Below are 57,120 nucleotides of genomic sequence, written 5' to 3'. Positions count from 1 at the left end.
GATCCCGTCCTCGGCCATGCAGGAGGACCACGTGTCGATGGGCTGGTCGGCCGCTCGCAAACTCCGCAAGGTCGTCGACAACCTCGCCTCCGTCATCGGCATCGAGCTCTACGCGGCCTCCCGAGCCTGCGATATGCGCGAAGCAGCACCGGCGCCGGTCACCGGAGCCGTGATCGCCAAGATCCGCGAGACCGTGCCCGGCCCGGGACCCGACCGGTTCCTCTCGCCCGAGCTCGCCGAGACGATCGCCAAGGTCAAGGACGGCTCACTGGTCGCCGCCGCCGAGGCGGTCGCACCCCTGCAGCACACCGTGACCGAGGCCGCCGGCACCTGGCTGCCCGAGGGCGGATCACCGGCCGTCAACGACCCCGAGTTCACGGCCCTGGGCAACCTCGACGCAGCCGCCGAGGCCTCCGGCACAGATGCGGCGACGACGCACCGGGACGAGGCGAACTGAGATGAGTGACGTCGTCTCTCTGCTGGCCCAGATCGAGGACACCGGTCGTGACACCCGCGGCCCCGGCTACCAGCGGCCCGGGTTCTCCTCGACCGAACGTGAGCTGCGCGAGTGGTTCCTCGCCGAGGCGGCCCGCCGCGGCCTCGACACCGAGATCGACGGCAACGGCATCACCTGGGCGTGGGCGACCCCGCCCGGGGAGAACGCCGTGGTCACCGGCTCGCATTTGGACTCCGTGCCCGGCGGCGGTGCCTTCGACGGACCCCTCGGAGTCGCCTCGGCGCTGGCGGCCTTCGATGAGCTCAAGGCATCGGGAGCACTCGAACGAGCCACCCGGCCGCTGGCACTCGCGGTCTTCCCAGAAGAGGAGGGATCGCGCTTCGGCGTCGCCTGCCTGGGATCGCGGCTGATCACCGGCGCCATCGAGGTGGACCGGGCGCTCGGTCTCAAGGATGCGAACGGCGACACCTTCGCCGACGTCGCCCGTGGCTATGGCCTCGATCCGGAACGGATCGGGCGGGACCAGTCTCGGCTGGCCGGAATCGGTTCATTCATCGAACTCCATGTCGAACAGGGCATCGGACTGATCAACACCGATCAGGCCGTGGCCATCGGCTCCTCGATCATCGGTCACGGCCGCTGGCACTTCGCGTTCTCCGGTCAGGGCAACCATGCCGGGACCACTCCGATGAGTCACCGCGCCGACCCGGTCGTCGCAGCCTCCCGAGTGATCGGTGACATTCCGACCCTAGCGGCCGCCACTGACGCGAGCGCCGTGGCCACCGTGGGGCGGACACTCATCCACCCGGGCGGAACGAACGTCATCGCCTCCGGCATGAGCTTCTGGCTCGACATCCGCCATGCCGACGATGCCGTGGTCCAGCAGGTGCTCGACGCGATTTCGGCACGTGCGCGCGAGCACGCCGACGGCACCGGCGTGGAGGTCTCCATCTCCCGGGAGTCGTACTCGCCGACGACGCACTTCACCAAAGAACTCAATGATCGCCTGACCTCCGTGCTGCCGAACGCGGCTCTGCTGCCCTCGGGTGCCGGACACGATGCGGGCATCCTCGCACCGCACGTGCCCTCGGCGATGCTCTACGTCCGCAACCCGACCGGCGTCTCCCACGCCCCCGAGGAGGCCTGCGAGGATGACGACCAGCGAGCCGGAGTCGCCGCACTCGTGCGTGTCCTCGAAGGGGAACTTGGGGTGGCATCATGAGCACCCGCTTCTGGTGCGAAGCCGCCTGGGTCGACGGAGACGTGGCCACCGGGGTGCTGCTCACCGCCGATGACACCGGCACTCTGACCTCGGTGGAGACCGGCATCGACGCTGCACCCTCCGGTGCCGAGGTGGTGCCCGGGTTCACACTTCCCGGCGGCGTCAACGCCCACTCCCACGCCTTCCACCGCATCCTGCGCGGTCGCACCCACGGTGACGGCGGAACCTTCTGGACCTGGCGCGAGGTCATGTATTCGGTGGCTGCGAAGCTCAGCCCCGAAAGCTATGAAACGGTGGCTAGAGCGGTCTTCGCGGAGATGCTCGCCGGCGGCTACACCTCGGTGGGCGAGTTCCACTACGTCCACCACGCACCCGACGGAACGCCCTACGGTGCGCAGGACGAGTCCGGCGCGGACGCGGAACGTCCTCGCGGGGACGTCTCTGCACCGGCGAAGTCCCGCGCACACGCGATGGAACGGGCGCTGGCACGGGCGGCCGCCTCGGCGGGGATCCGCATCCGACTCCTCGACACCTGCTACCTCACCGGCGGCATCGACACCGAGCTCTCGGCCGAGCAGGCACGCTTCGGCGACGGAGCCATCGACGGATACATGGACCGGCACGCGGACCTGACAGAGTCCTTCGCCGCCGAGTTCCCCGTCGGCTCCCCAGGTGAGAGCTACGTCCACGTGGGAGCGGCGATCCATTCGATCCGCGCGGTTCCGGCGGCGAACCTGCCTCGCTTCGCCGAACTCGACGGACCCGTGCACGTGCACCTGTCCGAGCAGCCGGCGGAGAACGACGCCTGCCAGGCCGCCTACGGGACGACGCCTACGCAGGTGCTTGCACGCTCCGGCGTCGTCACCGCCGATCTATCGGCCGTCCACGCCACCCATCTCAGCGCCGAGGACATCGCGAGCTTGGGTGGGGCCGGAACGAGCATCGTGATGTGTCCGTGCACCGAGGCCGACCTCGCCGATGGGATCGGTCCGGCCCGGGAACTCGCCGACGCCGGCGCGACTATCGCGATCGGCTCCGACCAGCACGTCGTCCTCGATGCGCTGCGCGAGACCCAGGGTCTGGAGGCCGGGGAGCGCCTGCGCTCAGGTCAGCGCGGTCGCTTCTCACCGGCCGAGCTCATCGCCTCACTGACCACGGGAGGGGCGCGCAGCCTCGAACTGCCGGTGGGGGAGCTCGCAGTCGGGAAGGCCTGTGACTTCGTGGCGCTGTCGACCGAGAGCATGCGCACCTTCGGATCGGTGGGGGAGCAGATCATCCTCACCGCCACCTCGGCGGACGTGTCGCTGACGGTCAGCGGCGGACGGGTGCGGGTGCGCGACGGTCTCCACACCGAACTCGGCGAGATCTCCGAGCTCTACCGGGACGCGTTCGCGGCCCTCGGGATGGCGCCCGGGACGTCCGCCGAGGCGGAAGGCTGAGCCATGGCTGAGGTTCCGGCACTGCGTCGTTCGATCGCGATCCTGCGGCATCTGGCCTCGTCGAATCGCGCTATCTCCGCCGGTGCCCTGGTCAGGGCCTTGGAGATCCCTCGCTCGAGTGCCTACGAGCTGCTGTCCGTGCTCGAGGAGCTCGGGCTCGTCGCGAGGATCGAATCCGGGTACGTGCTCGGTTCCGGCGTGCATGAGCTGGGCAGTTCCTACCTGCGCACCAACCCCCTGCAGCGCCTGGCTCAGCCGATCGTCCGCCAGCTCGCCGACGACACCGCGGCCACCGCGCAGCTGGCGGTCATCCGCGGGTGGGAGACCGAGTACGTGCTCAAGGAGCAGTCCCTGAAGTCGGTCGCCGTCATCACCGCCACCGGCGTGCGGATCCCCAGCTACCTCACCGCCACGGGGCGGGCGATCCTTGCGAATCTGCCCAAGTCAGAGGTGCTCGCGATGTTCCAGTCCGAGTCGGGCTTCGTCACGCGCACAGGGCAGGGGCCGACGACGGTCAAGGCGCTCAACGCGATCCTCGCCCAGGACCGGCGATCCGGCTGGGCGATCGAGCACGGCGAGGTCACCCCTGGAATCTCGACGATCGCGGCGCCGGTCTACGATGTGCTCTCCCGCCCGATCGCCGCGATCGGGGTGTCGGTGGCCGGGGATGCGCCGAAGGAGGACATCGAACCGCTCGTGGAACGGGTTCTCGCCGCGGCCGCCGAGGTGACCGCGAAGCTGCGGTGAGGTGCGTCGACGCGCTGCCGGTCAGTGGGACTTCGGTGCTCGCCGGTCCTATCCGTGACAGTCGAGCTCGGCCGCGATGTTGCGGCCCTGCCGGGACTCACAGGTAAGGCTGGGTGATGAGCTCGAGATACATGCCGGACGGGTCGAGGAAGTACACGCCGCGACCGCCGTGCTCCTTATTCGTTTCGTGCAGACGCGTCCGCTGCGGGTCGGCCCAGTAGTCGAGGCCGCGTTCGCCGAGGATCGTGACCGCACGATCGAAGTGCTCATCCGTGCAGAGGAACGCCATATGCACCGGCAGAATGTAGTACCCCGGTGGGGGACTCGCAAACTGGAGCATGACCCCGTCCGAGAGCAAGACGTTGGCGAAGACACCCCACGAGGTGGTGTGTTCGGCTTCGAAGAGGTCGACGTAGAACTGTGCCGATTCGACCGGATCGGCCGCGGCGATGATGGTGTGGTTGAAGCGTGCTGACATGATGTCCTTTCGAAGAATGGCCTGCCGAGAGTGGACTCGTTGAGGTGATCTCTTCGAAAGGGGCGGTCCGCGAATGAAGCATTCGCGTCCGCTGGGGCTCAACTGTCGACCGGGTCACCGATCCGTGAGCGGCTGAAAGCCTGTCCGGTCATGGTCGACAGCGTAGCCGCATCAACCCGTCGCCACCACCCGCCGGCCGCAGCATTACACTGAGACCATGCGCAATTCCGGACTCAACTGGTGGTGGCTGCCTCAACTCGCAGCCGTCTGACGCATATTCGCGGGCTGCATGGCAGCCCGCATCACCTGTGGGATCTCTCCGTGCGGCCCGTGCAATTCTCACCGCACTCACCGCACAAGGAGAACCACATGGATTCCTACACCGCCACACTCGAACGCATGCCGCAGATCCGCGCCGACGTCGAGGCGCGACCTCAGAGATTCCGGATGCTCACCGGAGAACGGCCCACCGGAATGCTCCACCTCGGCCACCTGTTCGGCTCGATCCTCGAACGAGTCAGCCTGCAGAATCGCGGGATCGAAACCTTCATCGTCCTTGCCGACTATCAGGTCATCACGGACAGGGCCACCTCGGCGAATGTGCGCGAGAATGTCCACCAGGCGATCCTCGACTATCTCGCCGCCGGGATCGACCCGGCGAAGACGACGATCTTCACACATTCAGCCATCCCCGCGCTCAACCAGCTGATGCTGCCCTTCCTCAGTCTCGTCACCGACAGCGAATTGCGCCGCAATCCCACGGTCAAGGCCGAACTCGACGCCTCCGACCGGCCGCTCAGCGGTCTGCTGCTCACCTACCCCGTCCATCAGGCCGCGGACATCCTCTTCTGCAAGGGCGAGCTCGTGCCCGTCGGCAAAGACAATCTGCCGCACGTCGAAATCACGCGCACGATCGCCCGGCGGTTCAACGATCGTTACGATCACGTATTCCCCGAGCCCGAAGCGATGCTGACGACGACTCCTGAGCTGCCCGGGCTCGACGGACGGAAGATGTCGAAGAGCTACGGCAATGCGATCTCCTTGGGAATGACCGCGGACGAGACGGCCGCGGTGATCCGCAAGACCCGAACCGATTCGGAGCGGCGGATCACCTTCGACCCGGCAACCCGCCCCGGAGTCTCGGCGCTGCTGACGACGGCGGCTCTGTGCGAGGGGAGCGAACCGGAGGCGATCGCCGAGGAGGTCGGAGATGCCGGGGCCGGCACACTCAAAACACGGACCAGCGAGGCGGTCAACGACTTCCTTACGAACCATCGGACGCGCCGTCGGGAGTTGGAAGCCGACCCGGAGATGGTCCGGGCAGCGCTCGCGGACGGCAACGAGCGAGCCAACGCGATCGCCGAGGCGACTCTGGCCGAGGTGCGCGAGGCGATGGGGATGAGGTACTGAACGCCGCGAAAGCTCACGCGCGCGGTTTCACCGTTGCCGCAGCAGCACGGCCACCTCGAGGTGCTTCGTGTGGGGGAACATGTCGAACACGCGCGCCTGCTCCACCGTGTAGCTCGGCATCCGATCGAGATCCTTGGCCAAGGTCAGCGGATTGCAGCTCGAATACACGATGTGATCGACACCGGAATCTTCGAGTGCGGTCGACAGTCGGGCCCCGATCCCGCGCCGAGGCGGATTGACGATCACGCAGTCCGGCCGAACGCCGGCCGCCAGCTTCGCCTCGGTGAACTCCGTCGCATCGTCGGCGAGGAATTCGACGGAAGCCGTGGGCCGGGCGTCGTCGATGTCGTCGCCTGCTCCGCTGCCGACTGGCCCGTCGGGTTCGAGCCCGCAGAGTCCCAGCTCAGTCGCGCTGACCTTCGCCGATTCGATCGCCTGCTCGCTCAGCTCGACCCCGGTGACCAGGCGTGATCGCCCACCGTGGGAGTCGGCATTGGTGACCGCACCCGGGCCGTGCGCGCTTCCGGCCCCTCCCGCACAGTAGAGCGCAAACCCGCCGACCCCGCAGTAGAGGTCCCAGAGCGTAGACGGCGCAACCGTGTCCACCCAATCGGCGACCTGGCTGTAGAGGGCGATGGCCACCTCGGTGTTCGTCTGGAAGAAGGACTGCGGCCGCAGATGCAGATCGACCCGGTCGAGATTCATCCGCAGCGAATCGCCGTGCAGCACGATCTCGCGGCTGCCCTCGAGGGCGGCCTTGTGCTCGGGCAGCAGATTCACCGAGACCACGGTCGCCGCCGGGATCGCCGCGAGCAGTCGGGCGCGTCGTGACTGCAACACCTCGAGACCGAACTGTGTGCGCACGACGAACCGAATCATCAGATCCCCCGACGGCGCGGCAGTGACGTGGACGAACTTCAGCTCACCTCGGCGAGCACCCACGTCATAGGGCTCGAGTCCGCTGTCATCGAGGAGTTCGGCAATGATCGGGATGACGGCGCGGATGGCCGGTGCCTGGATCCCGCACTCGCGCAGATCAACGCCGTGGAAGTCCTGGTCGAGAATGCCCAGCGTCACCATACCGGCTTCGCCGCCGACGGCAAGCTTCGCGCGGTTGCGGAAGTCATGGTCGGGGCCGAACGCGGCGGGCAGCCAGACTGCAGGAACGTGATCGGCGAGCACCTCGCGACACCACGCCTCCTTCTCGCTGATCTGCTGCCGATGCGGCGTCTCGAGGAGAGCGCAGGAGCGGCACAGCCCGGCAGTGAAATAGTGGCAGTCCAAGTGCCCGGAATCCGCCGAGGCGGGGGTGAGGGGCAACGTGGTCATGGGACCATTTTACTCGTTGACCGGAGGGGTCGCGGACCGTAGACTGGATAGGGCCAAATCGATTTGGCAAATGTGGTTCGCTCGAGTTCCGGCGAGGGTGGCAGGATTGTTCCCACAGGGGTCCGGCACCACAAGGACGCATCACCGAAGGACCGCACCACCGGATCCCCGATCGCAAAGGATGACATGACCGAGCTGCGTGACCTGCATCAGAGTCCGACTCTGCTCGTCCCCGAGCAGGTCCTCCTGCCCGAAGGCCCGCAGCGTGACCACGCGGTCCTCGTCACCCAGGGACGTATCGTCGCAGTCGGACCACTCGCCGAGGTGACTGCGCGGGCCGAATCCGAGCAGGCCGAACCCGGCAGCCGTCCCCCGCGACCCACCGCCGGATTCACCCGCATCGACCTGCCCGGACGACTCCTCATGCCCGGCTTCATCGACTCCCACCACCACCTCACGCAGTCCTTCGGCAAGTCCCTCGTCTTCGGCGAACCCTCGGAGATCTTCCAGCGCGTGTGGGTGCCGATGGAGTCGAATATGGACGCCGAGGCCATCGAAATCGCCACCCGACTCGCCGCCTGGGAGTCCCTGCGCGGCGGCTTCACCACCGTTGCCGATGCCGGAACCCGAGCCAGCGTCGACGTCTCCGCGATCTCCGACGTCACCGCCGAAGTCGGTCTGCGCTGCGTGCTCGGGGTGATCTGCAACGACCTCGGCAGAGGAGCGCGCACCGCAGACCTCGCCGATGTGGTCACCACCGCCGAACACCACCTGAACAGGTGGAATGCCGAGGAGCTCGTCCATCCCTCCCTGGCCGTCTCCATCCCCGAGGTCGCCTCCGACGAGGCACTCGTCGCGGTCACCTCGCTTGCCCGCGACGCCGGAGTGACCTTCCAGACTCACCTCAACGAACACCTCTCCGCCGTCGAACGCTCCCTCGTCGCGAACGGCGAACGGCCGCTGGAGCGGCTGCACCGCCTCGGCGCACTGGGCCCGGAACTCCTCGCAGCCCACGGCACACTGCTCACCCCGCGCGAGATCCGACTGCTGCAGGAATCCGGCGGCGCCGTCGCCTACAACCCGGTGGCCAGCTCCTGGAAGGGCAACGCCGTGGCACCTGCCCACCTCATGCACGAGCTCGGAATCCGCCTGGGCCTCGGCACCGACGGAACCCGCTCGGATGCCTTCCGCCTCCTCGACGCCGCCGAGACCGCCCAGCGTCTGACCGCGGGACTCACCGCCGGCGACTCCTCGAGCGGGGGCGGCTGGACCTGGCTCGAACAGGGTCTGCGCGGGGGAGCCGACGCCGTCGGACTGGCCGGCCAGATCGGCGAGATCACCGCCGGCGCCCATGCCGACCTGCTCGTCGTCGACATCGCGACCCCCGAGTTCGTTCCCTCCTGGGACCTTCCCTGGGAGCTGGTGCGCATCGCCAACCGGGATCAGATCGAAGCGGTCATCGTCGGCGGCAGGCTGCGTCTGGAGAACGGCTGGCCCATCGACTGGGACGGGTCCGCCTTCCTCGAACGTGCCCGCGAGGTCTCAACCCGCGTGGTCGCGGACTCGCCGATCACTCGCATCGACCCGTCTGCGACGACGCACCGCGCGACGTGGATGGGCGAGCACCCGGAGAGCCACCTCGGTGGGCGCAGGGCATGACGCTCCTCGCCTTCTCCATCGTCGGCATCACCGTCCTGCTCTCCGCATTCGTGCAGGGGTCGACCGGGATGGGCTTCGCCATGATCACGGCCCCGGTGGTCAGCTTCATCGATCCCAGCCTGATCCCGGTGATGCTGCTGGTGCTGATGATCCCGCTCAACTTCTACGTCGCGGCCAGAGAACGCAAGGACATCGACTGGCACGGGGTGAAGTGGATCAGCGTCGGACGCTTCGCCGGCACCTTCTTCGGGCTCTGGATCCTCGTCATCGTCAACCTCCACCAGCTCTCCCTGCTCATCGGCTGGTCGACCCTCGTCGCCGCCGTCATCGCCCTGCTGGCCCCGAAGTTCTCACCGAACCGCTCGGCGCTGACGATCGTCGGCCTCATCACCGGCGTCACTGAGACCTCCACCGGGGTGGGCGGGCCGCCCTACGCCCTGGCCTACCAGCACAGTCCCGGCGCGGAGCTGCGCTCCACGGTCGCGGTGTGCTTCCTCGTCGGCGAAGTCATCTCGCTCATCGTGCTCGCCATCAGCGGCCAGGTGACCGGCCCGGCGCTGCTCTTCACGCTCACGATGCTGCCGTTCCTCGCCGTCGGCTCGTTCCTCTCCCGCTACGTCCATCATCGCCTCGACGGACCGATGCTGCGCTACATCGTGCTCGGCTTCGCGATCGTCTCCGGGGCCGTCGTCATCGTCCAGGCCTGAATGCGGACCCCGCCGAGGCGGTTCATCGGGATCGTGCGCGTGTGCCCGAGTTTCTGCCCGGCCCGGGTCCGACCCGCCGATCCATTAGGCTGAATCCATGAGTTCACCGAGGGGTTCGCGTCGCGCCACCATCGCCGACGTGGCGCGGGAGGCCGGTGTCTCCCGCACGACGGTGTCCCATGCTCTCAACGGTCTCGGCAAGGTCAATGAGCAGACGCGCGACCGGGTCAGGACCGTGGCCGAGCGGCTGAACTACCGACCTAGCGTGCGCGCCCGAGGCCTGCGCTCCGGCCGCTCCCAGGCGCTGGCTCTGCTGTCCTCGATGCCGTCGGCCGTCTCGGCCGGACCGTCGCAGTTGGGCTTCTTCACGGAGCTGGCGATGGGATGCGCAAGAACGGCGCTGCTCAAGGGCTACGTGTTCGTCCTCGCACCCCCGGAGGCCGAAGCCAATCCGGTCGATCGACTCGACATCGACGGTGCCATCCTCCTCGAACCCGCCGCCGATGACCCCATCGCCGCCGCCCTGAACCAGCGCGGCATCCCCTTCGTCACGATCGACGGTCCCGCGAGCGACCGCAGCGTGGATCTCCATCATGAGCAGACAGCAGAGGTTCTGGTCGAGCACATGCTCGAGCGCGGCGCTGCGCGGCCCGGGCTGATCATCGGGACGAGTGAACGCAGGTCACAGCGCGCGGCCCGGGAGGTCTACCTGGACGCGGCGGCGAAGCATGGTTTCGACCCTGCCATCGCCGAGGCGGACGAGACCGACGGCGAAGACGCAGGCTACCGGGCGGCACAGACGCTTCTCACGGACCGTCCCGAGACCGACGCGCTCATCATTCCCATCGACACCTTCGCCACCGGTGCGGTGCGTGCCGGTACCGAGGCGGGGCGGGTCATCGGTCGGGATCTGCTCGTGGCCACCAGGTACGACGGTCTTCGCGCCCGGACCAGTGTTCCACCGCTGACCGCCGTCGACCTGGGCCTTGACGAGGTCTCCAGGCAGGCCGTCGAACGACTCCTGACGATCCTCGATGGAACAGATGAGCCCGACTCGAGCGAGTCGGAATCGACTGCACCGAGCCTGGTGATCAGGGAATCCACGGCAGGCCCGACGGCCTGAGCACGCAACGGCGCACCACCTCGGCGAGGTTCAGCCACCTCGGCGAGGCCGCCCGCAACGGCGCACCGCCTCGGCGCGGGTCAGATCCGGTAGTCGCCGGGACGCTGCGCCAAACCGCTGGGATCATCGATCGGGGTTCGACTCTTCGGGTGGCGGTTGCGTCTGCCCGTGTGGTGGAAGAGCAGGTTGAGCAGCACGGAGACGAATGCGGCCATGGCGACGCCGCTGCCGAGCAGGGAGGCGGCATTGGGTGAGAGCTGGGAGTACATGCCGGGAATGAGCACCGGCAGCAGCCCTGCCGCGAGGCCGACGGTGGCGGTGATGAGATTGCCGGTCTGGTTGAAGTCGACCTTGGCGAGCATCTGGATGCCGAGCACTGCGATGATGGCGAACACGACCACCGCGGTCCCGCCGACCACGGCCGGCGGGATGCCGTTGAGGATCCTCGCCAGCGGGCTGATGCCGATGAGGATGAGGAGGACGCCGGCGAAGGCGGTGACGTAGCGGCTGCGGACTCCCGAGGCGCGGACGATGCCGACGTTCTCTCCGCTGGTCACCATCGCCGGAGTCCCGAAGAAGCCGCCGATGATCGTGGTCAGTCCATCGGCTCGGATCAGGCGGGGGACTGCGCGGCTGGGTTCGACCTTCTTCCCGACGATCTCGCCGTTGATGATCGTCTGGCCGGTGGCCTCGGCCATCGAGGCCAGGGCCCACAGGAGCATCGGAATGGCGGCGATGAGGTCGAATTTCGGGGCGCCGAAGGGGAAGAGCGTGGGGGCGGCGAGCAGTGGGCCGGCCGCCTGCGCGGAGAAGCTCGTGGCTCCCATGCAGGCGCCGACGATGGTCCCGCCGACGAGGCCGATGGCGATCGAGAGCTTGCCGAGCATGCCGCTGAGGAACCTGAATGCGAGCACCGTGATGATGATGGTGACCGCGCCCAGGAGCAGGTTCTGCGGGTCCCCGAAGTTCTCCGCATCCGCTTCGCCGACGATCAGCTTGCCGGTGACTTGGACGAGGTTGACGCCGATGACGATGACCATGATGCCGATGACCAGGGGCGGGAAGAATTTGAGGACCTTGACGAAGAGGGTGACCGCGAGGATGTAGAAAACGCCGGTCAGCAGCACCGCTCCCACGGCGGTTGCGAGGTCTGTGCCCTGGGCGATGGTGATGAACAGAATCGTCGCCGCGCCGCCCGGCAGCATGACGAACGGCAAGCGGACGCCGATCTTCCAGGCGCCGACCGATTGGAGGATCGATCCGAGTCCGGAGAAGACGAAGACCGCCGACAGCACCGCCGAGGTGACCTCCTCGGACAGGTCGAGCGCGGTGCCGATGAGGAAGACCGAGGAGATCGGAGTGGCGACCATGACGAGGACGTGCTGGATCGCGAACGGAATCAGGGTGTGCATCGGGCGGAGGCGGTCGACCGGGTGGACGTCCTCGGTGGGTTCGGGTGATGCGGTCACGGACCATTCTCCTCAGGCGGTGGTGGCTGTCGGCGTTGACAATACAGCGGCCAAATCGATTTGTTCAATCGTGCCCTGCGTCACAGTGACTGTCAAGGGTGAGTTCGCGGAATGGACATGACGTCGTCATCGTCCGGGCCTGAGCACGGACCTCGCCGAGGTGGTGCGTCAGGCGTTCTTCATCGCCTCGTAGGCGTCGAGGGCCTCGAGTCGGGATTCGCCGAGGTCGACGATCGGGGCGAGGCCTGCGCCGCCATCGTTCGCCCCGATGCCGTTCGCGTCATCGTCCGCACCGTCACTATCTGAACCGGGTCTGTGACCCCACTGCCGCACGTACTCGCCGTCCGGATCGAAGCGTTCGCGCTGGCGTTCGGGGTTGAAGATCCGGAAGAACGGCGAGGCGTCGGCGCCGCAGCCGGCCACCCACTGCCAGGACACCGGATTGTTCGCCTCATCGGCGTCGACGAGGGTGTTCCAGAACCACTGCTCGCCGAGCTGCCAGGGCTGAAGCAGATTCTTCGTCAGCAGACTCGCGGTGACCATCCGCACCCGATTGTGCATCCATCCGGTCTCCCACAGCTGCCGCATGCCCGCGTCGACCAGGGCGATCCCGGTGCGCCCGCGCTGCCATGCCCGCAGCGCCTCGGGGTCGCGCTGATAGGGGAAGTTCGCGAACTCGGACCGGATCGGCTGCCAGTCGAGATCGGGCAGATGGAAGGTCAGATGCCACGAGAACTCCCGCCAGTACAGCTGCCGAATCCACGCCTCACGGTCGTCATCGCCGACCTCGGCCATCGCCCCCACCTCGGCGAAGAGCTGCCGTGGAGAGATCTCTCCGAAGCGCAGTCGCGGCGACATCTGCGAGGTTCCTTCGGCTCGACCGGGAAGATCGCGTTCCGTTCCGTAGTCGGCGATGCCCGCGCCGAGGCTCTCGAGCGCTGCCTGGGCAGAGGTGCACCCGGGCGCCCAATGGCGGGCAAGGGTCGTCTCCCACCAGGCGGGTCTGGGGGACGCGGAGGTTCGGCTGTCGATCTCGGGGACGGCTCCGCTGGCAGGAACCGCGCGGTCGAGGAGGCCGAGGTCGGCCACCTCGGCGCTCAGCACCTCGGCCCCGTGTTTCGCGCCGGCGGCGGACGGACGACCGTCTGGTGCGCGGTCGCCGGAAGCGCTGTCGTCCGGCGCGTGATCGGCGAGGACGCTGTCGATCCTCTCGCGCAGGTCCTTCCCGGGCTGCTGCGGTTCGACCCTCGGCAGCGGTGCCTCGACCGGCAACTCCCGGGCGGCCTTCCAGAATGGGGTGAAGACCTGATAATGATCGCTCGCCGAGGCGGGAGCGACCTGCCAGGGCTCGACGAGGAGGTGCCCCGGATGGCTGTGCGCCGCGATGCCGGCATCGTTCAGCTCCGCCTTGATGCGGCTGTCGAGCTCACGCGAACGAGGGGCGTATCGGCGCGACCACCGCACCGCCTCGGCGCCGAGGCGGCGGGCCAGCTTCGGAACGATGGTGGCCGCCTGACCTGCGGCGAAGAGGAGAGGGATGCCGAGTTCGGTCAGGGCGGAGTGCAGTTCCTGCAGGGATTCGTGGGCCCACCAGCTCGCGGCTTCGCCGAGCGGACGCGGGCCGAGACCGTCCTCGTCGCGGGACTCGCGGATCCATAGGGCGACGACATCGCCGTCGGCGCGCGCAGCGGTCAGCGCGGGGTGGTCGGTGACCCGCAGGTCATCGCGGAACCAGAGGAGAGTGATCTGCTCAGTGCTCATGACTGCAGTATGTCATTAGCCAGGCGAAGGATCTCATTCGGGGAGGTGCCGATTGGTTGGGGTGCGAGGGTGCACCGCCGGTGGGGGAGTGCGTCTTTGGTGGGGGAGTGCCGCAGCCTGGGTGCCTTAAGGCGGGTGCCGCAGTCCGTGTGCCTCAGGCCGCGGCGAAGCTCATGGTGACGAAGACACCGAAGGAGACGAGGGGTGCGAGCACTGCCACCGCCGTGGCGATGATTCCCTGAGTGCGTCCGCGGGCCGTCACCGTCGCGATGATTCCGGTGATCAGACCGGCGATGCCGAGTCCGGTGAGCAGTCCCTGAAGCCCGAGGAGTCCGATCGACAGAGTCTGCATCCATTCGGGAATGTCGGTGAAGTAGTAGCCGGATGCCGCCTCGGCGGGGCCGACCGTGAGGGCGAGGACGATCGAAGCGACGAGTGAGACGCTCGCCGCGATGATCGAGAGGGTGAGGGCGACGACGCCGAGGCGAGGTGACTTCTCGACCAGTGGGTGTGTCTGCTGATGCAGCGCGGCCTGCTGCGGATTCGGCCCTCCATGATCGGAGTGCGGCTCCCCTCCAGGGGCGCTCGGCGCTCCAGTCGACCCGGGCTGTTGCGAGGCGAGTTCGTCATCGGTGGGCTGGGGGTACATGAAGTTCGGCGAGGTCATGTCTTCGACGCTAGTCGGCGCTGCACCACCGATACATGCGGGTACCCGATGACCGGGGTCAGGAAATCCTCACCTTCGTCCCGGGTTCCCAGCCTAAGGCCTCGCCGCCCAGTCGCGGCCCACGGTCCCGTCTCAGGCTCGGGCGCAGCCTCACCCCTTGGCGGTATCCCCTTTGGTGGTAGCGAGCAGGAACCGCTTCTGCGTCACGGTGATCGGCCCTGATTTCGCGGCCAGGCGTTCAAGGGCGCCGAGGTTGTCCTTGACGGTGAATCCGGGCACGTCCCAGGGAATGTAGGCGAGGTATTCGAGCACCGCCTCGACGTCGGTGAACTTCATCGTTCCCTGCCAGCGGCGGGCGGCATCGATGGTGAGTCCGTATCGTTCGGCCTCGTCGATGCACAGGTCGAGCTGAGTGTCGGAGTCGGGCTCGCCGCCGAACCAGTCCCGGAACTCGGCCGCCTCGGTGCTGTCGACCTGTTGGGTGAGGAAGATGCCGCCGGGCGCGAGCACGCGCACCACCTCGGCGATGTCATAGCTCTCATGCCGATTCATCACGAGATCGAGTTCGCCGTCGTCCCAGGGCAGGCGATCCCTGGCTTCGCTGTCGTACTCGCTGACCTCGACGCCGAACTCCTTGAGCGCCGAGGCGGCCACCGGGAGGTTGTCCTCCCATCCCTCGGTCGCGTGGATGAGCGGAATCGCATCGGAGTCGGAGCCCACAGATGCGCGGAGTGCGCGGATGAGGCGGATCAGTCGTTCTCCGCCGCCGGTGCCCATGTCGAGGCAGTTCGTCGACTCGAGCATGGCGCTGCGGCACAGCAGATCGAAGTCCCAGGGCGGGTCATCGGCGTGGAGGCGATCCGAGAGGGCGGAGAAGTCCCAGCCGGTCATCGCCGCGGTGTCGTGGATCCAGCTCCAGCGCGAGTGCCGTTCGGCCGGGGTCTCGGCGCGTGCGCGGCTGCTGTCGGCGAATTCGGGCATGAGCACTCTCCTCCGTCTGGCGCGGCGGCCGCGGAGACGATGCCTGCGGACGTGTCCACTGAGGCAGCGGCCTGACCGGTGCTTCGAGCCTAACCCAGGCGCGCCGCCGAATGAAGGAGGAATCGCAGATTCGCCCGGTACACGTGACGGACGAACCGGTTCGCGCCCTCAGAGGAGGAAGCAGAAGATGAAGATGAGCACGTTGAGCGCGAGCAGCCCGAGGCAGTTGATCCACAGATCTCGGCCGATGTAGCGAGCCCGCACATGCGCTATCGCCGCAGTGAGGAAGTAGACGATGAGCCCGACCACCGCCGAGAGTCCGACTCCCGGCACCCAGATCCCGACGATCAGCCCGGCCGCGGCCAGGAACTTCACCACTGCGAGCACCCACCACCAGTCGCGGGGCAGACCGACCCCGTCGAGGCACGCGGCGATGGCTCTGGGTGGCCGGAAGGTCATCAGGCCGTCGCCGAAGACGATGATGGCCATGACGATGACCGGCCAGACGGGATCCGGCAGAAGCGTCGACCCCAACGGCATCGACCCCAGCGGCAGCGACTCGGACAGCAGTGTCATCGGGGGCCTCCGAAGCGAGTGTGGAAGGCGATGATGCCGAGCAGCGCATCGATCGCCTCGTCCAGGGACATGGTGCTCGCCGCCCACCGGAAGAGGATCCCGAGGTATGAGTCGTAGAGCGCCGAGGCGCTCGCCCGGGCGTAGTCCTCGCCGATGCCGATCGAGGTCAGGCTCGACACGAGTTGCTCCTGCAGGTCGAGGGCGAGGCTGTCGAAGACCTCCGGCTTCCCGCGCACCCGCATCAGTGCCGCGGCATAGTCACGCGAGAGGTCCTCATGGGAGGCGAAGAATTCGAGGAACGGCAAGAAGATGCCGAGCAGGTGGGACTGCACCGCGGACGGCCGTTCGCCGGAGCGCGGGCTCGCCGAGGTGGTCCTAGCCGAGCCAGTTCCGCCTGAGCCGGTCCCGTCGGGGGCCGTCCTCGTCGAGGTGGCCCCTGCCTCGGCGCCCGCCCCTGCCTCGGCGCTCGACCGCGGTTTCGTTGGAGCCGGGGAAACGTAGGTCCCGGATTGGAGCTGACCGATCCAGCGGTCGAAGCAGCGAACGAGGAGGACGTCCTTGTCACCGGCGGACATCACCCGACCGACCGACACCTCGGCGGACTGGGCGATGGATCGCACGGTCGTCGCCCGGTATCCGTGCTCGAGGAAGAGCGCAGCGGCCGCGGAGATGATCTTCTCCTCGGTGCGCAGCCGTCGCGACGACCGTGACTGAACATGTTCACTGACCATGATCGAATCGTATGCCTTTCCGTGTTCAGTTACCAGGGGTATGCGCAGAGTGCGCGCGGTGCAGTGGACTGCGGGCAGTGGAGCAGAGTGCGGGCAGTGGAAGCGAGTCGGCACGGGCGAGCGGAGGAGCGGTCGATCCCCGCCGCGCGAGAGTCCGAGAAGTTTTGCCCGCCGAAGAAAGTTAATGTACCTTAACTCTATGACGCGCAAACCTTCCGCAGCAGCTCCATCCGGCCTCGGTGCCACCTCGGCGCAGCCGAGCGACAAACCTGCCAAGCGGAAGATCCCGACGATCGCGCTGCTCGGCCCCGCCTTCGTCGCCGCCATCGCCTATGTCGACCCGGGCAATGTCGCGGCCAACCTCACGGCGGGAGCCGAATACGGATACCTGCTGGTGTGGGTGCTCGTGGCCGCGAACCTCATCGCGGTGCTCGTCCAATACCTGTCCTCGAAGCTCGGCCTCGTCTCCGGCCAGTCCCTGCCCGGCATCCTCGGCAAACGGCTGAGCCGGCGGTCGCGCCTGGCGTACTGGGGGCAGGCCGAGATCGTCGCCATCGCCACCGACCTCGCCGAGGTCATCGGCGGAGCCATCGCCCTGAAGATCCTCTTCGACCTGCCGCTGCTCCTCGGCGGCGTCATCGTCGGAGTCGTCTCCCTGTTCCTGCTCTCGATCCAGTCCACACGCGGTCAGCGTCCCTTCGAGACCGTCATCATCGCCCTGCTGGCGATCATCGCCATTGGATTTCTAGCAGGCCTGTTCGTCGGGGATGTGAATTGGGGGCAAGCCGCGGGTGGAATCGTGCCGAGGCTCGAAGGCACGAACTCGGTCGTGCTCGCCGCGAGCATGCTCGGCGCCACTGTCATGCCCCACGCCATCTACCTGCACTCGGCGCTGTCCGTCGACCGCCACGGCAGGTCGCCGCGGGCCTCGATCCCGCAGCTGCTGCGGGCCAGCCGCTGGGACGTCGTGCTCTCCCTCGTCATCGCCGGGTCGGTCAACATCGCGATGCTGCTGCTCGCCGCCGCCTCGCTGCGCGGTCAGGATGGCACCGACACGATCGAGGGCGCTCATGCGGTGGTCACGGCCAACCTCGGCGAGGTCGTCGGTCTCTTCTTCGGCATCGGACTCCTCGCCTCGGGCCTGGCCTCGAGCGCGGTCGGCTCCTACGCCGGGGCCTCGATTATGCAGGGACTGCTGCGGGTGAACATCCCGATCGTGTGGCAGCGGGCGGTGACGATGATCCCCGCGCTCATCGTGCTCGGCATCGGCGCCGACCCCACGTGGTCGCTCGTGCTCAGCCAGGTCGTGCTCAGCCTCGGCATCCCGTTCGCGATGATCCCCCTGGTCAAGCTCACCACCAGCCGCGCGGTGATGGGTCAGTACGCGAACGGCCGGTGGATCACGGTTGCCGCGGTGGCCGCCTCGGCGCTCATCATCGCCCTCAACGTCGTCCTCATCGTGCTCCTGGCCCTCGGCGTCGAGTAGCGGACGTCGGTGGCAGCAGCGTCCGCGGGTCCGATCGCACCCACCACGGGCGGGGCCGACCGGCGGCAGCGGCTTCGCGGCGTTCGTCGGCGGTGGCGTAGCGGTAGGTGAAGACCCGGACGCGGATGAGCGCTGGGGCCCGACCGGCGAAGGGGTCGCGGCCCATGAGTCGGCGGATCTGCGGATCGCCGGAGCCGATCTTCTCGAGCAGGCGGGAGAACCAGGCCTGTCGACAGTCGCCGAGCGCGGCGAACCACATCAGCCAATCCAGCCGCAGATGGTAGGGCGCGACAATCGGTCCGCGGCGGGTGACATCGCCCGGTTTGCCTTTGAACTCGTACTCCTTCCAGCCGGCCGCACCCTCGGGGTCGAGGGTGCCTTCGATGATGATCTCCTCGCGGGTCTCGGTCATCGACCCGAAGGCACCGTAGGCATTGCCGAGACCCCACCGGTTGAAGCTCGCGTTCATCAGCTGGTGGGAGGAGAAGAGGTTGCGCAGGGCCGGGATGTTCAGCCAGCACTGCCAGACGACGAACACGGCGACGAGGATGGGCCACCACAGCGGCGACGCGCCCGCCGCGGCGCTCAGGTCTCCGCCGGAGCCCGCGGCGACCTCGGTGCCGGATGACCCGGTTCCCGCATCGGCGCCTGTGGGTCGGTCGATAATCGATTGCCAGCCCCACTCGGGGAACGGCCCGCCGCTGATCCACCGGAAGAAGGAATCACTCATCCCGGAGACGGCGAGGATGATCGTCGCCCAGTTCAGCCAGGCATAGTTGCCCGAAACGACGAGCGCGAGTTGGGTGATGATGATCGCGACCGCAGCGAAGGAGGCGATGGGCTGCGGGAGGAAGAGCAGCCAGGGGGCCGCGAGCTGGACGATGTGGCTGCCCAGGGTCTCGCCGCGGTGCCACCACCAGGGCATGAGGTGGGCCAGGCGGCTGAGCGGGCCCGGCATCGGCTGAGTCTGGTGGTGGTAGTCCATGGCGGTGAGATCGCGCCAGGAGGAGTCCCCGCGCATTTTGATCATGCCCGCCCCGAACTCGACACGGACGACGAACCACCGCAGGAGGAGGATCATCAGCAGCGGGGGAGCCGCCTCGTGGGAGCCGAGGAAGCCGACGAGGAATCCGGCCTCGAGGAGCAGTGACTCCCAGCCGAAGCCGTAGAAGCGCTGCCCGATCGACGAGATCGAAAGATAGAGGCCCCACATTGCCAGGAACACGGGAACCGGTGTCCACACCGGGCCCAGCTGTGGGAGTCCGATGACGACGGCGGCGGCGAGGATCATGCCGAGGACGCAGACGAGGCGCAGCCTGCGGTCGGTGTAGGCAAACCGTGCCCAGCGGAAGAGGCTCGGTGCCTGGGCGGCGGTGGTGCGGGCAATGAAACTCGGGGCCGGGGTCAGGCCGCGCTCGCCGAGGAGGGCCGGGAATTGGTTGAACGCGGAGAGAAAGGCGATGAGGAAGAGCAGGCCGAAGCCGCGTTGGAGCACCTCACGGGCGATCGTGTAGTCGCCGGCGCTCAACAGCTGGGTGATCGTATCGAAGTCCATGGTCGACCTCCCTGTGCGGTGGGACCCTGCTTCGACTATGGCGGACCGGCGACCATGGCGCAATCAGACGGAAGCGATCGTCGCTGACGGCGGACCATCACCTCATCCCACCGGGCCGGGTACCGTGGTCAGGTTCGCAGCCGGTCGACCACCTCGGTGACGGCGGTGATGAAACGTCGCGCCTCGGCCGGAGTCGTCCTCTCGAGACGCATCGACGAACCGACGTGGAATTCGATGCCTACACACGCATGACCGTGATTGTCCTCTGCACGAGCGATCACGACCTGCCGCAGAGCGGCTTGAGAGAGCTGAACGACGGCACCCTCGGCATCGGTGCGCACGCGCATGATCCGCAGATCGGTGAGGATGAGCAGGTCTGAGTCGGAAGGAGGCAGGCTCTGCAGTCGCGCGTACTCGATCTCGCGTGGCTGGAACAGGTTGGTCGAGGCCGACGGCCGGAGCCCGGCCCAAAGGCCTGTCGGTCGGCGCGGCGCTGGTCCTCGGGCCCCTATCTGACGTGTTTCCGCATTGCGGCGGAACGTGAGCAGAGTCGACCGAACGAAGTCGAGCAAGGCACTGCCGAGCTTCTCAGGCCATGCCGTCGCCGGTCGACCGAAGTCGGATTCGCCGGTCGGGGGATCCGAATCGGATGGAAGGGGGTGGGAGGTCATGTCTGTGATTCTGGCAGGGTCGCCTCGGTGACGCATCGGATGCCAGGTAATCGTTTGGCAACATCTGTGTCTGATCGTCCATGGAATACTGAACTCATGCGTGCAGGCGAAGTGTCCGAGGTCAGCCAGGACTATCTCAAAGTGATCTGGTCAGCCCAGGAATGGGGCGGGACGCCGATGACCGCGACCGAGCTGGCGAACCGCTTCGGGACCACGAAGGCCAATGTCACCGAGGTCCTCAAGCGCCTCGACGAACTCGGACTCGTCGCTCGGGTCCCCTACAAGCCTCCAGTTCTCACCTCCGAAGGGGAGATTCTCGCTCTGTCGATGGTCCGTCGGCATCGGCTGATCGAGACCTTCCTCGTCGAGTCGCTCGGCTACGGCTGGGACGAAGTCCACGGTGAGGCCGAGTCCCTCGAACACGCCGTCTCCGACCGGCTCATCGACCGCATCGATGACTTCCTCGGGCGACCCGCTGTCGACCCGCACGGTGACCCGATCCCGGGGCCCGACGGGCGAGTCGAGTCCCATGATGCGTCGTTGCTGCTCGCCGAGGCGGCACCGGGATCCTACGATGTCCTACGTGTCTCCGACGCCGATCCCGAGGTGCTCCCTCACCTCGCCGAGGCGAATATTGTGCCAGGTTCGCGCGTGGAGGTCAGCGATGGAGAGGATTCCGCTGTGACGGTGGTCGTCGACGGTCGGATGCACTCGGTGAGGCGAGAGTTCGCCACGGCGGTCTACCTGCGACGGCGGACGCCTGGCCTCTGAGCACCGGGGACGGAAGGGGCGACGCTTCCGCAGTTCTGGGTGAGTCGTTCGACGCCGATTGAGCGCGCGTCAGCCGAGCAGTGCGCGGAGGCAGAGGACACCTGCGGCACCGATGGTCGCAGCGGCGGGCAGGGTGATCACCCAGGCCATGGCGATCGGCTTCATCAGCTGCCAGTTCGCCGAGCGATTGACGAGTCCGACGCCGATGATCGCACCGATGAGGATATGTGTCGACGAAACGGGAAGTCCACTGATCGAGGCCGCCATGACAACGGCCGCGGCAGCGAGCTCGGCGGCGAATCCGGAAGCCGGGTGGATCTCCGTGAGTTTTGTCCCGACGGTGGAGATGACCTTGCGGCCGATGAACCACAGTCCAGCGATGAGTGCGATTCCACACGTGAGCATTGCCGCGAACGGGACGGTCGCCTCGGCGCTGATGCTGTCGGTCCGGAGCACGTCGAGGACCGCTGCGAAGGGTCCGATCGCGTTGGCGATGTCATTGGATCCGTGGCTGAAGGCGAAGACCGAGGCCGTGAATACTTGCATCCAGGAGAACAAGATGTAGGTCGCCCTGGGCACAGTCTGCTTGCGCAGGGTCTTGGCGAACACGAAGACAGCCATCCACACTGCTATGCCGATCATCGCCATGACGAGGACGCCGCCGAAGGTGCTCACGCCCATGTCGAGGTTCTTCAGACCCTTGAACAGGAGCATCGCGGTGATGATCACGGCCCCGGCGGCGGCGATGAGTGGAACCCAGCGCTGCAGTGCCGAGTGCGTTCCGATGTCGGTTCCGCTCGGGCGCGTGGTCCGGTCATCGGCCCCGGAATCAGGGTCGGTGGCGTGGCCGGTGCTCGGGGTCGTCACCAGCATGTGCGGCTTGAGCGTGTGGGACAGAGCGCTGCCGAGTACGTACTTCTTGATCGCTCCGTAGATGAGGAAGGCGACGAGGCCGCCGAGCACGGGGGAGAGGACCCAGGAGATCGCAATCTGGCCGACCTCGGACCATTGAACCATGGCCATTGAGCCGGTGCCGGTGACAAAGCCGATGGTCAGGGAAGCTCCGATGATTCCGCCGATGATCGAGTGCGTGGTCGAAACGGGCCAGCCCATCCGGGTCGCCAGCAGCAGCCAGACTGCGGCGCCGAGGAGAGCGGCCATCATGATGAAGGCGAAATCCATCGGGTTGAGTGCGACAGCGCCGAGGTCGACGATGCCGCTCTTGACAGTGTCGGTGACCTCGCCTCCGGCGAGCAGGGCGCCGCTGACCTCGAAAACAGCTGCGACGAGAAGCGCCTGCTTCATCGTCAGTGTGCCCGCGCCCACCGAGGTGCCGAAGGAGTTCGCCACATCGTTGCCGCCGATGTTGAACGCCATGAACGCACCGAAGAGGATCGTCGTGATCAGTACCATGCGCGGCGCATCTCGACCGACGAAGTCGAAGGACCACAGGGTGAAGGCGATGAGGGTGATGGCGAGCAGGACGCCGAACGCGAGGTGCCAGAGACGATCATTGCTGCGGCCGACGGCGCGCGCCGGAGAGAACCTTTCCGGGGCCAGAACCTGGGTCATTCAGATCTCCTTGCTGGGGACGTGGAGCGAGGTCTCGGTCTCCTTCCATGGTTCTCAGGCCGAATGACCTGAAGGTTACGAGCAAGGTGAACGGCGGGTGAATTAATGTTCTGGCGGCAAGGAAATCTGGATGCACATTTGCTGCAGTTCGCTGGCGGTTTACGTGAAATTCCAGGTCAGCTGGTATGCGGCGAGGCTGGCCGGGGTGGTGTCTGCTGCGCTCAGGCACCGAGGATCGGGCTGTGATGATGGACACGTGGGCACGATGTAGCAGTGCCCACGTGTCCTTGCGGGGGTGCAGCCCACGGGTGCAGTCGGCTCAGCCTTGTCGTCTGGGCAGATTCCACCTCGGCTGGGGCTGCTGCGGCTTCTGATGCTGGGGCATGAAGCCGCGTTCGGCTTGGAGGTTGCCCTTGTCACGGCCCTTCGCCTTGGCGTCGAGGCCGGGGATCGGGGCCGTGAGCTTCTCCACCGATTCCTCGGCGCCGATGATCGGCAGTTCGCCGGTGATCACCGGCTTCTCGGGAACGTCGGTGGCGGGGAAGACCCCGGCCGTCTTGGCGGGGTTCTTCTTGGGGGTGTCGCTCTTCTGATTCTTACTGTTTCGCATGGTCGTTCCCTTCTTCGATGTGGTGTTGTCGCTGGTGAGCTCGGTGTACAGTCCGGTCCACTGCTGGGGTGTGAGGTCGCGGGGCAAGGTGTCTCCTCTGACGTCGTTGCGGTCCATGGTCGTGTGCAGGTGCTGCTTGTCGGTGATGCTCATCGTCGACAGGATTCCTTTCATCCCTCGCCCACGGCCGGTGAAGACCGAGTGGACGAACTGCTGATAATCCGACCGGAGCCGATGCGGGATCAGCCCCGGTGAACAGCGATCGATGGTGAGGATCCCACCGTCGACGCTGGGTTTCGGGGTGAACGCGTGGGCCGGTACGCGTTCGATGAGGCGGAAGTCGAACCAGGGAGACCATTGGGCGGTCAGCATGGTCGATCCGCCGATTCCGGCACGTTTGCGGGCGACTTCCCATTGGGTGAGCAGGATTGCGTGGCGCCATCTGCCGGTGCGGAGCAGCCTGCGCAGGATGGGTGTGGTCAGGTGGAAGGGCAGATTGCCGACGATCACCGGGTGATCGAACCGGGTGCTCAGGGCGTCTTCGTGCCTGATCCGTGCCCGCGGGAATGATTGTTCAAGATGATCGAGCCTCGTTTCGTCGAGTTCCACGAGCGTGAGCGGCCGCCGTAGCCGGTGCAGCTCCTTGGTCACTGCTCCTGCGCCGGGACCGATCTCGAGGATGGGGCCCTCGGTGGCGCGGGCAAGGTTCGCGATCGTGGTGATGGTGGTGCGTGAGCGGAGGAAGTTCTGCCCTAGTTCCTCACGGCCGCCGAACCGCGAATAGGATCGGGCGGAATGAGGCTGGGCGGAACGGGTTTGGGCCGCACGGGGTTGAGCCGTGCGGGACTGGTTCGAACTGGTCCGTGTGGGATGGGGTCGCATGGGATGGCGCTCCAGAAATGAAGATGGAGGCACCCGAGGCAGCGCAATGATGGTGAGTCAGAGGTGATCGTCACAGACCGTGAGCATGCGGAGCAGGCTCGGTTCAGGGGTTGGACGATCGGGCAGAGTCAGCCGATTGCCGCATCGCCCGGATGCCGATGGCTTTCCGGGAGGACAACGCGCTTGCGTGAGAGTCCGTGAGACCAGACGGTCAGTGTTCGCCGAGGTGGCTCACGGTAGGCGAATCGAGCGCGCTGTCAGGCGCGGCGAAGCCGGATGTAGAAGCAAGGCGCAGTCATTGCGCTGCTGTTCAATGTACCCATGCCGAACAAGCTAGCACAGGGTGGGGTGTGCGATCCAGGGTTCGGCCGATATCGGTGCGAATTACTCGATGATCTCGCCGCTGATGACATCGCCGCCGCCGTCATCGGGTCCGCGACGATGAGGATCGGACCGGATGGCCTGATCGGCCTTGCGCAGCCGCCAGCCGAGGGCGATGAGCGAGCCTCCGACGATGAGGATGAAGATCGCGAGCGTGTAGATGAGTGCGGTGATTCCGGCCTGCGGAGCGAAGAGGAAGAAGCCGCCGAGGAGGATGCCGAGGACGCCGATGACCGTGAGCACCCACCAGCTGCGCACGCCCATCCGGCGGAGGAACAGGGAGACCGTGATGCCGAGGAAGCCGAAGAACATGACCGCGAAGCCGGTGAGGATCGTGACGAATGCGGCGAAGAACATCGGAGTGAGGAAGATGAGCACGCCGAGGAGGACGAGCAGGACCGTGCGAACGATGAGGGCACCGCTCCTCCCGCCCTTCGGCGCGAAGATCAGGGAGGCGAGGCCGATGACTGCGAGCCAGCAGGCGAAGATGCGCACGACCACCTCGGCGGTGGCACCGGGCCACGCCAGCATCAGCACGCCCATGAGGGCGGCGATGATGCCGTTGACGATGACGGTCGTGCCGGTGCGTTTGAGGTCCATGCACCAAGCTTAGCGATCAGGTTTGGAAGGACGCTGAACACCGGACTCGCCGAATGGGTCCGGGTCATTGACAGTGTGGAGCTTTCTGTGGGGTCGGGTTCAGGACCGTCCTGGTCCAGCCTCCCGAGTGAGGAGGCGGTTGCCGGCCGGGTAGGCCGCGAGAGATGCCGGCAGGCGGACGCGCCGACCGGAGGCGAAGGTGGCGAGGACCTGCCCGGTATCCGCATGGTCGGGACCGATCCCGCGGGCGTCGATGCCGATCCGCCGCAGCGTCTGCTTGGCCACGGGGATGGGGGAGTCGAAGAGGGTGATCGCCCCGGCCCTAGCCGCCATGATCCGGTCGGCGATGAGGCCGTAATGGGTGCAGCCGAGGACCACGGTCTCCATGCCGGGATCCATCTGGTCGAGGGCGGCATCGATTGCGGCGTCGATGGTGGGGATGTCGGCGATGTTGATCGCCTCGGCGAGGCCCGGGCAGGCGATCTTGGACACGGTGAGATCGGCGGCGAACGAGTCGATGAGGTTCTGCTGGTAGGCGCTGCCTGTCGTCGCCGGGGTCGCCCAGATCGCGAAGTCCTGGCCGGTGCCGGCGGCCATCTTCACTGCCGGGACGGTTCCGATGACGGGAATATGCGGCTCGTAACGGGCGCGCACCGCCTCGAGCGCCTGCACCGAGGCGGTATTGCAGGCGATGACGATGGCGTCGGGTTCCCAGTCGGCGAGCACGGCCGCCGAGTTCAGGGCCCGGGCTTCGAGCTCGGCGGGACTGAGGTTGCCGTAGGGAGTGAAGTCGGGATCCGTGGCCAGCACGAGGTCGGCGCTCGGGGCCAGGTGGAAGAGTGCGTCGGCGGTGCCGAGGAGTCCGAGTCCGGAATCGAGCAGGCCGATGCGCGTCATGAATCCTCTTTCGGGTAGGCGAACTCCCGGATCTCCTTCAGATGTGCCCTGGTCAGGCCCTGGGAGAAGTCGGGGGCGATGAGTTTGAGTTTGTTCGGCGAATAGCGCGCCTCGAAGTAGTGCCGCGTCGTTGGGGCTGCGAGGTCGTCGTCGATCCAGATCGCCCGCCCGTGGTCGTGCGAGTCGAGCCAGTCCTCCATGGCCCGGGCTTTCCACCACAGGTGCGGATCGTCGGCGTAGCGGTTGTGGGTCTCATCGGGCATCTCGATGACGTCGAAGGAGTTCCGCAGACCGAACTTCGGTTCGAGTTCGGTCTTGCACCTCTGTGACCAGGTCGAGAGCCAGACGATGTCGACTTCGTGGGTCTCGACGAGGCGGTCGAAGAATTCGACGACGGCTGGCCGATAGTGCAGCTCATAGTTCCAGGCCTGCAGCTTCTTCCGGCCCTCGGCCACCCGTCGCAGCTGAGGCACCGGGTAGGAGTTGAGGACGCCGTCGACGTCGAGGAAGACGGTGACATGCCGAGCCTGCCGACGTGCCGAGACCGGCGACGGGGATGCAGCTGCCATCGTTCCTTCCTGCGAGCGTCGAGTTCCGGATAGTCTGAAGTCGGAACAGTCCGCAGTCGGAGTAGTCCGGCGGCGGACGGCGAGGTCTGCTGCCGTTCCGACCATCGCCAAGAATACCGCTCGAAACTGAAGAAGGCCGAGCACGCATGTATGAGGAGACGCGTATCCCCTGGCTGCGTGCCGCGCTGTGGGCATCGATGACCGATGCTGTTTCGGGGTCTGCTTCGGTGGTGCCCGGGGCCTCTCTCATTGTGCCCGATGGGTGCATGGATCTCATCGTCATCGGCGCCGGGTCTGAGCCTGCCTTCGAAGCTGGTGACCGGTTCGACCTCGGACCTTCGTTCGACCTCTTCTCGCAGGTCGTCATTGCCGGAGCGGACTCGACCGCTCGCGTCTTCCACGGATCCGGCGCATCTGCTGTCGGTCTGCGTTTCGATCCGGGTGTCCTTCCCCAGCTCCTGGCCACCTCGGCGGCCGAGCTCGCCGAGAGGGTGACCCCGCTCGACGCGGTGCTCTCACTTGGTCGCGTGGTCGGGTCGCTGGGCCCGACTGCTGGGCGAGCGGGTTCGGCAGCCTCGGCCAGATCATTGTCGAATCCGCGGTTCGATGCGAGAACCGTCGCCGGAGGCAGCTCGGCTGGCCCGGCCGAGCAGACGGTGCTGGGCCCAGCCGCGCCGACGCGGCTGAGCCCAGCGGCACGGATGCTGCTGCGTATTGCCGAAACACTGACTGTCCGGGCGGATCTCGACGGCAGGCCGATGGCGATGGCCGACCGCCTCGGCGTCCGAGGTGGGACTCCGGCGATGACTGTCGCCGAGGTGGCCGCGGAGTTCGCGTACTCACCCCGTCAGCTGCGCAGACTCTCGGCCGAATGGTTCGGATACGGTCCCAAACACCTGGCGAAGGTCCTGCGGTGGCAGGCCGCTCGCAGCCTCATCGACGGAGGACGGACCCGCACCGAGGCGGCCGCTCGAGCAGGATATTCCGATGCTGCCCATCTGTGGCGCGATGAACGTTCACTGCTCGGGAGCTCAATGCTCGGGAGCTCGCAGGGCGTCTGAGGTCGGGTCGGCGCCGTCTCTGGCTCGGCGCCGCCTCCGGACTGCTGTCCGGTCAGCCCAGGGCGGCGAAGAGGTCGACGGTGTTGCCGTCGGGGTCGGAGACCACGGCGTAACGCTGTCCCCAGAAGGCATCCCACGGCTCGTTGACGACTCCGGCCACGGCCTGCGAACCCGGGGTGTCGGCTTGGGTCAGCTGGGCGAAGGTCGCATCGACCGCCTCGGCGGTGGAGCAGTCGAAGGCGAGGGACATCTTGTGTCCGCCCGTCGGCCGCGTCCAGTCGGGATCGATGCCGAGCACGACCTCCTCGGTGTCGAGGAGCACGCGGAGACCGCCCGAGGAGAACTCGCTGTGCGGGGCTTCGGGGCCACCGTCGACGAGCTCGAGGCCGAGTGCGGAGTAGAACGTGATGGCGGCGGGCATGTCTGCGGTGATGATCGAGATCGCGTCGAGTTTCATGGCTTCAGACTATGCGGAAACGTGCGTCCGCAGCATGAACGAATCGGCCATGATCGCCCGCCGAGTCGGCACCGAGGGATCGGTGTGGCGGGTCAGGACTCCAAGTAGGCCTCGAAGCGGGCGCGGAGTTCGTCGCCGAGCGGGGTCGGCCGGCCGGATTCACGGTCGATGTGGACAAGGACGACCTCGTTGTCGAAGACCTTCTTCTCGCTCTGTTCGCCGACGGTGTGCACGGTGAACGACGACGAGCCGATGCGGGAGACGGTGACCGTCATCTTCAGCTCCGGGCCGTACATGACCGGCAGCAGATAGTCGATTGACTGGTGAGCGACGAGCAGACCTCCGCCGGTGATGTGACCGGCCTTGATCTCGTGCATCCAGCGGACCCGGCACTCCTCGATGAGGGTGATCATGCGGGCGTTGTTCACGTGTCCCAGCAGATCCTGGTCCGACCAGCGAACCTCGGGCGAAAACTCGAATGTCTCCAACGAATGCCTCCATGCCGTCGGGGCAGCGTGGCCCCGACGTAGAACTTAACGATCGTTCTACAGTAAATCAGGAGTGCCCATTGAAGGGAAATTGCTGGACTGCGCACAGGCACAGCGCCGAGGCGGTGCGGCGTGACAGCGGTGTTGCGTGGCCGCGAAGCGGTGCGGTCGCGTACGGCGCCCTCACGCGGACGGTCTGGCCGCAGGCCGGCAGGCTGGTTAAGCTGAAGCCAGTTCTGACTGTACGCATGGAGGTGGCGAATGTCGGCGAAGAGCGCCCTGGTGATCGAGGATGACGACGATATTCGGCGTCTGCTGGAAGTCGTTCTGGAACAGAGCGGATTCACCGTCGAATCCGTCTCCACCGGCGCGCTCGGACTCGAGCGGGCGCCGGCAGAATCGCACAGGCTGATCACGGTCGACCTCGGCCTGCCCGACATGAGCGGCATCGAGGTTGTCGAGCGGATCCGGTCTCAGACCTCGGCGACGATCGCGGTGATCAGTGCCCGTTCGGCGCAGGCGGATCGTGACTCCAGCCTGGCCGCCGGTGCGGACGCCTTTCTCACCAAACCGTTCCGCCCCCGCGAGCTCAGACAGTGGGTCCAGGAACTCGACGAGGATTCCGAGCCGACCGGCTGACGCTCCGGGGCGCCTCGCCGACCGCCCCGGGGACGCTCCGCCGAGCGCATCCAGGGTGGTCTCAGTGCCGCCCGCGGGTGGGCAGATCGAGGAACCGACCGCGGATCTCCGCCACGGTGTCGTCGCCGACGCGGGCCAATCGCGGCAGAGCCGAGCGTGCGGCTTCGAATTCGCGTCCCTCGAGGAGCGTGGTGAAGTCCTCGGCGGCCACTTGGAGGCGTCGAGCTCCGACCATCGTCGCCGAGACCCGAATGCTGGCGATCGCATCGCCGATCGCCACGGAGTCCTCGGCGGCGACGGCCTGCTGCAGATTGGCCAGGCGGCGCGGCCAGATGAGGGAGAAGCGGGAGACGAACTCCGCAGCGTATTCGTCTTTGCCCTCCAGCTCCACGGCGAGCTCCGCCAGGCTCTCCTGATCGAGCAGGGGAACCAGCTGCAGAGCGGCCGGGGTGAAGGTCGACGTGGCGCGGACACCGTCGGCGTTCCGTTTCGTCTTCGCCCAGGAATTTCGCCCGGTGACCATCCTTGCGATCGCCCGCGGATAGTAGAAGTACGTGAAGTAGACATAGACGAGATATCCGAGTCCGAGCAGCGCGGCACTGAGGCGGCCGATCGGCTCCGGCCCCCAGCGTCGGTACAGCGGTCCCCACAGGGCGTAGGGGAGGACGACGAAGATGAGCCCGGCGAGGATCATCAGCCAGGTCGAGGCATCGCCGAGGAAGCCGAAGATGCCCTCAGTCACCGCTACCCAGGTGGCGATCGGGATGAGGACGAGGTTGAGCATCATCAGCCACGGTTGGCTCATGAAGTAGTGGATCTCAGTGAAGCCCGCGAAGCTCAGCGTGTGGCTTCTGCGCAGCGCGGGGAGGTTGGAGGCGCACTCCATGATGCCCTGGCCCCAGCGGGTCCGCTGCGTGAGCAGCCGACGGAAATAGGGCAGTGCCTCCTGCGACACGTGGGCCTGCGGGAAGTAGCCGTTGCGATAGCCGGAGCTGAGGATGTTCAGGCCGAGTTCGTAGTCCTCGCTGAGCTTGTTTCCCCAGGGTTCGCCGTGAGCTGAGCTCAAGGCATCGAGCACTGTCAGCCTTGTGAACTGGCCGTTCCCGCCCATGCCGACGGTTCCGGTGGCCACTCGCAGCTGCTGCATCGCCGAGTTCGAGGTACGGAATTCGATGTCCTGCATGCGCACGAGGAACCGGCCGAGGAGATTGATCAGCCGGTTCCCGCCGGGGCGGGGCCTGCGGTCCCCACGGTTCTTCATCCACACCTCGAGCTGGGCAGCACCCAAGGTGACATCGCCGAAGGCAGCCGGACCGGAGAGCACGGCCAAGGCATTGTCGGAGAGGAATCCATCGGCGTCGAGGACTCCGATGACCGCGCGCTCCCGATCCTCGGCTCGCTCGCCCACGAAATCGGAGACGGTGCGATAGGCGGCGTTGAGGGCCTTACCCTTGCCGGTCCGCGCTTCCGGCGGGACCCGGGAGATGAGATGGGTGCGAGTGTCGACGTCCATGATGTCGCGCACGATCAGGGCCGTCGTATCCTCGCTGGCATCGTCGATGACCCAGATGTGGGCCTCGGGGAAGGAGGTGCGGGCCGCGGAGACCGTTTCTGCGACGACGCTCTCCTCGTCGCGGCACGGGATGAGGAAATGCCAGGTGAAGGTCGTGGGATCACCGGCCTCAACGTCCTTTCTGCGGGCGTAGGCGATGAGGAGCATGCTGACGTAGGCCAGTGACAGCGAGGCCGTGACGGTGATGGCGATGAGCGCGATGTCGTACCACCAGTACCGGCCCATCTGCCCGAACGCCCCCGAGAAGCAGAAGATGTAGGCCGCGAGAACTCCATAGAGGAGTGAGAGGATCACGGCGATCGGTCCGACGTCGGCCCTCTGCCCATTTTGTTCTCTGCTCTCGGGGTTCCGCTCGGTCGAGGTGCCGTCGCTCACTGTTGTTCTCCTTCGGCGCCGATGGGCATACGGACCCTGAACACGCTGCCGTGCCCGAGTTCGGATGACACGGAGATCTCCCCGCCGTGTGCTTCGACGAGAGTCTTCGTCACGGTCAGTCCCAGTCCGGCTCCGCGCTGCGTCGAGCCTCGTGCGGAGGCGCTGCGGAAGTAGGGGGTGAACAGGCGCTCGAGTTCCGCGGGAGACAGGCCGGGGCCGTCGTCGCGGACGTCGAAGCCTCCGCCCGAGACGTCGGTCTTGGGGATGACGGTGACATGATGGCCGGTGCCCGAGTACTTGATGCCGTTGGAGACGAGATTGGTCAGGACCTGGGTCAGACGCCTCGAATTGGCCATCACGATGATCGGTGCGGGTTCCTCGATGCGCAGCTCGACTCCGTTGTCGGCCGCCGCCGGCTGGAGCGAACGAACGACCTCGTCGACGATCGACGCGACATCCACCGCCGAGATGTTCAGGTGAAGTCGCGCCGATTCGGCCTGCTGCTCCAAGAGGATGTCCTCGACCAGGGCGTAGAGCTGCTCGGAGTTTCTGCGGATCACCTCGAGATGACAGGCGATGGAGGATGCCGTACCGGGTTCCGCGGTCGCCGAGGTGGTCGTCTGCGCCTCCTCTTCGAGTTCGTCGATGGCCAATTCCGTATACCCGATGATCGATGTCAGCGGAGTGCGGAGTTCGTGGGACACGGACGCCATGATCGTCTCTCGTGCACGGATGAGATGTTGGGTTCGGGTGACATCGTGTGTGGTCAGGATCGTGTGCGGTGCAATGCTCGGATGGCCCTGCCATTGCACCGCACTCACCGCCAGTGCCCGCTGGTCGCTTCCCGGCTCGCCGACCCAATAGAGCTCGTCGGAGAAGAACTCTCCGCGCCGGACTCGCGCGAGTGGAGTGTCTGCCGGTGACAGTCGGGTCGTGCCATCGGCGGCGAAGACGATCGACTGGAAACGGCCCTGCTCGTCGGGCTGGGCGGCAGCGGCGGCCGCTAGGTGGCTCTTGTAGGCCGGGTTCTCGAAGACGGACGATCCCTCATCGTCGAGCACGATGACGCCGACATCGACGCTGGCCCCGGTCCCTCTCAGCAGTGCACCCGTCTTCTTCAGATCCCTCGTCAGCCGTTCCTGGGACTGCAGAGCCGAGCTCAATCGCTGATTGGCCGCATGCAGTCGCATGTCGAACCCGACGATCATCCCGGAGACGAGGATGACCGCGACCGGCAGAATCAGGGCGAGGACGACTCGTGCGGCATCGGTCGGTGCGTCTCCGACGAACAGACTCACGGGAGTGAGCGTGACGAGGACCCCGAGCAAGGCGATCGCCGCCCCGCGCATCTTGAAGGTCATCACCAACCACACCGTGGGGGTGAAAGCGAGGATGGACAGGCCCGCACCGTCCGGATAGGTCGCAAGTCGGCACAGTCCGAGGGCGGCGAAGTCGAGGAGCGGAATGACGAGGTTGGGGAGCGCCGTGTGCTTGAACCTGTGGGCGAAGAAGGCGCCGACCGTGGCCAGGACGAGGAGCAGCGATCCGGTGAGGAGCCAGATTTCCTTCACATCGTCGGCCGGTCGCAGGAAGCTGAGGAGAAATGCGCTCGTGCCGAGGAGGATCGCGAAAGTCGCCTGATGGATGCTGGTGAAGGTCTTGACGTCGCCGGCGATGAAGCCGAGCCGGATGAGCCTGGCGATGCTCGTCACGAGGTGACCGGTGCTTTCGCGGGGCCGGTGCGCGACACGGTGGAAGAGACCATGTGCGTCGCCTTCCGTCGTTTCGGGGTCATCGTGGGGTCACTGCTGATTCGGATTATATCCGGGTTCAGCTTGAATCCGCGGTGCGATGCACGCTCAATCTCACGGCCCCCTCGCCGAGGCGGTCCGCCCGTTCCACGCTCGCAGCGGCCTCATCCGCGGCGCCGGACGATCTCCTCGTTGACGGCGCCGACGACCTCGTGGAGATCGCCGATGATCGCGTAGTCGGCACGCTGGACCATCGTCGCCTCCTCGTCGGTGTTGATGGCGATGAGCGTCTTGGCCCCGTCGACGCCGGCCATGTGCTGGATCGCCCCGGAGATCCCGCAGGCGATATAGACATCCGGGGCGATGCGGCTTCCGGTCTGCCCGACCTGTTCGGAGTGCGGGCGCCAGCCCAACCCTGTGACGACTCGGGAGACGCCCAAGGCCCCGCCGAGGTGGTCGGCGAGTTCGAGGACCTCACCGAATCCGGTCTCAGAACCGACACCCCGGCCGGCCCCGACCACGGCCCTGGCCTGGGTCAGACCGGAGGTGTCGTCGGTGGCCTCGACCTCGGTGCGCACGAGTGCGGTACGCAGGTCCGCCTCGGCGATCTCGAGCTCGTAATCGAAGATCTCCGGCGTCGTCGGCGTGACCTCTTCCGGGCTGCAGGCGTGACCGGCGACGGTGAGAACCTGCAGGTCACCGTCGAGGCGGAGCCGTTCGAAGGCGGTTCCGCCGTGCACCTGCCGGAGCAGACCCTCGTCATCGACGGCGACGACATTGGCGGCCATGCGCTCGCCCGCACGGACCGCAAGATGCGCCATGAGCTCCATCCCGCGCGGGGTCCCTGAGGCCGACACGGTGCCCGATTCCGGAGCGATGTCGAGGATCGCCTGCGCCCAGGCCGCGGCCGAATAGGACTGAAGATCGGGATGCTCGAGATGGTGGATGGTGCTCACGCCGAGGCGGCTGAGCTGTCCGACGGCGTCCTCGGTCAGCTCCCCGACGAGCGCAACCTCCACCCCATCATCCCTCCCCGAGCTACCTGACGGGGCCTCAGCAACGTGGCGCGAGGTGGCTGGGCCCCCGTCAGGTAGTTGTGGGGTGGAGGTGGCCAGCTGGGTGAGCACCTCGGCGTTCGTGCGGGCGAAGGTGAGAGCCTCGGCGGAGGTCAGCTGCACCTGCCCCGAAACATCGGTTTCGACGTAGACGAGAATCATGGCCTGATCACTCCGATCTCTTCGAGCACGTCGACGAGTGCGGGTGCGGCGTCCGGCCCGTCGCCGAGGATGGTCACCGACCTCGTCTTCTCCGGCGGCAGTTCGAGGCGGATGCGCGGGTTGCCGGCCCCCGGCTCGGGAGCGTCGTATTCGACGATCGGGGCCCGTTTGGCCTTCATCCGCCCCGTGATCGAGGGATAGCGAGGGTCGACCCCGCCCTCCTGGACGGCGACGACCGCCGGCAGGTCGAGGGCGAAGATCTCGGTGCCGCTCGGGCCGATTCCGCGGGCTTCGATCCTCGCGGCGGCGGCGCCGCCGTCGTTCGAGCCGACCGATGCCTCCGGCCCGCCGGCCTCGCCTCCCGGGCTCAGCGTCTGGATGTTCGTCAGCACCGGATAGCCCAGGTCATAGGCCAGACGGATGCCGACCTGGAAGTCACCGGTGTCGGCGGCATCGCTGCCGGTGAGGACGAGGTCGAAGGACTGACCCTGCTCGGCGCGGTCGCGGACGACATCGCCGAGGATCTGTGCGATGCCCTCAGGTCCGAAGGCGCCGGGATCCGCGGATTCGACGAGGATCCCATCGTGCGCGCCCACGGCCACGGCCGCCCGCAGCTGCTCGACCGCCTCGGCGGGGCCCAGCGTCAGCACCGTCACCGCACCGCCGGTGGCTGCCGCGGTCTGGATCGCCAACTCGATCGCGCACTCCTCGTGGGAGGACATGGTGTGGCCGAGTCCGGACTCGTCGATGTCGGTGCCGGCCGCGTTCAGGGTGACGGTGCCGGCGATGTCGGGGACGCGTTTTATACAGACGAGGATGTCCATCGCTACCTCCTGATGTTCGCGTTCTCGGGGTCGAACAGCGGGGTCGCGTCGACCGCGGCCACGGTCACGGGATACCGCTCCTCCATGTAGACGACGGCCAGGCGGTTGCCAAGCACCGCCTCGGCGGGTGGGAGGAAGGCCATGAGGACGTGCTTGCCCAGGCTCGGCGCCGACCCCGCCGAGGTGACATAGGCCGGATGCCCGTGCCCGTCGATGAGCGGTTCGCCGTCGGGGGAGACGATGGGTTCGCCGCCGAGCATGTACCGCTTCTCCCCGGACGCCGAAGTGTGATCGTCGACCGTGAGCGAACACAGGACCGTCTCGGGGTCCTCGTCCCGGTGCCGCAGGTGCGCCGCCCTGCCCTCGAAGTCCTGGGCCTTGACCTTCGGCCGGCTCATTCCGACCTCGACGACGGTGCGTTCGGAGTCGAGCTCGGCGCCGAAGGCCCGGTAGCCCTTCTCGATCCGTCCCGTCGTGGAGTAGACGCCGAGGCCGACGGGGGCGAGTCCGTGCTCGGCACCCGCCTCGGTGAGCATGTCCCACAGCTTCGCCCCAGACTCGATCGGCACGTAGAGCTCCCAGCCGAGGTCGCCGACGTAGGAGATGCGCGAGGCGAGAACCTCGAGTGAGCCGACCTGGATGGTCCGGCACGTGCCGAAGCCGAAGCCTTCGTGTGAGACGTCGGCGGTGGTGACCTGGGAGAGGATGTCGCGGGCCCGTGGCCCCCAGAGGCCGATCGTCGTATACGCCGAGGTGAGGTCCGCGATCTCGGCTCCGGAGTCGGGGAGTCGGTCGGCGAACCATTTGCGGTCGACCATGCCGTGGGCGGCACCCGTGACGACCCGGAACCGGTCGTGGGCCAGGCGCATGATCGTGAGGTCCGAGCGGAATCCTCCGGCCTCGTCGAGGACCGGGGTGTAGACGACCCGGCCGACCGCGACATCCATCTGAGCCAGCGCCACTCGCTGCACGGCGTCGAGGGCGGTGGGACCGGAGATGTCGAGGATGACGAAGCTGGAGAGGTCGATGAGTCCGGCCCGTCTGCGCAGGGCGAGGTGTTCGGCGTTGATGATCGGTGACCACCAGCGGGAGTCCCATTCGTTGGTCCGGGCCATCACGGCCTCGCCGAACTCCTCGAGCAGAGGCGCATTCGATTCGTACCACTGCGGGCGCTCCCAGCCGCCGGCTTCGAAGAACACGGCACCGAGGTCGTCGTGCAGGGAGTGCATGGGGGAGAGGCGGACATTGCGGTCCGAGGCCCACTGCTCGCCCGGGTGGACGATGCCGTAGGTCTTGTTGAAGGCTTCCGAGGTGCGGGCGCGGACATGTTCGCGGGTGCGCTGGTGGGAGTGGAAGCGGGCGATGTCTGCGCCCTGGACGTCGATCTCGGGCAGTCCGTTCGTCATCCACTCGGCCACCGCCCGGCCGACGCCGGGACCTTCCTTGACCCACACGGCCGCCGCCGACCACAGGCCTCTGACCTCGGGTGACTCTCCGAGGATCGGCGCTCCGTCGGGGGTCAGGGAGAGCAGTCCGTTGATCGCATAGCGGATTTCGACCTCCGGATTCGACAGCACCTCGGGCATGAGCTCGAGGGCCTGTTCGAGCTGCGGATCGAAGTCCTCATCGGTGAAGGGCATCTCCGTGGGGGAGAGCTTCGCGGCCTCGATCGAGGGGATCTCGTCCGGGTCGTGGAGGATCGCACGGTGGGCGTAGGAGCCGATCTCCATGTCCGAACCGTGCTGGCGTTCGTAGCAGAAGGTGTCCATGTCGCGCACGATCGGAAACGAGATCTCGCCCGGTCGTTCGGCCAGCTGGGGGACCGGGCCGACGCTGATCATCTGGTGCACGGCCGGGGTCAGCGGGATCGCGGCACCGGCCATGGCCGCAATCCGCGGACTCCACACACCGCAGGCGACGAGGACCCTCTCCGTGGCGATCTCCCCCTTGGAGGTGTGCACGCGGGTGACCTGGCCGTTCTCGACATCGATGCCGGTCACCTCGGTGTTCGCCGCCACCGTCAGGGCGCCTTTGGACTGCGCGGATTCGCGCATCATCGTGCCGGCGCGCACGGAGTCGACGACGCCGACGCCGGGGGACCAGAAGGCGCCGAGGATGACGGAGGGATCGAGGAACGGAACCTTCTCGACCACCTCGGCGGGGGTGACCAGGTGCGATTCGATTCCCCAGGCGCGGGCCGAGGCAATCCGACGGCGCAGCTCCTCCATCCTCTCCTCGGTGCGGGCGACCTCGAAGCCGCCGGATTCGGTGAAGACCTCGAGGTCCTTGTATTGGCGGACGCTGTCGAGGGTGAGGTCGGTGATCTCGCGGGAATGGTCGACGGGGAAGATGAAGTTCGAGGCGTGTCCGGTCGAGCCGCCGGGATTGGGCAGAGGGCCTTTGTCGACCTGGACGATGTCGGTCCAGCCGAGCTCGGCGAGGTGATGGACGAGACTGTTGCCGACGATACCGGCGCCGATGACGACGACGCTGGCCTGGGCGGGAATGGAAGCCATCGACTGGCTCCTCTCCGGAGGCGCCATTGCCTCCAACAGCATCGGTTGCGTATTGCGCAACGTGATGCGTGATGTGGAACTTGGTACGTCGATCGTCCTCCCGGCGCCGAGGTGTGTCAAGGGGTGTTTCGGCCGGTTGCAGGATCGGTCTGGCGGGGTCGGGCGGAGCCGTTCGGCCGGTGCGGGACTCGAATCAGTGCTCGCGCCAGCCGAGGCGGGCGGAGATGTCGGCGGCCGCGCGGATGAGCTGCTCCCGCGCGGATTCGACCTTCTCGTCGGTGAAGCGGAAACTCGGTCCCGAGGCCGAGATCGAGGCGATGACATCGCCGTGGGCGTTGCGCACGGGTGCCGAAACTGCGCTCAGCCCGACCTCGAGCTCGTCGACGACGACCGAGGACCCGGTCTCGACCACCGCGGCGATCTGGGCGAGCAGAGTCGGGACCGACACCACCGTCTGTGGGGTGTAGGTCTTGAGCTTCGCGCCGAGGACAGAGCGGATTCCGCTCTCGCTCAGGCCCGAGAGGAGGACCTTGCCGTTCGAAGTCGCGTGCAGGGGGATGCGCTGGCCGACCCAGTTGTGGCTCTGCACCGAGGCGGGGCCTGCGGCCTGGTCGAGGTAGCGGGCGGCGCCGTCGGAGAGGACGGCGATGTTGATCGTCTCCCCGGTCGCCTCGGCGAGCAGCTTCGTGATTGGGCAGGCCTCCTGGACGATGTCGAGGCGGGCGGTCGTGGCCCCTGCGAGGCGGAGGATGCCGAGGCCCAGCCGGTACTTTCCGCGGCGCTGATCCTGTTCGACCAGACCGCGTGCCTCGAGGGTGGTGACGATGCGGGAGGCGGTGGACTTGTGGACGCCGAGTTCGGCGGCGATGTCGGTGACTCCGACGAGGCCGGTGCGGGCGATGACCTCGAGCACTGTGACCGCGCGGTCGACCGATTGGACGGTGCCGGTGTGCGGGTGATCGAGGCCGCCGTCAGCCTCGTTGCTGTTGCTCATTTCGAAACCGTATCCCAGATGACATAACCCGAACAGGCCGGTTTCGTGTGCGGTAGGGTGAATCCGGTCGGCGAACCACGGGTTCGTCGGCGCATCTTTCCCCGACGGAGTTGAGCGCTATGACCAATGGGACCCAGTCGATCGACCGGGCGGCAGAGATCTTGTCGCTGGTGGTGAGGGCGGATGACCCGATTTCCTACACCGAGGTGGTCGGGTCCACCGAGCTGGCTCGGTCAACGGTCTCTCGCCTGCTCTCGGCTCTCGAACGCAATGGGCTCGTCGAGCGCGACGGGGACGGGCTCTACCGCGGGGGCTCGCTGTTCGCCACCTATGCCTCCCGCTTCGACCGGGTAGAGACCCTCGTCTCCGCGGCCGACCCGACGCTGCAGCGACTGAGCGAGGAGACGGGCGAGACGGTCAACCTCGCAGTGCCGAGTGCGAACGGGGTGGTCCAGGTCGCGCAGGTCGATTCGACCTTCGTCCTCGGCGCCACGAACTGGGTCGACGTCGAGGTCCCGCCGCACTGCTCGGCGCTGGGCAAGGTCATGTACGCCTTCGATGTCATCCCCCTGCCCACCGGACGCCTTGAGCGCCGCACCCCGCACACCCTGGGGTCCCGGAAGGAACTGACCGACAACCTCGCCGAGGTGCGCGAACGTGGGTTTGCGCTCGTGCACGAGGAATTCGAAGCTGGTCTCGATGCCCTTGCCGCACCTGTCTTCGGCATCGACGACCGGGTGGTCGCGGCCGTCGGCATCTCCGGCCCGACGATGCGCATCGCCAAACGCCACGATGAGTTCGGTCGCCTCCTCGCCGACGAGGCGGGCCTGCTCTCACGCAGCCTCAAACGCAAGGTCACCCACCGGTAGGACCGAGTCCCAGCGGGGCCGCAGCTCGTTTCGGCGGGAGAAGAGTTCGGCCCGCCTCAGATCCGGTCGAGCTTGTCTGGATTGTTCACCATCCGCAGGCCGAGGATGAGGCCGGCCGCATCGAGTTCGAGATCGAGGATCCGGTCGCGACCGTCTCGGCTGAGTGCGATTGCCAGGCCGCCGTTGACCTCGACGATGCCGCGGACGTCCTGGCCGTGCGGATCGCCGGGAGTGAGCACCGAAGCGAAGAAGCGGACGATCTTCTCGGCACCGAAGACGGGGTTGAGCGCCGAGGCGATCTTTCCGCCCCCATCGGTCCAGAGCACGGCATCGTCGGAGAGCAGCAGGCGCACCGAGGTGGCCATATCGCCGCTGCGGATCGCATCGACGAGGCGGTCGAGCGTCCTGCGATTCGCCGGTCGAGTCGTCTCCCGGCCGGCATCCAACCGGCGGGCGGCGCGGGAGATCATCTGGCGGATGGCGGCGGGCTGCTTCTCGAGGATCTCGGCGACCTCCTCGGTGCTCATGCCGAAGGCTCGAGTGAGGACGAAGGCGGCGCGAGCGTCGGGGGAGAGCTGCTCGGCCAGGTGGAGCAGCGACAGAGACAGCAGCTCCCTGTTCGCAACCGCGTCCTCGGGCAGCTGATCGGTCGCGATGGGTTCGGGAAGCCAAGGCCCCGGGTAGTCCTCCTTGACGGTGGCAAGGTGGCGGGAGTGATCGATGGCCCGTCGCACGCACACCGTCGTCAGCCACGCGGACCACGAGTCGATCGGCTCGGTGGCTTCGCGTTCATGGACGAGCGCGGCGATGCCGACCTCCGAGACAACATCCTCGGCATGGCCGGCATCGCCGAGGATCCGATAGGCGATGCCGAACAGGCGCCCTCTCTCACCGGCCCAGGTGCGGGTCGCCGGGGTGAGGGTGTCTGTGTCGTTCACGATGCCTGGCTCGGTCTCGTCCACGCGTCCACTCTAGATCAGGCCTCCGGCGGCGTGGTCTCGGTGGCGATGGCCAGGCGGTTCCAGGTGTTGATCGTCGAGATCGCCAGCAGCAGGTCACCGAGTTCCGAGGGTGAGAAGTGCTCGGCTGCAGCGTCCCAGATCTCGTCGGTGACGGTCTCGGGTCCGAGCGTGGTCACGGCATCGGTGAGGGCGAAGACGCTGCGCTCCCTGTCGTCGAAGAGCGATCCGGCATGCTGCCAGGCGGAGACGGCGTAGAGCTTGCGCGAGGCAACTCCGAGCTTCTCGAGGTCGCTCGAATGCATATCGACGCAGAACCCGCAGCCGTTGACGATCGAGGCGCGGAGTTTGACGAGGTCGTAGAGTTCGGCCCCGAGCGCCTGCCTGCAGTAGGTGTCCAGGTGGAGGATGGCGGAGTAGCCCTTCTTGTTGATCTGATCGATGCTGATGCGTGCCATGGGTGTCCCTTTCGGTCGAAGTCGGCTCGATGTGTATCGCGCCGAGGAGTCTCGTCGCGCGCAGGGGAGCGCCCGACATCATGGTTGTCGGGCGGCGAGCGGAAATTGTGACAGGGGTGGCGGGATCGCTGATCACTCTGCGGGCAGGGGCCCCACCGCTACGAGCTCGTGGTCACCCCGTCGAGGTCGGCCTCCCCGAGGGCGGCGAGCTGCTTGCGCCGCCACACCTCGGTGTCCTTGATCTGGTTGAAGGTGTAGATGTGCAGCCCGACCACACCCATCGCCGGATCGTCGAGGGTCGGGCCGAGCTTGTCGAGGAACTTCCGCGGGTTGTAGCCGCCGGGCTTGGCCATGCGGGTGAACGTTGCGGTGTTCTTCCGCAGGAACCTCGTCGACTCGCCCACGCCGATCTTCGAAGCCACCCGCGCCAGCTTCGCAAGCTCGACCTTCCCGGCGATGCCGAGGATCAGCGGCAGCTCGACCCCGCGCCCCCGGACCCGGGCCAGCCACGCGGCGACGGCGGCGGGATCGAAGCACAGGTTCGACACGAGGTGGGTCGCATAGTCGCGTTTGTCCCACATCGCCTGAATGGTCACGTCATCGGGGATGAGCGGATGCGTCTCCGGGTAGGCGGAGACGCCGAGGTGCTGGATCGGTGGGGCCATGCTCGCGAGATCGACGAGCAGGTCGAGGGCGCCGGCATACCCGCCCGCGGGCGGGGTGGCGTCACCGGCGGGGACGAAGATCCGGTCGATTCCCGCCTCGGTGATCCGGCCGACGATCTCCTCGAGCTCGGTCCGGCCCTGCACCATGCGGGCGGCGATATGCGGGATGGCGTGGAAGCCGAGCGCCTGCAGCTGCTCGGTCGTCGACAGGGTCGCCTCGAGCGTCAGGCCGGTCGACGCGGTCACCGTGATCACTCGGCCGGGGGCGACATATTCGTGGACGCGTTCGACGACGCCCGCGGTGGGCAGGATCTCGTAGCGGGCGGATCGGAGCAGCGAACTCAGCGTTGCGGCAGACAACCTCGTCTCCTTTCGGCCGGCGGTCGCGGCGATCGCAACACGCCTAAGTTACCGGTCAGAAGTCCTTGCATCTCCTGTGGCCCCGATTCTACACTCAAAGCACCCATAATATGGGAATTCAGTTCCATAATATAAAACTCTGCAAGCAGGGGGAACACCATGGACAACAACGTCCCGTCAGTGGATCAGAGCGACAGAGCCGTCCCGATCAACCTTCGCCAATCAGGCCCGACCCCGGTCGAAATGCTCATCGACACCCGAGTGCGCAAGTCGCCGTACTGGGAGCTGTCCGTCGAGCAGGGATGCTGGAGGGCATCGATCTACAACCGCATGTACCACCCGCGCGGCTATGTGCCGCGGGAAGACGGAGGGATGATGGTCGAGTACCAGTCCCTCGTCAACGACGTCACCCTGTGGAACGTCGCCGTGGAACGCCAGATTCAGGTCAAAGGACCCGACGCCGAGGCGTTCGTCAACTATGTCATCACCCGTGACGCGACCAAGATCCCCGTGATGCGCGCCCGCTACGTGATCCTGTGCAATGAAGCAGGCGGCATCCTCAACGATCCGATCCTGCTGCGCGTGGCGATCGACGAATTCTGGTTCAGCCTCTCCGACACCGATCTCATGCTCTGGCTGCAGGGGGTCAACGTCGGCGCGAAGTACGACGTCACGATCCAGGAGATCGACGTCGCACCGGTGCAGGTCCAGGGCCCGAAGTCCGTCGATGTCATCTCCGATCTCGTCGGTGAGGAGGGCCGGACCCTGCCGAGCTATGGACTCATGGAAGCCCAGGTCGGCGGGCACGACGTCATCATCTCCCAGACCGGGTTCACCGGCGAGAAGGGCTACGAGATCTACCTCAAGGATGCGACGAAGTACGCCGAGGACATGTGGAACGCGGTGCTCGCCGCCGGTGAGCCCTACAACCTCAAGGTCGTCGCCCCCAGCCACCACCGGAGGATCGCCGCGGGCATCCTCTCCTGGGGTCAGGACATGGACTTCGAGACCTACCCCTTCCAAGTCAACCTCTCCTACCAGGTGCCGCGGAAGAAGGAGGCCGATTACATCGGCAAGGCCAAGCTCGAGGAGGTACGCGCCCAGATCGAGGCGGGGACGCCGCCGTACTCCACCCAGCTCGTCGGTCTGTTGGTCGGAGGCAAACCCATCACCGACTACGCGCCGGACTTCTGGCTGGTCAGCGCGTCCGCCGACGGTGAGGCCGTGGGCTATGTGACCTCACCGTGGTATTCGCCCGAGCTCGAGGCCAATATCGCCATGGCTCATGTTCCGGCGACGGCGACCGCGCTGGGCACCGAGTACTGGGTGCATCTGCCGGAGCCGTTCGCCGACACCCCGGGTGAGCCGGTCCGCGCCGAGGTGGTCGAGATGCCGTTCCGTCCGAGCGTCAACCCCAACCAGCGCGAACGTCTGAAGACTAAGGGACTCGACGCCGCTGTGTGAACCTCCGTCGCGGCGTCGCATGACGCCGCCGTGTGAGAGCTGCAGTCCGAATCCGCCCCTGAACCGAGCGCGGTCAGCCTGGCCTTGAGCCGCTGGCCGCGCTCGTCTGTGCTGTCCGCCGACTCACTTCTTCCGCAGGGACTTTACCTTCGCGAGCAGCTCGTTCTCCGCATTCGGGCCTGCCTTGATGCCCGTCGGCAGACGGAACATGAAGATGACGCCGACGAGGAGCCAGACGGCGAAGCCGACCCACGACTGCCAAGCCAGCTGTGCGGAGACCGGGGTGATCGGGATGTAGAGGATGAACAGGATGAAGGTGAGGACCGAGGAGATCACGCCGATGACGAAGCCGCCGTCCCGGGCTCCTCCGATCCGCAGGGGGCGTTCCATGTTCGGTTCGCGCTTGCGCAGAACGAGGAATCCGACGCTGACGAGGAAGTAGGCGATGACGATCGCGGGGGACCCGGCGTCGACGATCCACCCGAGCGCCGCGGTGCCGAAGAACGGGGCGATCGCGGAGAGGGTGCCGATGAAGATGATCGCGTTCGACGGTGTGCGGTACTTCGGGTGGAGCTTGCCGAACCACTTCGGGATCATGCCGGCCGTGGCCATCGCCCACATCAGGCGCGAGGAGCCCATGAGGAAGGCGTTCCATGAGGTGATGATGCCGGCCAGCCCGCCGGCGATGACGATCTTGCCCCAGATGGCCGAGCCGAACATGATCGACAGGGCATCGGCGGTGACGAGATCGTGGGTGCCCATCTGATCGGCCGGCATCGCCAACGAGGTGGTGCCGATGATGATCACGTAGAAGGCGATGGCCATGACCACGGAGACGACGACGAGCTTGCCGATCTTGGCCGGTGGAAGTTTGACCTCCTCGGCGGACTGGGGAATGACGTCGAAGCCGACGAACAGGAACGGCACCACGGCCATGACCCCGATGAAGCCGGCCCCGCCGCCGGTGAACAGCGGTTCGGTGTTCTCGATCTCTCCGCCGATGAAGCCGCCGGTCAGCAGCATGAGGCCGACGATGATGAGGAACCAGACGACGAAGGTCTGAACGAGTGAGGCCACCTTGACGCCGCGGATGTTGACCCAGGCGATGACGATCGCGCAGATCGTGCCGACGAGGGCCCAGGTGAGGTAGACGTCGAAGCCGGCGACGTTCCACAGCTTGATCTGCTCGAGGTTCGGGAACAGGTAGACCGCGGTCTTCGGCACCGAGACGGCCTCGAACATGACCACGCTGATATAGCCGCCGGTGATCGCCCATGACCCGAACAGGGAGACCCGTGGGCCCATCGCCCGAATGAGGTAGTTGTGCTCACCGCCGGCATGGGGCATCGCCGCGACCATCTCCGAATAGACGGTGCCGACGAAGCACATGATGATGCCGCCGACGACGAAGGCGAGGATCGCGCCCAGCGTGCCGGCACCGCTCAGCCAGTCGCCGGTGAGCACCACCCAGCCGAAGCCGATCATCGCGCCGAAGCCGATGAACAGGGCATCGACCGTGCCCAATGCTCTGACGAATCCGTGGCCGCGGTCGTGCAGCTCTGTCTCGGCCTGGCTCATGATCAACCTCGTCATTTCGGTCGGGGCCGTGCCCGAAGTGCGATCGCCGGTGACCGGTTCGCTGCTCGAGCCCGTTGAGTGTTCACTGATTGGCAGAGTAGCAGGATTCTGAGAGTTACCGGAGAGTCAGCGCTCTGTGACTCCGGTGGTGCTAGATTTCCTCTGTGCACAGCTCACATCGCAGCGCGATCGATCGTGTCATCGCGGGCTACCTGGCGGCACTCGTCATCGGAACGAGTCTGCTCATGACCCCGGCGGCCACCGTCGCACCCGGCGGAATCTCCCTCCTCTCGGCTCTCTTCACCGCCACCTCGTCGCTGAGCGTGACGGGCTTGGTCGTCCTCGACACCGGGCAGGACTTCACCTTCTTCGGACAGTTCGTCATCCTCGCCCTCATCCAGGTCGGAGGTCTCGGAGTCCTGCTGCTCACCGCCCTGCTGGCACTGCTCATCGCCCGCAAAGCGGGTCTGAAGCTGCGCCGCTCGGTGGCATCGGAGACGAAGAGCGAGGTCATCGGCGGCATCAAGCCGATGGTGCTGCGCATCGCGGGGCTGACCTTCGGTACGGAACTCGCGGTCGCCTCGGCGCTGTTCCTGCGGTTCTCGATCCACTACGACGAACCGCCGCGCCAGGCGGCATGGAACGCCGTGTTCCACGCGATCTCGGCCTTCAACAACGCCGGCTTCGGGCTCAAGTCGGACAACCTCATGGCCTACGTGGCCGATCCATTCGTCTGCGGGCCGATCGCCATTGCGGTCATCCTCGGCGGGCTCGGCTATCCCGTGCTCATCGAACTGGTCCGCCGCTACCGCTCACCGTTCACCTGGGGGCTGACGACGCGGGTGATGGTGGTGATGACTCCGCTGCTGCTGATCGGCGGCACCGCCTTCATCGCCGTGCTCGAATGGAACAATCCCGGCACCATGGGCCACCTCGACGCCTGGGGCAAGCTGCAGGCCTCGGCATTCCAGTCCACGATCACGCGCACGGCCGGATTCAACTCCGTCGACATCAGCCAGATGCACTCGCTGACCTGGTTCGGAATGGACATCCTCATGTTCATCGGCGGCGGTCCCGCCGGAACCGCGGGCGGGGTGAAGATCACGACCGTGATGGTGCTGGCCGCGACGACATGGACGGAGATCAGCGGAGGCCGCGCCGTCAATCTCTTCGGACGGCGCATCTCGCGGTCGGTGCATCGTCAGGCCACGACCGTCATCGTCCTCGCCCTCGGACTCATCGTCTGCGCGACGATGCTCATCCTCTTCGACGCCCCGCAGCTCGGTCTCGACCGGATCCTCTTCGAGGTCATCTCCGCATTCGGCACCGTCGGACTCTCCACCGGGATCACCGCGGATCTGCCGCCGCTGAGTCAGATCGTCCTCATCCTCACGATGATCCTCGGCCGCCTGGGCCCGGTCACCGTGGCCACGGGGCTGGCCCTTCGCTCGCGACCGCTGCGCTTCGAACTGCCGAAGGAGCGGCCGCTCATCGGATGACCGGATACAAGGCCCGCCCAATGACGGCGACACCACAGACAATGCAGACACGAAAGGTCCACAGAGATGATTGAGAAGAACTGGATGGCGCGCTCCGCGTCGTTCTTCACCGGAGATCCCACCCGCTTGGCCAAAGACGGTGCCGTGGCCGTGATCGGTCTGGGGCGGTTCGGCGGATCCCTGGCCAAGGAGCTCGCGAGCCATGGGGTCGACGTCATCGGGATCGACATCGCCGAGGCGGTCGTGGCCGAATTCGCCGACAGGCTCGCTCATGTGTCCCGCGGTGACGCCACCGACGAGGTGGTCCTCCGTCAGCTCGGCATCGACGAGGTCTCCCGCGTCGTCATCGCCATCGGCAGCGATCTCGAGGCGAGCATCCTCGTGGCCTCACGGATCCTCAAGCTCGGCAACCGCCATATCTGGGCGAAGGCGATCAGCGAGCCCCACGCCGAGATCCTGCACCAGCTGGGCATCCCCAATGTGATCAGCCCGGAGAACGACATGGGCCGCCGTCTGGCGCACCTGATCCGCGGGCACATCTCGGACTTTCTGCCGATCGACGAGGATTTCGTGCTCGCTCGCACCACCCCGCCCGTGCGGATCGCCGATGTGCCGTTGGCCTCGACGGGGCTGCGCGGAAAATACGATGTCACGGTCGTCGCGTTCAAACGTCGGGGCGGCTCCCGCTGGGACATCGCCGACCGCGACGTCACGCTCTACGCCGATGATGAGATCCTCATCGCCGGCAGCCCCCACCATGTCGAGGTCTTCAGCGAGCTCGACAAGGACACCGAGGGGTGAAGGCCGAGGGCTGAGGGGCGGTCAGCCGCCGAAGGACCGTCAGTCGAGGTCGACGGATCACTCGCCGAGGTCGACGACCTCGAATTCGAGGAGTTCGGCTGCGCTGGAGACGGGCTCCTTGCCGGTCGACTCGTGGGAGGATTTCCGGTTCTGCTTCCAGTTCTCGAAGTCCTCACGGGTGGCCCACTGGGTGTAGACGAAGTACTTGTCTCCGCCGGAGACGGGGCGCAGCAGCTGGAAGCCTTCGAAGCCGGGAGCTCCGTCGACGGAGTGCTTGCGCGCGGCGAAGCGCTTCTCGAGTTCGGCGCGGCCGGGTTCGGGGACGGTGAGGGTGTTGATGGCAACGACGGACATGTTGACTCCTTCTCCGGTGCTGATCGAGTGCAGATGACGACGCCGAGGTGGCGAGTCATTCTCGAGCCTATGACGCGGAACTGAGTCCTGCCTCAGCTGTCCACCATGGTGCCGTTCTGGTCTCAGCTGCTTCCTCGGAGTCGGCGCCGCCCCATCGCTTCCGAGGGTCAGTCCACGACCGAGAGTTCGGTGAACCTGAGGTCGGGGGCGTGCTCTTTCGCGGCGCGACGGATGCGTTCGGCGGTGAGCTCGCTGATCGTCGGGAACGCCTCCCCTCCCGCGTCGCCGCCCGCATCTGCGCCCCCGCCCGCATCCGGGCCGGCACCGCCTTTGCCGCCCCCGCTGACCGCGGCGCGGGCGTTCTTCGAACGCAGCTCCTCCGGCGTCTGCACGAGCACGAACGAGCGTGCCCCCGCATCGCGCGCATTCGCCTCCATCACTGCCTGCGCCGTCGTGCCGGAGCCGGCGAAGAAGTCGAGCACGATCGCCTCGGGATCGAAGAAGGTCTGCGAGGCGACCAGCGCCTTGACCAGCTCCACCGGCTTCGGATAGCTGAAGATCCCGCCCAGACCCAGGGCCTCGAGGTCGTTCTGCCCGCCGAGTGCCTTGATGATCGAGTACATCTTCGAGCTCGCCTTCTCGGCCGGGGTCACGCGCACCACCGCGTGCTTGCCCTCACCCCAGGGCCGCAGGATGTACTCGCCCGTGGCCAGCTTCGCGTCCACCTCGGCGAGTTTCCTCTCACCCTTGACCGCGAGGATGTCCTCGTACATCAGCCGCCGCTCGGACCCGCGCGCATAGCGGCCGAACCTGGCCCGGAGCACATCGGTCTCGACGAGCATGGCCCGGCCGTCGATGACCTCGAGCTTCGCGGGGGATTTCTTCTCGGTGAGGAACGGCCCGACCTGCGCGGCATCGCGGCCCCAGACATGGACGTAGTCGTGTCCGCGGACGAAGGAACGCGCATTGCCCCCGCCCTTCGCCCGCTGATGGATGAGGGTGCCCAGGGAATTGTCCTCACCGAAGATCTCGTGCCCGAGCAGCTGTGCCCAGGCGCTCTCGCCGTCGTCGAGGTGAAGGAAGAGCACCCCGTCGGGGCGCATGAGTTCGCGTGCGAGGAGCAGCCTCGGTGCCATGAAGGACAGCCAACTCGCGTGATCGTGGCCGTGATCCTTGTAGTCGTGCGCATTGCCCGTGTTGTACGGCGGATCGATGTAGACCACCTTCACCCGCCCCCGATGCGTGCGCAGCAGCGCGGTGAGGGCCGGCAGATTGTCGCCGATGAGGAGGAGGTTCTCGTGCGGATCCGGACTATAGGGGGCCGCATCATCGCCGGCGCCGAGGTGGGGGAGCGGTCCGTGCGGATCTACGGAGACGAGCCGGCGACCGAGGGCGAACGCGGCATCCTTGCCGGGCCAATTCAGCGCGGTCGTCATCCTTCTCCTTCACGGTGATCGGTGCAAAGATTGCTGTATGAGTATTTCACGAGTGGCCGTGGTCGGTGCCGGCATCCTCGGCGTCGCCATCGCCCGGGAGCTGACCGACCGCCTCCCCGATGCCGAGGTCACCGTGTTCGACAAGGCCGACCGCGTCGCCGCGCATCAGAGCGGGCACACCTCCGGGATCGTCGATTCCGGACTCGCTGAGGCGGCCGGATCGAAGGAGGCCAAGCTCGCCCGCCGTGGCGTGGAGCTCCTGGTTCCGTTCGTCAGCGGACGCGGCATTCCCTACCGAGAGTGCGGGCAGCTCCTCGTCGCGCAGACCACCGATGAGGCGGACCGTCTTGAGGAGCTCTTCACCGCCGCCGAGAAGAACGAGATCCCCGGGGTCAGGCTGCTTGAGCGCGGCGAGCTGCGCGAGATCGAACCGAATGCCAGGGGAGTGCTCGGCCTCTACTCCCCGCACACCGCGGTGACCGACTTCGCTGCGCTGACCGAGGCGCTCGCCTCCGATGTGATCGCGGCCGGGGGCGCCTTCGTCTTCGACACCGAAGTCACCGGTTTCGACGTGATGAGCAACGAAGTGCGGCTGCGCGGACGGAGTACATCGGAGGTCGGCGGCGGTCAGGATCACTGTGCGGAAACAGGCGACGGCGACGGGGTCAGCGGGGTCAGCGGCGGCAAAGATGAAGGCACCCGCGAGGATCGGGACGACGACATCGACGAGCAGGTCCATGAGGTGCCGCGCACTTACCGGGGCGATGACGCCTCCGGCCCGGTCGTCGACTTCGGCGATGAGCTGCGCAGCCGCTTCGGCGGCCAGGACTGGTTCAAGCAGGTCGAGGATACCGTCGAGAACCTCACCGAGAAGCTATCGAACACCTGGTCAGGCAGAGGAGGCACTTCGGCACCCACGGATTCGCCGAATCGCGCCGAGGATTCCGGCCGTACCGTGAATGGGGATCGCACCGAGGATTCTGAGCACACCGAGAGGGCTGGCCGCGCCGAGAACTCGGACCACCAGGAGCGCACCCTGGGCACCTTCGACCTCGTCATCACCTGCGCCGGACTCCAGGCCGACCGTCTGGCCGAGGCTGCTGGGCTCAGCGCCGAACCCCGGATCGTCCCGTTCACCAGCGACGTCTACATCGTCGATGAGGCCGACACCGAGGTGGTCCGAGGAATCGTCGGCTCCGTGCCCGATCCCTCCGCCCCGTTTGCAGACGCCGCGCTGGTCCGAGGTGTGAACGGTTCGCTCATGCTCGGTCCGAACACCTTTGTCGCCTTCGGGCGTGAGAAGTACGAGAAGCGCGGATTCGACCTCGGCGACGTGGGCTCGACCGTGAAGTTCAAGGGCTTCTGGAAGTTCGCGGCCCAGACCGCGAAGACCGCAGCCCGGGGCGCCCGGCCGGTCGTCAGCAGATCCGCCTTCCTCGAGAGACTGCAGAAGTTCGTGCCGGCCCTCGACGCAGACAGCGTCGCCGCCGGACCGCGCGGAGTCAGAGCCCAAGCGATGAGCGCCGAAGGAGAGCTGATCAATGAGGTGCGCGAAGACAAGCGCGGGAGGCTGACCATGGTCAGGAGCATCCCTCGGTGGGGTGCCACCTCGGCGCTGGCCATCGCTGAGGACGTCGTCGACCGTGCCCTCGAGCCCCGGCGCTGATAACTGCGCCCTCGAATCCCGCTGGCGCTGATAGCCGCGCCCTCGAATCCCGCTGGCACCGTCACCCAGGCCGACCGAACAGAGACATGTTATATTAGCTGAGGCTAACCAAACCATTTCCCTGGAGTAAAAGTGTCTCTACCCCAACTGTCCGCAGCTCGAGTCCGCTCCGCTCCCTCCCTTGCGACCGAGCCTCCGATCGCCTGGAAGCTCGACACGGCGGTGAATGGCTGATGAGCGGGCTGTGCACCTGGACCGACGACGGCGAAGCGTGGACTCTGCATCTGACCTTGCCGGCCGATCTGGTCCCGCCGGAACTCGGGATCACCGCGGTGGGAGTTTCCGCGATAGGGGACTCCGCGGTGGGGGTTTCCGGGATGGGGGACTCCGACGCCGGGGCGGGTGATGCGTCCGAGCCTGCACGCCGGAAGCTGTTCGCCGACCTCAACGGCGTCACCGATCGTCGGGATGTTCCTGGCGGAATCATGACTCTCACGGAGTCCGAGCAGGGATCGTCCTTCGTCGCCGAACTCCGGGTTCCTCGTGGCTTCCGCGGCAGTCTGGACTTCATGCCCGTGCCTGCCGGCATCGACTCCGCCGACCGGGAGACCTGGTTGGCCGCCCTCGACGAGGCCTTCATCCCGCGGGACACTGGGCTGCGCATCGTCAACGACATGTTCGGTCGACCCGTCTTCGAGATCGCGGCCCCCGATGCCAGGCCGCTGATCTGGACCGCCGATACAGGCGCGTCCGAGGAGGAGGCCGCAACGCCCGATGGGGTGGTCTCGACTGAGAAACGAGCGGACGATGCCGAGTCGGCCGGTTCGGTCGAACGGATCGAGGCCCTCGATTCCACACCACGGCGAGTCTGGACGTACCGACCCGAGCGCGCCCCCGCCTCGGCGCCGGTGCTCGTCGTCTTCGACGGACGCGCCTTCATCGACGGCGGACTGCTCACCGCGGTCGACGAACTCGTCAGCCCGCCCTCGTTAGTGCTCGCCGTCGACCATGCGCCACTCGAGCCCGCCTCGGATTCCTCCGCCTTCGAGGTGCGGGCCTCTGACCTGGTGATGAACCCGAGATTCTGCGACGAGGTGCTCGCGCTCGTCGACCGGCTCGCCCCGGAGTCCCGGAGCCGAAGCATCATCGCCGGAGCCTCCTACGGGGGTCTGGCCGCCGCCTACTTCGCGCTGCGCCGCCCGCAGGAATGCCGCGGAATCTGCCTGTCGCCATCGTTCTGGGAATCCGACGCACAGGGCAGGAGGATCTGGGACCACGTCCCCGGCGCCGGAGCCGCCGCGGACCCTCGTCCCGAATTCCTCATCGACCACGGAACCCTGGAAACGGCGATTGCGGATTCCGTCGCCGAGGCGGTCCCGGAGTTCTCGAACCGCGGCCTGAGCGTCGGGACCAGCACCTTCTCCGGCGGCCACGAATACCTGTGGTGGCGTGAACTCCTGCTCGTCCACCTCGCCGAGGTGCTCGCCGACACCCCAGTCTTGTCGAAGGCGTGAGGCAGGCTCAGCCGGAGCCCACTCAGCCGGAGTGACGCTCGAGGAACTGGTAGACCTCGGTGTCGTCGACTCCGGGGACCGCTCCCGGCGGAACCGCGGCCAGGAGTGAGGCGTGCATCCGCGCCGAGGGCAGGGACTTCTCCTCCCACTTCTCGGCCAGATCCTCCGGCGCCTGCCGGCAGCACGAAGGATCGGGGCATTCCGACTTCGAGCGAATCGGTGATTCCCGGCCTTCGAACCACTTCACGTGGGCGAAGGGCACGCCGACGCTGATGGCGTAGTCGCCGCCGGGCAGAACCCTGGCGGTGCACCAGTATGAGCCTTCCGGGGTGTCGGTGTACTGGTAGTAGGGGCTGAACCTGTCGGCGACTCGGAACACCGTCCGCGAGGTGAAGCGCTTGCACGCGAACTGGCCCTCGACGGCGCCGAGCGGGTCGGTCGGGAACGGCAGGCCGTCGTTCGAATACGCCTTGTGGATGGTCCCGGAATTGTGGACCTTCATGAAGTGGACCGGCAGGCCGAGGTGCTCGGTGGCGAGGTTCGTGAAGCGGTGGGCGGCGGTCTCGTAGCCGACGCCGAACATATCGCGCAGATGCTCCACGGAGAGTTCGCGCTTCTTCTTTGCCTCGGTGAGCATCGGCACCGCCGTGCGCTCGGGCAGCAGGATCGCCGCGGTCAGGTAGTTCGCGCCCACACGCTGCTTGAGGAAGTCCTCGAAGTCCGTAGGCGAATCGTAGCCGAGGACGTGCGGGGCGATGCTCGTGAGCAGGTGCGACCGGGGGTCGAAGGCCGCATCGGCATTCGGCAGGTAGATCCGTCTGTTCGCGGTGTCCGAGATCGACCGTGTCGACTCCGGCAGATCGGAGACGTAGTGGAGGCTGAACCCGAGCTTCTCGGCGATCAGCGCGGTCTGCCGCTGGGACACGGTGCCCGACTCGTACCCGACCAGGTCGAGCAGCTCCGCGGCCTGGGCCTCGAGGTCGGCGAAGTAGTTGTTCTTCTCGCGCATCCTCTCCCGCAGCTCCCGGTTCGCCCGCCTGGCCTCCTCGGGGGTGGCGGCCCTCCGCTCGAGGGCCTCGGAGAGCTGACGCTGCAGGCCGACGATCGCCTCGAGCGCATCGGAGGGCAGGGACTTGATCCGCACCTGCGGCAGCCCCAGAGATGAGTACATGGGGGAAGCCTGATTGCGTTCGGCCTCGAGTTCGAGGGCCTGCCGATCGTCGACGGGGGAGGGGTCGATGAGCTCGGCCACGTCGGTCTTCAGGGCCTTGGCGATCGCGGTCAGGAGGGTGACAGAAGTTTCTCGCTTACCGTTCTCGATCGTCGAGATCTGGGAGGCTGCACGCCCCACTCCCTTGCCCAGCTCACTCAGGGTCAGCCCCTGCTGTTTGCGAAAAAACCGAATTCTTCTGCCGATACTCAATGGATCGGTCTGCTGATCGTTCTCGCTGAGATCGGCGTCAATGCTCATCAGGGCGGCTCCCGTCGACGATGTGGTCTGGTTCACTTTCGTGGAAACCAGTATGACAGAATCCGGAAATTTCTGAAACCGGAAAATCAGAGATTATTCATCCGGAAAACCTCTGTTACACCCCTTGCAGCGCCGACAGAATGAACTCATCAACCCCGAACGAGGAAGAGAGAAGGACAATGACTGAGAACACCACGCAGAACAGCTTGCACGATGCTGAAGCCATCCGCCGCGACTGGGCCACCAATGCCCGCTGGTCGGGAGTCGCTCGTGACTACGAGCCCGAGGATGTCGTCAAACTGCGCGGTTCGCTGATCGAAGAGCACACACTGGCCCGCCACGGCGCCGAGCGCCTGTGGAAGCAGGTCAGCTCCAGCGACATCAAATCGGGTGAGTACGTCAACGCACTCGGCGCGCTGACCGGCAACCAGGCAGTCGAGCAGGTCAAGGCCGGCCTCAACGCCATCTACCTCTCGGGCTGGCAGGTCGCCGCCGATGCGAACGCCGCCGGACAGACCTACCCCGATCAGTCGATCTACCCGGCCAACTCGGTGCCGCAGGTCGTGCGTCGGATCAACAACGCGCTGATGCGCGCCGACCAGATCGAGTCCTCGGAAGGCAACAAGAAGGTCGACGACTGGTTCGCTCCGATCGTCGCCGACGCCGAGGCGGGCTTCGGCGGTTCGATCAACGTCTACGAACTCATGCGCTCGATGATCGCTGCCGGCGCCGCCGGTGTGCACTTCGAGGATCAGCTCGGTTCCGAGAAGAAGTGCGGCCACCTCGGCGGCAAGGTTCTCGTTCCGACCTCGCAGCACATCCGCACTCTCAACGCGGCTCGCCTGGCGGCCGACGTGGAGAACGTGCCCAGCCTCGTGATCGCTCGCACCGACGCCGAGGCGGCCACGCTCATGACCTCGGACATCGACGAGCGCGATCAGCGCTTCGTCACCGGTGAGCGCACGGCTGAGGGCTTCTACAAGATCACGAACGGCATCGAAGCAGGCATCGCCCGCGGACTGTCGTTTGCGCCCTACGCCGACATGCTGTGGATGGAGACCTCCACACCGGATCTCGAGGCGGCCAAGCAGTTCGCCGATGCGATCCATGCCGAGTACCCGGATCAGATGCTCGCCTACAACTGCTCGCCGTCGTTCAACTGGCGGGGTCACCTCGACGATGCCACCATCGCGAAGTTCCAGCGCGAGCTGGGAGCCATGGGCTACAAGTTCCAGTTCATCACCCTGGCCGGCTTCCACGCGCTCAACTACTCGATGTTCGATCTGGCTCACGGTTACGCCCGCGAACAGATGAAGGCCTACGTCGACCTGCAGGAGCGCGAGTTCGCTGCCGAGGAACGCGGCTACACGGCCACCAGGCACCAGCGCGAGGTGGGCACCGGTTACTTCGACCTGGTTTCGACCGCGCTCAACCCGGAGTCCTCGACGACCGCGCTCGCCGGCTCCACCGAGACCGCTCAGTTCCACTGAGTTCCGCACCGGCCTGAGGGCCACCACGGATTCGGCGCGGATCGGCAGAGTTTTCACGGGGTTTACTCCGCCGGTCCGCGCCGTCACATTCGCACCACGACTTCCCAGAAACTCCCGCACCACCGGCACCACCTGCACCACCTGCACCACCTGCACCATCACAGCCACTGCACCACCACACCAGGCAGCAATCACAGCGCCACGACGGGTGAGGAGAAGCCCATGTCTTACATCAAGATCAACGCACCGCTCGAACCCGGCTTCGACACTGTCCTCTCGGAGCCCGCACTGAACTTCATCGCCGGACTCCATGACGAGTTCGCCGGCCACCTCGGCACACTGCTCACCGCACGCCGCAACCGGGCAACCGAGATGAACGGCGGCACCCTCCCGAGGTTCCGACCCGATACCGCTCGCATCCGCGCCGACCGCAGCTGGAAGGTCGCCGGTTCGACCGGTGCTCCCGGCCTCGAAGATCGTCGCGTTGAGCTGACCGGTCCGGTCACCGAACGCGAGGTGGTTGCGGCGCTGAACTCGCAGGCCAAGGTGTGGCTCGCCGATCTCGAAGACGCCACGAGCCCGACCTGGGCCAACGTCATCGGCGGACAGCTCAACCTCCACCGCGCCATCCGAGGACAGCTGCCCGGTGTGAACAACCGCAACCAGCCGACCATCGGACTGCGTCCCCGCGGCTGGCACCTGCCGGAGAAGCACCTGCTCTACGTCGATGATGCCGGCAAGGAGTTCTCCACCTCGGGACCGCTCGTCGACTTCGGTCTGTACTTCTTCCACAACGCCCGTCACCTCATCGACAGCGGCTCGGGCCCCTACTTCTACCTGCCCAAGCTCGAGTCCTCCGTCGAGGCTCGCCTGTGGAACAAGATCTTCGTCTACTCGCAGGACCGTCTGGGCATCGAGCAGGGCACCATCCGCGCCACCGCCCACATCGAGACGATCACGGCCGTGTTCCAGATGGAGGAGATCCTCTTCGAGCTGCGCGAGCACTGCGCCGGACTCGAAGCCGCCGGTTGGGACTACCTGTTCTCGGTGGTCAAGAACCTGCGCCACTCCACCGAGTTCGTTCTGCCCGACCGTGAGCGACTGAGGATGGACCTGCCGCTGATGAAGGCCTTCACCGACCGCCTCGTCGCCACCTGCCACCGTCGCGGTGCCCACGCGATCGGCACCATGAGCAACCTCATGGCCGAACACCCCGATGAGGCCTTCGTGGCCGCGGAGTTCGAGCGGATGCGCGAGGACAAGGCCCGTGAAGCCTGGCAGGGCTTCGACGGCACCTGGGTCGCCGATCCGGCGCTCGTGCCGGCTGCGCTGAGCGTCTTCGATGCCGCTCTCGGCTCGAAGCCGCACCAGCTGGAGAACAAGCGCCCCGATGTGCAGGTGACCAGCGACCACATCCTCGACATCACCGGCCTGGAGCCGATCGTCACCGAGGAAGGCGTGCGGATCAACATCCGCGTGGCCATCGGCTACATCAACGAATGGCTGGGCGGCAACGGCCATGTGGCCCTGGAGAACCAGCTCGAGGACATGTCGACCGCGGAGATCTCGCGCTCGCAGATCTGGCAGTGGATCCGTCACGGGGTGACCCTCGACAATGGCGAGCAGCTGACCCACCAGATGGTGGAGCGGTTCCTGGGCGAGGAGCTCGCACTGCTCGAGCGTCAGCCGGCCGATCACTTCACCGAGGCGATCGAGATCTTCCGGGCCAGCGCGCTCGGCGAGACCTTCCCCGACTTCCTCACGATGCCGGCCTACACCGACCACCTCGTCGACCGGGTGTCGAAGGCCAGCACCGAGGTCCACGCGGCCTGAGTCTCTCCCCCACTGCTACCTGACGGCGGCCCAGCACCCTCGCGCGAGGGTGCTGGGC

General features: G+C 66.7%; 49 protein-coding genes and 2 pseudogenes (1 of these 51 only partly in view). 21 read left to right on the top strand and 30 right to left on the bottom strand.

Annotation, left to right across the window (positions count from 1 at the left end; all coding sequences use genetic code 11):
- The 4 genes in view from hutH to CV023_RS18200 are tightly spaced (at most 3 nt apart) and all read left to right on the top strand, a layout consistent with a single transcriptional unit that may run on beyond the window.
- A protein-coding gene (hutH, locus tag CV023_RS18215; RefSeq protein WP_230748490.1) for a histidine ammonia-lyase crosses the window boundary here: on the top strand, nt 1–457 show its final stretch. 1,229 nt of this gene lie to the left of the window's left edge; only the last 457 of its 1,686 coding nucleotides appear in the window; its start codon lies off the left edge, out of view; the stop codon is at nt 455–457.
- Between the two features lies 1 nt (nt 458).
- Nucleotides 459–1,679 (top strand): allantoate amidohydrolase, encoded by a 1,221-nt coding sequence (locus CV023_RS18210; RefSeq protein WP_230748489.1) that lies wholly within the window; start codon nt 459–461, stop codon nt 1,677–1,679.
- Nucleotides 1,676–3,118 carry a formimidoylglutamate deiminase gene (locus CV023_RS18205; protein ID WP_230748488.1) on the top strand — a complete coding sequence of 481 codons (1,443 nt, stop codon included), beginning with the start codon at nt 1,676–1,678 and terminating at the stop codon, nt 3,116–3,118. Before CV023_RS18210 ends, CV023_RS18205 begins: the two co-directional genes overlap by 4 nt.
- 3 nt (nt 3,119–3,121) lie before the next feature.
- A complete protein-coding gene (locus tag CV023_RS18200) occupies nt 3,122–3,865 on the top strand; it encodes an IclR family transcriptional regulator (RefSeq protein WP_230748487.1) in 744 nt (247 codons plus the stop codon).
- A 97-nt stretch (nt 3,866–3,962) separates the two neighbouring features.
- Here CV023_RS18200 and CV023_RS18195 read toward each other — a convergent pair whose 3' ends face one another.
- Nucleotides 3,963–4,343, bottom strand: a complete 381-nt coding sequence (locus tag CV023_RS18195; protein ID WP_230748486.1) for a VOC family protein — start codon at nt 4,341–4,343, stop codon at nt 3,963–3,965.
- Nucleotides 4,344–4,712: 369 nt separating this feature from the next.
- Between CV023_RS18195 and trpS the strand changes: the two genes are divergently transcribed.
- Nucleotides 4,713–5,753, top strand: a complete 1,041-nt coding sequence (gene trpS, locus CV023_RS18190; RefSeq protein ID WP_230748485.1) for a tryptophan--tRNA ligase — start codon at nt 4,713–4,715, stop codon at nt 5,751–5,753.
- Between the two features lie 27 nt (nt 5,754–5,780).
- On the opposite strand, the gene CV023_RS18185 is transcribed toward trpS, so the two are convergent.
- The gene (locus CV023_RS18185) at nt 5,781–7,082 is read right to left on the bottom strand and encodes a methyltransferase domain-containing protein (protein WP_230748484.1); all 1,302 of its coding nucleotides are present in this window, start codon (nt 7,080–7,082) and stop codon (nt 5,781–5,783) included.
- A 186-nt stretch (nt 7,083–7,268) separates the two neighbouring features.
- Here CV023_RS18185 and CV023_RS18180 point away from each other — a divergent pair, with 186 nt between their 5' ends.
- The 3 genes from CV023_RS18180 (at nt 7,269) to CV023_RS18170 (ending at nt 10,571) form a co-directional block, all read left to right on the top strand.
- Nucleotides 7,269–8,741 carry an amidohydrolase family protein gene (locus tag CV023_RS18180; protein ID WP_230748483.1) on the top strand — a complete coding sequence of 491 codons (1,473 nt, stop codon included), beginning with the start codon at nt 7,269–7,271 and terminating at the stop codon, nt 8,739–8,741.
- Nucleotides 8,738–9,448: a sulfite exporter TauE/SafE family protein gene (locus CV023_RS18175; protein ID WP_230748482.1), complete on the top strand. Its 711-nt coding sequence runs from the start codon at nt 8,738–8,740 to the stop codon at nt 9,446–9,448. The genes CV023_RS18180 and CV023_RS18175 overlap by 4 nt, the downstream gene beginning before the upstream one ends.
- A 97-nt stretch (nt 9,449–9,545) precedes the next feature.
- Nucleotides 9,546–10,571, top strand: coding sequence for a LacI family DNA-binding transcriptional regulator (locus CV023_RS18170; protein ID WP_230748481.1), 1,026 nt, complete (start codon nt 9,546–9,548; stop codon nt 10,569–10,571).
- Between the two features lie 80 nt (nt 10,572–10,651).
- Here CV023_RS18170 and CV023_RS18165 read toward each other — a convergent pair whose 3' ends face one another.
- The 6 genes from CV023_RS18165 to CV023_RS18140 all read right to left on the bottom strand — a co-directional run bounded on the left by CV023_RS18165 (nt 10,652) and on the right by CV023_RS18140 (nt 16,756).
- On the bottom strand, nt 10,652–12,040 hold the full coding sequence (locus tag CV023_RS18165; protein WP_230748480.1) for a uracil-xanthine permease family protein: 1,389 nt from the start codon (nt 12,038–12,040) through the stop codon (nt 10,652–10,654).
- Nucleotides 12,041–12,208: 168 nt separating this feature from the next.
- On the bottom strand, nt 12,209–13,801 hold the full coding sequence (locus CV023_RS18160) for a cryptochrome/photolyase family protein (protein ID WP_230748479.1): 1,593 nt from the start codon (nt 13,799–13,801) through the stop codon (nt 12,209–12,211).
- Between the two features lie 154 nt (nt 13,802–13,955).
- Entirely contained in the window at nt 13,956–14,468 is a 513-nt protein-coding gene (locus CV023_RS18155) for a hypothetical protein (RefSeq protein WP_230748478.1), read from the bottom strand.
- A 150-nt stretch (nt 14,469–14,618) separates the two neighbouring features.
- A complete protein-coding gene (locus CV023_RS18150) occupies nt 14,619–15,449 on the bottom strand; it encodes a class I SAM-dependent methyltransferase (RefSeq protein ID WP_230748477.1) in 831 nt (276 codons plus the stop codon).
- A 168-nt stretch (nt 15,450–15,617) separates the two neighbouring features.
- Nucleotides 15,618–16,025 (bottom strand): DoxX family protein, encoded by a 408-nt coding sequence (locus CV023_RS18145; protein ID WP_230748476.1) that lies wholly within the window; start codon nt 16,023–16,025, stop codon nt 15,618–15,620.
- On the bottom strand, nt 16,022–16,756 hold the full coding sequence (locus CV023_RS18140; RefSeq protein ID WP_230748475.1) for a TetR/AcrR family transcriptional regulator: 735 nt from the start codon (nt 16,754–16,756) through the stop codon (nt 16,022–16,024). Before CV023_RS18140 ends, CV023_RS18145 begins: the two co-directional genes overlap by 4 nt.
- A 199-nt stretch (nt 16,757–16,955) precedes the next feature.
- Between CV023_RS18140 and CV023_RS18135 the strand changes: the two genes are divergently transcribed.
- On the top strand, nt 16,956–18,242 hold the full coding sequence (locus CV023_RS18135; RefSeq protein WP_230748474.1) for an Nramp family divalent metal transporter: 1,287 nt from the start codon (nt 16,956–16,958) through the stop codon (nt 18,240–18,242).
- Here CV023_RS18135 and CV023_RS18130 read toward each other — a convergent pair.
- Together CV023_RS18130 and CV023_RS18125 are read right to left on the bottom strand one after the other, a co-directional pair.
- On the bottom strand, nt 18,211–19,797 hold the full coding sequence (locus CV023_RS18130; RefSeq protein ID WP_230748473.1) for a lipase maturation factor family protein: 1,587 nt from the start codon (nt 19,795–19,797) through the stop codon (nt 18,211–18,213). The genes CV023_RS18135 and CV023_RS18130 overlap by 32 nt on opposite strands.
- Nucleotides 19,798–19,925: 128 nt before the next feature.
- Nucleotides 19,926–20,468 carry a hypothetical protein gene (locus CV023_RS18125; RefSeq protein WP_230748472.1) on the bottom strand — a complete coding sequence of 181 codons (543 nt, stop codon included), beginning with the start codon at nt 20,466–20,468 and terminating at the stop codon, nt 19,926–19,928.
- Nucleotides 20,469–20,564: 96 nt separating this feature from the next.
- Here CV023_RS18125 and CV023_RS18120 point away from each other — a divergent pair, with 96 nt between their 5' ends.
- Complete coding sequence (locus CV023_RS18120) at nt 20,565–21,239, top strand: metal-dependent transcriptional regulator (protein WP_230748471.1); 675 nt, start codon at nt 20,565–20,567, stop codon at nt 21,237–21,239.
- A gap of 69 nt (nt 21,240–21,308) precedes the next feature.
- Here the strand turns inward: CV023_RS18120 and CV023_RS18115 are convergent, their stop codons facing one another.
- The 5 genes and pseudogenes from CV023_RS18115 to CV023_RS18095 form a co-directional block, all read right to left on the bottom strand.
- Entirely contained in the window at nt 21,309–22,811 is a 1,503-nt protein-coding gene (locus CV023_RS18115; RefSeq protein ID WP_230748470.1) for an inorganic phosphate transporter, read from the bottom strand.
- 655 nt (nt 22,812–23,466) lie between these two features.
- Nucleotides 23,467–24,189, bottom strand: a pseudogene (erm, locus tag CV023_RS19230) (23S ribosomal RNA methyltransferase Erm); the annotation flags it as partial.
- A 498-nt stretch (nt 24,190–24,687) separates the two neighbouring features.
- Nucleotides 24,688–25,284 (bottom strand): HdeD family acid-resistance protein, encoded by a 597-nt coding sequence (locus tag CV023_RS18105; protein ID WP_230748468.1) that lies wholly within the window; start codon nt 25,282–25,284, stop codon nt 24,688–24,690.
- 99 nt (nt 25,285–25,383) lie between these two features.
- Nucleotides 25,384–26,181, bottom strand: a complete 798-nt coding sequence (locus tag CV023_RS18100; protein WP_230748467.1) for a glutamate racemase — start codon at nt 26,179–26,181, stop codon at nt 25,384–25,386.
- Complete coding sequence (locus CV023_RS18095; RefSeq protein WP_230748466.1) at nt 26,178–26,750, bottom strand: HAD domain-containing protein; 573 nt, start codon at nt 26,748–26,750, stop codon at nt 26,178–26,180. Before CV023_RS18095 ends, CV023_RS18100 begins: the two co-directional genes overlap by 4 nt.
- A 146-nt stretch (nt 26,751–26,896) precedes the next feature.
- Between CV023_RS18095 and CV023_RS19225 the strand changes: the two are divergent.
- Together CV023_RS19225 and CV023_RS19220 are read left to right on the top strand one after the other, a co-directional pair.
- Nucleotides 26,897–27,235, top strand: a pseudogene (locus tag CV023_RS19225) (DUF6597 domain-containing transcriptional factor); the annotation flags it as partial.
- Nucleotides 27,236–27,451: 216 nt separating this feature from the next.
- Entirely contained in the window at nt 27,452–27,811 is a 360-nt protein-coding gene (locus tag CV023_RS19220) for a helix-turn-helix domain-containing protein (protein ID WP_413336752.1), read from the top strand.
- Between the two features lie 52 nt (nt 27,812–27,863).
- Here the strand turns inward: CV023_RS19220 and CV023_RS18085 are convergent, their stop codons facing one another.
- Together CV023_RS18085 and CV023_RS18080 are read right to left on the bottom strand one after the other, a co-directional pair.
- Nucleotides 27,864–28,268, bottom strand: coding sequence for a VOC family protein (locus CV023_RS18085; RefSeq protein ID WP_230748464.1), 405 nt, complete (start codon nt 28,266–28,268; stop codon nt 27,864–27,866).
- Between the two features lie 92 nt (nt 28,269–28,360).
- Nucleotides 28,361–28,756, bottom strand: coding sequence for an acyl-CoA thioesterase (locus CV023_RS18080; RefSeq protein ID WP_230748463.1), 396 nt, complete (start codon nt 28,754–28,756; stop codon nt 28,361–28,363).
- Nucleotides 28,757–29,017: 261 nt separating this feature from the next.
- Between CV023_RS18080 and CV023_RS18075 the strand changes: the two genes are divergently transcribed.
- Nucleotides 29,018–29,395: a response regulator transcription factor gene (locus tag CV023_RS18075; RefSeq protein WP_230748462.1), complete on the top strand. Its 378-nt coding sequence runs from the start codon at nt 29,018–29,020 to the stop codon at nt 29,393–29,395.
- Nucleotides 29,396–29,456: 61 nt separating this feature from the next.
- On the opposite strand, the gene CV023_RS18070 is transcribed toward CV023_RS18075, so the two are convergent.
- The 6 genes from CV023_RS18070 to CV023_RS18045 all read right to left on the bottom strand — a co-directional run bounded on the left by CV023_RS18070 (nt 29,457) and on the right by CV023_RS18045 (nt 38,645).
- Nucleotides 29,457–31,343 (bottom strand): glycosyltransferase, encoded by a 1,887-nt coding sequence (locus tag CV023_RS18070; protein ID WP_230748461.1) that lies wholly within the window; start codon nt 31,341–31,343, stop codon nt 29,457–29,459.
- A complete protein-coding gene (locus CV023_RS19060; protein ID WP_230748460.1) occupies nt 31,340–33,055 on the bottom strand; it encodes a sensor histidine kinase in 1,716 nt (571 codons plus the stop codon). The genes CV023_RS18070 and CV023_RS19060 overlap by 4 nt, the downstream gene beginning before the upstream one ends.
- 203 nt (nt 33,056–33,258) lie before the next feature.
- Entirely contained in the window at nt 33,259–34,311 is a 1,053-nt protein-coding gene (locus tag CV023_RS18060; protein WP_230748459.1) for an electron transfer flavoprotein subunit alpha/FixB family protein, read from the bottom strand.
- Nucleotides 34,308–35,135 (bottom strand): electron transfer flavoprotein subunit beta/FixA family protein, encoded by an 828-nt coding sequence (locus CV023_RS18055; RefSeq protein ID WP_230748458.1) that lies wholly within the window; start codon nt 35,133–35,135, stop codon nt 34,308–34,310. The genes CV023_RS18060 and CV023_RS18055 overlap by 4 nt, the downstream gene beginning before the upstream one ends.
- Before the next feature lie 2 nt (nt 35,136–35,137).
- Nucleotides 35,138–37,651 carry a GcvT family protein gene (locus tag CV023_RS18050; protein WP_230748457.1) on the bottom strand — a complete coding sequence of 838 codons (2,514 nt, stop codon included), beginning with the start codon at nt 37,649–37,651 and terminating at the stop codon, nt 35,138–35,140.
- 193 nt (nt 37,652–37,844) lie between these two features.
- On the bottom strand, nt 37,845–38,645 hold the full coding sequence (locus CV023_RS18045; RefSeq protein WP_230748456.1) for an IclR family transcriptional regulator: 801 nt from the start codon (nt 38,643–38,645) through the stop codon (nt 37,845–37,847).
- A gap of 119 nt (nt 38,646–38,764) precedes the next feature.
- Between CV023_RS18045 and CV023_RS18040 the strand changes: the two genes are divergently transcribed.
- Nucleotides 38,765–39,514: an IclR family transcriptional regulator gene (locus CV023_RS18040; protein WP_230748455.1), complete on the top strand. Its 750-nt coding sequence runs from the start codon at nt 38,765–38,767 to the stop codon at nt 39,512–39,514.
- Nucleotides 39,515–39,570: 56 nt separating this feature from the next.
- Here CV023_RS18040 and CV023_RS18035 read toward each other — a convergent pair whose 3' ends face one another.
- The 3 genes from CV023_RS18035 to CV023_RS18025 all read right to left on the bottom strand — a co-directional run bounded on the left by CV023_RS18035 (nt 39,571) and on the right by CV023_RS18025 (nt 41,956).
- Nucleotides 39,571–40,476, bottom strand: a complete 906-nt coding sequence (locus CV023_RS18035; RefSeq protein WP_230748454.1) for a sigma-70 family RNA polymerase sigma factor — start codon at nt 40,474–40,476, stop codon at nt 39,571–39,573.
- Nucleotides 40,477–40,490: 14 nt separating this feature from the next.
- The gene (locus CV023_RS18030) at nt 40,491–40,931 is read right to left on the bottom strand and encodes a carboxymuconolactone decarboxylase family protein (RefSeq protein ID WP_230748453.1); all 441 of its coding nucleotides are present in this window, start codon (nt 40,929–40,931) and stop codon (nt 40,491–40,493) included.
- A gap of 158 nt (nt 40,932–41,089) precedes the next feature.
- On the bottom strand, nt 41,090–41,956 hold the full coding sequence (locus CV023_RS18025; protein WP_230748452.1) for a methylenetetrahydrofolate reductase: 867 nt from the start codon (nt 41,954–41,956) through the stop codon (nt 41,090–41,092).
- Nucleotides 41,957–42,115: 159 nt separating this feature from the next.
- Here CV023_RS18025 and CV023_RS18020 point away from each other — a divergent pair, with 159 nt between their 5' ends.
- Entirely contained in the window at nt 42,116–43,420 is a 1,305-nt protein-coding gene (locus CV023_RS18020) for a glycine cleavage T C-terminal barrel domain-containing protein (RefSeq protein ID WP_230748451.1), read from the top strand.
- A 123-nt stretch (nt 43,421–43,543) separates the two neighbouring features.
- Here CV023_RS18020 and CV023_RS18015 read toward each other — a convergent pair whose 3' ends face one another.
- Entirely contained in the window at nt 43,544–44,998 is a 1,455-nt protein-coding gene (locus CV023_RS18015) for an APC family permease (RefSeq protein ID WP_230748450.1), read from the bottom strand.
- Nucleotides 44,999–45,162: 164 nt separating this feature from the next.
- Here CV023_RS18015 and CV023_RS18010 point away from each other — a divergent pair, with 164 nt between their 5' ends.
- Both CV023_RS18010 and CV023_RS18005 read left to right on the top strand, forming a co-directional pair.
- Complete coding sequence (locus tag CV023_RS18010; protein WP_230748449.1) at nt 45,163–46,497, top strand: TrkH family potassium uptake protein; 1,335 nt, start codon at nt 45,163–45,165, stop codon at nt 46,495–46,497.
- 66 nt (nt 46,498–46,563) lie between these two features.
- Nucleotides 46,564–47,298, top strand: coding sequence for a potassium channel family protein (locus tag CV023_RS18005; protein ID WP_230748448.1), 735 nt, complete (start codon nt 46,564–46,566; stop codon nt 47,296–47,298).
- A 57-nt stretch (nt 47,299–47,355) separates the two neighbouring features.
- On the opposite strand, the gene CV023_RS18000 is transcribed toward CV023_RS18005, so the two are convergent.
- Both CV023_RS18000 and CV023_RS17995 read right to left on the bottom strand, forming a co-directional pair.
- Nucleotides 47,356–47,652, bottom strand: coding sequence for an antibiotic biosynthesis monooxygenase family protein (locus tag CV023_RS18000; protein ID WP_230748447.1), 297 nt, complete (start codon nt 47,650–47,652; stop codon nt 47,356–47,358).
- Nucleotides 47,653–47,819: 167 nt separating this feature from the next.
- Nucleotides 47,820–49,088: a site-specific DNA-methyltransferase gene (locus CV023_RS17995; RefSeq protein WP_230748446.1), complete on the bottom strand. Its 1,269-nt coding sequence runs from the start codon at nt 49,086–49,088 to the stop codon at nt 47,820–47,822.
- A 37-nt stretch (nt 49,089–49,125) separates the two neighbouring features.
- Between CV023_RS17995 and CV023_RS17990 the strand changes: the two genes are divergently transcribed.
- Nucleotides 49,126–50,754 carry an FAD-dependent oxidoreductase gene (locus CV023_RS17990; RefSeq protein WP_230748445.1) on the top strand — a complete coding sequence of 543 codons (1,629 nt, stop codon included), beginning with the start codon at nt 49,126–49,128 and terminating at the stop codon, nt 50,752–50,754.
- 233 nt (nt 50,755–50,987) lie between these two features.
- Nucleotides 50,988–52,268: an alpha/beta hydrolase gene (locus CV023_RS17985; RefSeq protein ID WP_230748444.1), complete on the top strand. Its 1,281-nt coding sequence runs from the start codon at nt 50,988–50,990 to the stop codon at nt 52,266–52,268.
- 22 nt (nt 52,269–52,290) lie between these two features.
- Here CV023_RS17985 and CV023_RS17980 read toward each other — a convergent pair whose 3' ends face one another.
- Nucleotides 52,291–53,739 carry an XRE family transcriptional regulator gene (locus tag CV023_RS17980; protein ID WP_230748514.1) on the bottom strand — a complete coding sequence of 483 codons (1,449 nt, stop codon included), beginning with the start codon at nt 53,737–53,739 and terminating at the stop codon, nt 52,291–52,293.
- 179 nt (nt 53,740–53,918) lie between these two features.
- Here CV023_RS17980 and aceA point away from each other — a divergent pair, with 179 nt between their 5' ends.
- Both aceA and aceB read left to right on the top strand, forming a co-directional pair.
- Nucleotides 53,919–55,229, top strand: a complete 1,311-nt coding sequence (gene aceA / locus CV023_RS17975) for an isocitrate lyase (RefSeq protein WP_230748443.1) — start codon at nt 53,919–53,921, stop codon at nt 55,227–55,229.
- A 222-nt stretch (nt 55,230–55,451) separates the two neighbouring features.
- The gene (aceB, locus tag CV023_RS17970) at nt 55,452–57,062 is read left to right on the top strand and encodes a malate synthase A (protein WP_230748442.1); all 1,611 of its coding nucleotides are present in this window, start codon (nt 55,452–55,454) and stop codon (nt 57,060–57,062) included.
- Nucleotides 57,063–57,120: the final 58 nt, after the last annotated feature.

The organism is Brevibacterium sp. CCUG 69071 (assembly GCF_021023135.1).
Taxonomy (GTDB): Bacteria; Actinomycetota; Actinomycetes; order Actinomycetales; family Brevibacteriaceae; genus Brevibacterium.
The sequence above is the reverse complement of the archived record's forward strand: the minus strand, read 5'-3'. Positions and strand labels throughout refer to the sequence as shown.

Coding starts and splice junctions, on each gene's coding strand:
- CV023_RS18040 (WP_230748455.1), top strand. CDS start 38,765: ATGACCAATGGGACCCAGTCGATCGACCGGGCGGCAGAGATCTTGTCG.
- CV023_RS18115 (WP_230748470.1), bottom strand. CDS start 22,811: ATGACCCAGGTTCTGGCCCCGGAAAGGTTCTCTCCGGCGCGCGCCGTC.
- CV023_RS18050 (WP_230748457.1), bottom strand. CDS start 37,651: ATGGCTTCCATTCCCGCCCAGGCCAGCGTCGTCGTCATCGGCGCCGGT.
- CV023_RS18085 (WP_230748464.1), bottom strand. CDS start 28,268: ATGAAACTCGACGCGATCTCGATCATCACCGCAGACATGCCCGCCGCC.
- trpS (WP_230748485.1), top strand. CDS start 4,713: ATGGATTCCTACACCGCCACACTCGAACGCATGCCGCAGATCCGCGCC.
- CV023_RS17985 (WP_230748444.1), top strand. CDS start 50,988: ATGAGCGGGCTGTGCACCTGGACCGACGACGGCGAAGCGTGGACTCTG.
- CV023_RS18210 (WP_230748489.1), top strand. CDS start 459: ATGAGTGACGTCGTCTCTCTGCTGGCCCAGATCGAGGACACCGGTCGT.
- CV023_RS18145 (WP_230748476.1), bottom strand. CDS start 16,025: ATGACACTGCTGTCCGAGTCGCTGCCGCTGGGGTCGATGCCGTTGGGG.
- CV023_RS18160 (WP_230748479.1), bottom strand. CDS start 13,801: ATGAGCACTGAGCAGATCACTCTCCTCTGGTTCCGCGATGACCTGCGG.
- CV023_RS18005 (WP_230748448.1), top strand. CDS start 46,564: ATGATTGAGAAGAACTGGATGGCGCGCTCCGCGTCGTTCTTCACCGGA.
- CV023_RS18105 (WP_230748468.1), bottom strand. CDS start 25,284: ATGGACCTCAAACGCACCGGCACGACCGTCATCGTCAACGGCATCATC.
- CV023_RS18185 (WP_230748484.1), bottom strand. CDS start 7,082: ATGACCACGTTGCCCCTCACCCCCGCCTCGGCGGATTCCGGGCACTTG.
- CV023_RS18195 (WP_230748486.1), bottom strand. CDS start 4,343: ATGTCAGCACGCTTCAACCACACCATCATCGCCGCGGCCGATCCGGTC.
- CV023_RS18140 (WP_230748475.1), bottom strand. CDS start 16,756: ATGGTCAGTGAACATGTTCAGTCACGGTCGTCGCGACGGCTGCGCACC.
- CV023_RS17990 (WP_230748445.1), top strand. CDS start 49,126: ATGAGTATTTCACGAGTGGCCGTGGTCGGTGCCGGCATCCTCGGCGTC.
- aceB (WP_230748442.1), top strand. CDS start 55,452: ATGTCTTACATCAAGATCAACGCACCGCTCGAACCCGGCTTCGACACT.
- CV023_RS18045 (WP_230748456.1), bottom strand. CDS start 38,645: ATGAGCAACAGCAACGAGGCTGACGGCGGCCTCGATCACCCGCACACC.
- CV023_RS18030 (WP_230748453.1), bottom strand. CDS start 40,931: ATGGCACGCATCAGCATCGATCAGATCAACAAGAAGGGCTACTCCGCC.
- CV023_RS18020 (WP_230748451.1), top strand. CDS start 42,116: ATGGACAACAACGTCCCGTCAGTGGATCAGAGCGACAGAGCCGTCCCG.
- CV023_RS18060 (WP_230748459.1), bottom strand. CDS start 34,311: ATGATTCTCGTCTACGTCGAAACCGATGTTTCGGGGCAGGTGCAGCTG.
- CV023_RS18170 (WP_230748481.1), top strand. CDS start 9,546: ATGAGTTCACCGAGGGGTTCGCGTCGCGCCACCATCGCCGACGTGGCG.
- CV023_RS18000 (WP_230748447.1), bottom strand. CDS start 47,652: ATGTCCGTCGTTGCCATCAACACCCTCACCGTCCCCGAACCCGGCCGC.
- CV023_RS18015 (WP_230748450.1), bottom strand. CDS start 44,998: ATGAGCCAGGCCGAGACAGAGCTGCACGACCGCGGCCACGGATTCGTC.
- CV023_RS17995 (WP_230748446.1), bottom strand. CDS start 49,088: ATGACGACCGCGCTGAATTGGCCCGGCAAGGATGCCGCGTTCGCCCTC.
- aceA (WP_230748443.1), top strand. CDS start 53,919: ATGACTGAGAACACCACGCAGAACAGCTTGCACGATGCTGAAGCCATC.
- CV023_RS18075 (WP_230748462.1), top strand. CDS start 29,018: ATGTCGGCGAAGAGCGCCCTGGTGATCGAGGATGACGACGATATTCGG.
- CV023_RS18055 (WP_230748458.1), bottom strand. CDS start 35,135: ATGGACATCCTCGTCTGTATAAAACGCGTCCCCGACATCGCCGGCACC.
- CV023_RS18135 (WP_230748474.1), top strand. CDS start 16,956: ATGACGCGCAAACCTTCCGCAGCAGCTCCATCCGGCCTCGGTGCCACC.
- CV023_RS18150 (WP_230748477.1), bottom strand. CDS start 15,449: ATGCCCGAATTCGCCGACAGCAGCCGCGCACGCGCCGAGACCCCGGCC.
- CV023_RS18125 (WP_230748472.1), bottom strand. CDS start 20,468: ATGACCTCCCACCCCCTTCCATCCGATTCGGATCCCCCGACCGGCGAA.
- CV023_RS18130 (WP_230748473.1), bottom strand. CDS start 19,797: ATGGACTTCGATACGATCACCCAGCTGTTGAGCGCCGGCGACTACACG.
- CV023_RS18095 (WP_230748466.1), bottom strand. CDS start 26,750: ATGGCAGCTGCATCCCCGTCGCCGGTCTCGGCACGTCGGCAGGCTCGG.
- CV023_RS17980 (WP_230748514.1), bottom strand. CDS start 53,739: ATGAGCATTGACGCCGATCTCAGCGAGAACGATCAGCAGACCGATCCA.
- CV023_RS18100 (WP_230748467.1), bottom strand. CDS start 26,181: ATGACGCGCATCGGCCTGCTCGATTCCGGACTCGGACTCCTCGGCACC.
- CV023_RS18175 (WP_230748482.1), top strand. CDS start 8,738: ATGACGCTCCTCGCCTTCTCCATCGTCGGCATCACCGTCCTGCTCTCC.
- CV023_RS18200 (WP_230748487.1), top strand. CDS start 3,122: ATGGCTGAGGTTCCGGCACTGCGTCGTTCGATCGCGATCCTGCGGCAT.
- CV023_RS18205 (WP_230748488.1), top strand. CDS start 1,676: ATGAGCACCCGCTTCTGGTGCGAAGCCGCCTGGGTCGACGGAGACGTG.
- CV023_RS18155 (WP_230748478.1), bottom strand. CDS start 14,468: ATGACCTCGCCGAACTTCATGTACCCCCAGCCCACCGATGACGAACTC.
- CV023_RS18120 (WP_230748471.1), top strand. CDS start 20,565: ATGCGTGCAGGCGAAGTGTCCGAGGTCAGCCAGGACTATCTCAAAGTG.
- CV023_RS18180 (WP_230748483.1), top strand. CDS start 7,269: ATGACCGAGCTGCGTGACCTGCATCAGAGTCCGACTCTGCTCGTCCCC.
- CV023_RS19220 (WP_413336752.1), top strand. CDS start 27,452: ATGCTGCTGCGTATTGCCGAAACACTGACTGTCCGGGCGGATCTCGAC.